Here is a 57,176-nt window from a genome sequence, read left to right as displayed (position 1 = left end):
GCCAACCCCTCCTGGGAGCGGGAGGCGGGCGAGCACCGGGAGATCCTGCGGCTCGCCCTCGACGGCGACTCGGACGGCGCGGCCCGCGCCCTGCACTCGCACATCGCGTCGTTCGTGCACCGGGCCTTTCCCGGGGCCCAGGGAGAGGGGGAGCAGCAGTGAGCAGCGCGACGTTCGAGACGGAGCGGGCGGCGCTGGCCGATGTGGTGGCGATCCCGGTGACCCCCTTCGCCGAGGACGGCTCCGTCGACCAGGACAGCCATCGGGCCCTCCTTGGCCGCCTGCTCGAGGGCGGCGTCCGCACGCTCACGCCGAACGGCAACACCGGCGAGTTCTACGCTCTGAGCCCTGAAGAACGCCGCCTGGTCACGGAGTTGACCATCGAAGAGGCGGGCGAGCGGGCCGTCATCGTGGTCGGGGTCGGGCACGATGTGCCGAGCGCCGTCGCCTCCGCGCGGCACGCCCGCGACCGCGGGGCTCAGATGGTGATGGTCCATCAGCCGGTGCATCCGTACGTTGCGCAGAGCGGCTGGGTCGACTACCACCGGGCGATCGCCGAAGCCGTCCCCGAGCTGGGCGTCGTCCCGTACATCCGCAACGCCCAACTCCTCGGCGCCCGGCTCGCCGAACTGGCCGACGATTGCCCGAACGTCATCGGCGTGAAGTACGCCGTGCCGGACGCGGCCCGCTTCGCCGCCTTCGCGCGGGACGCGGGGCTGGAGCGCTTCGTCTGGGTCGCGGGGCTCGCCGAGCCGTACGCGCCCTCGTACTTCTCGGCGGGCGCGACCGGCTTCACCTCGGGTCTTGTGAACGTCGCCCCGTCCGTTTCGCTGAACATGATCGAAGCGCTTCGATCGGGCGACTACGCCGGCGCCATGAAGGTGTGGGAGCAGATCCGCCGCTTCGAGGAACTGCGCGGGGCCAACGGCTCCGCCAACAACGTGACCGTGGTCAAGGAGGCTCTGGCCTCGCTGGGTCTGTGCCGTCGCGACGTCCGGCCGCCGAGCCACCTGCTGCCCGAGCCGGAGCGCGCCGAAGTCGCCGCCATCGCCGCGGGGTGGTCCATATGACCGACACCGGACCACAGGCCGGAGCGGGCGAAACAGCCGACGCCGCAAGGAAGTTGCGCAGCCACCAGTGGTACGGGACCGAAGGCCTGCGGTCCTTCAGCCACCGCGCCCGCACCCGCCAGCTCGGCTACCTCCCCGAGGAGCACCTGGGCAAGCCGGTCATCGCGATCCTCAACACGTGGAGTGACATCAACCCCTGCCACGTACACCTGAGGGATCGCGCCCAGGCGGTCAAGCGCGGCGTGTGGCAGGCCGGCGGATTCCCCCTCGAATTCCCCGTCTCCACCCTCTCCGAGACCTTCCAGAAGCCGACCCCGATGCTCTACCGCAACATGCTCGCGATGGAGACCGAGGAGCTGCTGCGGTCGTATCCGGTGGACGGTGCGGTGCTGATGGGCGGCTGCGACAAGTCCACGCCCGCCCTGCTCATGGGCGCCGCGAGCGTCGACCTCCCCGCCGTCTTCGTGCCCGCCGGGCCCATGCTGCCGGGCCACTGGCGCAACGAAGTCCTGGGCTCCGGCACCGACATGTGGAAGTACTGGGACGACAAGCGGGCCGGGCTCATCGGCGACTGCGAGATGACCGAGCTCGAGAGCGGACTCGCCCGCTCGCCCGGCCACTGCATGACCATGGGTACCGCGTCGACGCTGACGGCCGCCGCCGAGGCCCTCGGCGTCACCGTGCCGGGCGCGTCCAGCATCCCCGCCGTCGACTCCGGGCACGACCGGATGGCCGCGGCCTCCGGACTGAGGATCGTCGAACTCGTCCGCAGGGACCGGAAGTTGTCCGACCTCCTCACCCAGGAGGCCTTCGACGACGCCGTGACCACCGTCCTGGGTCTTGGCGGATCCACGAACGCGGTCATCCATCTGATCGCCATGGCTGGGCGGGCCGGCGTACGGCTCACGCTGGACGACTTCGACCGGATCGCCCGTACGGTGCCGGTGCTGGCGAACGTACGGCCCGGCGGGCGTACGTACCTGATGGAGGACTTCCACTTCGCGGGCGGGCTGCCCGGCTTCCTGTCGCGGATCACCGATCTGCTGCATCTGGACCGGCCGACGGTGTCCCACGACAGCATGCGCGAGCAGCTCGCATCAGCTCAGGTGCACAACGACGACGTGATCCGCCCGCGCCACAACCCGGTCGCCGACGAGGGCGGGGTCGCGGTCCTGCGCGGCAACCTCTGCCCCGACGGCGCCGTCATCAAGCACATCGCCGCCGAGCCGCACCTGCTCAAGCACACCGGCCCCGCGGTCGTCTTCGACGACTACAAGACCATGCAACGCACCATCAACGACCCGGAGTTGGGCATCACCGCCGACAGCGTGCTGGTACTGCGCAACTCCGGTCCCAAGGGCGGTCCCGGTATGCCCGAGTACGGCATGCTGCCGATCCCCGACCACCTGCTGAAGCAAGGCGTACGGGACATGGTGCGGATCTCCGACGCCCGCATGAGCGGCACCAGTTACGGCGCGTGTGTGCTGCACGTGGCGCCGGAGTCGTACATCGGCGGACCGCTCGCGCTCGTACGGACCGGGGACACCGTCACCCTCGACGTCGAAGCGCGAACCCTTCAACTCAACGTAATCGACGACGAGTTGGAGCAGCGCAGGGCGGCCTGGACGCCGCCGCCCGAGCGCTATGAGCGCGGTTACGGAGCGCTCTACAACGAACAGATCACCCAGGCCGACACCGGCTGCGACTTCGCCTTCCTGGCCAAGCCGGGCAAAGTGCCGGACCCGTACGCGGGCTGAGCGAACCACCGAAGCAACAGCGCACCAAGCGCGCAAGCACAGCGCACCAGCACAGCGCACTAGGCGCACCAGCACAGCGCACCAAGCGCACAGCACGAGCGAGCGCGCACAGCACCACCCGCACCCCCGAGAACGGAGAACAGTCATGGCCCAAGCCGCAGCCGTGGCGAAAAAGCCCGCGCCACACCGGCGGCGCCGCGGCTCAGCCACGCCACGCAGGCTCCCGTATCTGCTGATCGCGCCGGCGGGACTGCTGATGCTCGGCTTCATCGCCTATCCGGTGCTGAGCGTCTTCTACTACAGCCTGCAGGACTACAACCCCACCAAGCCGTGGCGGAACGGCTACGCGGGCTTCGAGAACTTCGTGCACGCCTTCACCGAGGACCCGATCTTCTGGGACACGCTGATCTTCAGCGCCAAGTGGGTCTTCGTCGAGGTGGGCCTTCAGCTGATGTTCGGCCTGGCGCTCGCGCTGATCGTCAACCAGACCTTCGTGGGACGGTCGATCGGCCGCGCCATGGTCTTCTCCCCGTGGGCCGTGTCCGGTGTGCTGACCTCCGCGATCTGGGTGCTGCTCTACAACTCCCAGACAGGCATTACGCGTTACCTCGCGGACATGGGCATCGGTGACTACGGCACGAGCTGGCTGTCCGACACCTCAACGGTGTTCCCGGCGGCGATCGTCGCCGACCTCTGGCGTGGCGTCCCCTTCTTCGCGATCCTCATCCTCGCCGACCTCCAGTCCGTCTCGAAGGACCTGTACGAGGCCGCCGAGGTCGACGGGGCGAGCCGCTTCAAGCAGTTCTTGCACATCACGCTGCCGCACCTGAAGGACGCCATCATCCTGTCCACGCTGCTGCGCGCGGTGTGGGAGTTCAACAACGTCGACCTGCTCTACACGCTCACCGGCGGCGGACCCGCGGGAGCCACGACGACACTCCCGCTCTATATCGCCAACACCAGCGTCGACGCCCACAACTTCGGCTACGCGTCGGCCCTGACGACCGTGGCGTTCGTGATTCTGCTCTTCTGCTCGATCGTCTATCTGCGGCTGAGCAAGTTCGGAGGTGACGACAAGTGAGCACCACAGAGGCCACCATGACGGCTCCCGCTCCCCAGGACGAGGCTCCCGCACCGCAGCGCCCGGCCAAGCGGCGCCGCGCCTGGGACGAAGTCCCGCGCTGGCAGATCTACTTCCCCCTCGGCGCCTATCTGCTCTTCACGCTCATCCCCTTCTACTGGATCCTCCTGTTCGCCCTGCGCAAGCCCGGCTCGACTTCGCTCGTGCCCTGGCCCATGACCTTCCAGCACTTCGAGAAGGTGTGGACCGAGCGCAGCTTCGGCACGTACTTCGAGAACAGCGTCTACGTCGGCATCGCCACCCTCGTGATGACTACGCTGGTGGCGCTCGCCGGCGGCTACGCCCTCGCCCGCTTCAACTTCAAGATCAAGCGTGCCTTCATGCTGGCGCTGCTCTGCTCCCAGTTCGTGCCGGGCGCACTGCTCCTGGTTCCGCTGTTCCAGATCTTCGCCGAGCTCCAGATGATCAACTCGCTGGGCAGCGTCATCATCGCCGAGACCGTCTTCCAGCTGCCGCTGTCGATGATCCTGATCAGCGGCTTCATCCGGAACGTCCCGTACTCCCTCGAAGAGGCCGCCTGGGTCGACGGCTGCAACCGCCTCACCGCCTTCCGGGTCATCGTCCTGCCCATGCTGCGGCCGGGCCTGATCGCCGTCGGCTCCTTCGCCTTCGTGCACTCCTGGAACCACTTCCTGTTCGCCCTGATGTTCCTCAGCAACCAGGACAAGCAGACGATCCCCGTCGGCCTCAACAGCCTGATGAGCGCCGACAGCGTCGACCTGGGCGCCCTCGCCGCGGGCGGCATCATCGCGGCCGTGCCCGTCGTGATCGTCTTCGCCTTCATCCAGAAGTGGCTGATCACGGGCTTCAGCGCCGGGGCGGTGAAGGGATGAGAAAGGTCCAACTCATCGCCGACCGTGACGTGGCACGCGGCGCGGGAGCGGGGAGGATCCCATGACCACACCTGTGCCGATGACCTCACCCGTGCCGATCGTCCTCGCGGGCGCGCGCGGCCACGGCCGCTGGCATCTGGCGAACATCCGCCGCCTCCAGGACAAGGGCCTCGTACGCCTCGCCGGGATCTGCGAGCTGACGCCGCTCACCGAGGAGGAGCTGGACACCTTCGCCGACCCTGGTCAACTGCCGGAGCAGTCCGCCGACTTCGGGGCGCTGCTGGACTCCACCGGTGCCGCCATCGCCGTGATCTGCACGCCGATCCACACCCACACCGACCTGGCGCTGGTCGCCGCCGGCAAGGGCGTACACCTGCTCCTTGAGAAGCCGCCCGCGCCGTCGTACGCCGAATTCCGCCGCATGGCCGACGGGGTCGCGGCGGCCGGGGTGGTGTGCCAGATCGGGTTCCAGTCGCTCGGCTCGGGCGCCGTGCCCGCGATCCGGGAGCTGGTCGCGGAGGGCGCGATCGGCGAGGTGACCGGCGTCGGGGCGGCCGGTGCCTGGGCGCGCGACGAGGACTACTACCGTCGCGCACCCTGGGCCGGGCGGCGCACCCTGAACGGCGCAGACGTCGTCGACGGAGCGCTGACCAACCCCCTCGCGCACGCCGTCGCCACCGCCCTCGCGCTCGACGGCTCCACCCGCGCCGAGGACATCACCGCCATCGAGGCCGAGCTGCTGCGCGCCAACGCCATCGAGTCCGACGACACCTCATGCGTACGCGTCACCACAGCGTCCGGCGGCCGGGTCACCGTCGCCGCGACCCTGTGCGCCGAGCGGCCCGACGAGCCGTACGTCCTCGTGCACGGCACCAGCGGCCGGATCACCTACTGGTACAAGCAGGACCGGGTCCTCCTCCAGCGGTCCGGGCACGGCCCCGAGGAGTTCGAGTACGACAGGACCGACCTGCTGGAGAACCTCGTCGAGCACCTTGAAGGCCGGGCCGAGCTGCTGGTGCCGCCCGACTCGACAGGCGCTTTCATGCGGGTCGTTGAATCGATTCGCCAGGCGCCGGACCCGGTCGCCCTCCCCCAGGACGCCTGGTACCTGCTGCCCGAAGAGAACCGCCGGGTCGTCCGCGGCATCGACGCGCTCGTCAGGGCCGCCGCCGACACCCTCTCCCTCTACTCCGAGCTGGGCGCCTCCTGGGCGCTCCCGAACGAGGTGAGCACATGATGTACGACTCCCTGGTCCTGCGGATCGCGGGCCGTCCCGTCGGCCGTTACATCACCCGGCCCGAACTGCCGCCGAAGCTCTCGCCGCGTCCGTATCTGCACCCGGTCACCACCCTGGCGGGCACGGCCGTCACCGAGCTGAGCCCGGCCGACCACGCACACCACCTCGGCGTCGGTGTCGCCGTTCCCGACGTCGAGGGGCACAACTTCTGGGGCGGACGCACCTACGTCCGCGACCAGGGCCCCACCGAGCTTGACAACCACGGCGCCCAGCGCCACGCGGGCTTCCAGCTGAAGGACCCGGACGGCTTCGTGGAGGAACTGCGCTGGATGGCCGCGGGCGGCGAGCTGCTGCGTGAGCGGCGTACCGTCGCGGCCACCGAACTCACCGACGCCGCCTGGGCGTTGGACTTCACCTTCTCCCTCACCAACACGACGGACGGCCCCCTGTCGATCGGCAGCCCGGCCACGAACGGACGCCCCGGCGCGGCCTACGGCGGCTTCTTCTGGCGCGCCCGCAAGGAGGCCGAAGCACCCGCCGTGTTCACCCACGACACCGAGGGCGAGGAAACGGCGCACGGCGAGCGCGCCGACTGGCTCGCCCTCGCGGGCGCCAACTGGACCCTGGTGTTCGCCGGCGCCACCGAACAGACCCGCCGCGACCCGTGGTTCGTGCGCACCGCCGAGTACCCCGGCGTCGGCTCGTCCCTCGCCCACGACGAGCGCCTCCCGATCGCGGCAGGCGACACCGTCGTACGCCGCGTCGTCACCGTCGTCGCCGACGGCCGCCTCGACCGGGGCGAAACGGCCGCGCTGGTCCGCAAGGCGGTGAGCCCATGACCAGCCAGAGCGCACCCGCCTTCACCGCCGACCTCGGCGACGGGACTTACCGCAACCCCGTCCTGAACGCCGACTGGTCCGACCCCGACCTCATCCGCGTCGGCGACGACTACTACATGACCGCCTCCAGCTTCGGCCGCGCCCCCGGCCTGCCGCTGCTGCACTCCCGCGACCTGGTCAACTGGACCCTCGTCGGCCACGCCCTCCAACTCCTCGAACCGGCAAAGGAGTTCAGGACACCCCGGCACGACTGCGGAGTGTGGGCGCCGTCCCTGCGTCATCACGACGACCGGTTCTGGATCTTCTGGGGCGACCCCGACCACGGCATCTACCAGATCAACGCCCCCGAGATACGCGGTCCTTGGACCCGCCCCCACCTCCTCAAGGAGGGCAAGGGACTCATCGACCCCTGCCCCCTGTGGGACGAGGAGACCGGCGAGGCGTACCTCGTGCACGCCTGGGCCAAGTCCCGCTCCGGCATCAAGAACCGGCTCACCGGCCACAGCATGCGGCCCGACGCCACCGGCCTGCTCGACGAGGGCAAGGTGATCGTCGACGGCGACCGCATCCCCGGCTGGTTCACCCTCGAAGGGCCGAAGCTGTACCGGCACGACGGCTGGTTCTGGATCTTCGCCCCGGCTGGGGGAGTGACGACCGGCTGGCAGGGCGCCTTCCGCTCACGCGGCTTCTTCGGACCGTACGAGGAGCGGATCGTCCTTGAGCAGGGCGACACCGACGTCAACGGCCCCCACCAGGGCGGCTGGGTGCGCACCCCCTCCGGAGAGCACTGGTTCGCGCACTTCCAGGAGAAGGGCGCGTACGGGAGGGTCGTCCACCTTCAGCCGATGCGCTGGGACACGGACGGCTGGCCCGTACTGGGCGACGAGGGCACCCCCGTCGACGTACACAAGAAGCCCGACCTGCCGCCTCAGCCACCGTCCGCGCCCGCCACCGACGACGACTTCCCCGGCGGACGCTTCGGACGCCAGTGGCAGTGGACCGCCAACCCCCAGGACGGCTGGGCGACTTGGCACGCGGGCGACGGGCTACGGCTGAACTGCGTACGGACGGCCGACGCGGACGATCTGCGCAAGCTGCCGAACGTGCTCACCCAGCGGCTGCCGGGGACTCCCGCCACCGTCGAGGTCGAACTCGCCCTGTCCGGCGAGGCACCGGGCGCGCGGGCCGGACTCGCCGTGCTCGGCGACGCGTTCAGCTGGATCGGGCTCCAGCGGGGCACCGACGGGACGGTGCATCTCGTGCACCGGTTCGCCGAGACCGTCGCCATGGGGGCACCTCCCACGCCTTTCGGGCAGTGGGGGAGGGAGCGCGACGCGGCGCATCCGCGGGTCGCTCCCGAGGGTCGGGCGCGGCTGCGGGTCGAGATCGGCGAAGGGGCACGCTGCCGCTTCTTCTGCGACGTGGGGGAGGGGTGGCAGCCCTCCGGGCCGGTCTTCACCGCCACGCCCTGGCGCTGGGTCGGCGCCCTGCTCGGCCTGTTCGCACTCGCGCCGGCCGGCGGGGGACACGCCGGCGCGGCCACGTTCACGCAGTTCCGCATCACCGCACGACCGACGTCCTGAACTCACCTCACGCGTACGCCTGTTGGGAGCCGCATTGACCTCCTCCCCGCCGTCAACGACGGAGATTCCTTCCCTCGCGGGTCGGGCTTTCTGCTTCGCAGCCCGTTGCCGCCTGGGGTTACCAGCGAAGGGACGGTGTGCCGCCCACGGTCTTACACAAGCTCCACAGACCTGACTTCCCGCCAGCCCGGCGGTAGACCCGGCGGCTTGGTTATCGCCGCCGGGCACGACACAGCGTAGCGCACCCTAAACGCTGCGCATCCGGCGGTCTTCGGATGCGTTCCTACCTGGTCTGAAGACCGGGGATTCCACGCAAGGAGTTTCGATGACGCACCTCCGTAGCAAGCGCTTGCCGGGACCGGAGCCGGGTTCGAGACCGGGCCTCGGCAAGGCCCTGGTCACGGTCGCCGCCCTGGTGGCCTCACTGGGGCTGGGAGCCTTCACCCCGGCCGAAGCGGCCCCCGAGGGCGCTTCGGGGTCCCCTCGCTGGACCGAGAAGGCCCACGGCTTCGCCTCCCTCGCGGGCGGTACGAAGGGAGGCGCCGGCGGCAAGGTCGTCACCGTGAAAACCCAGGCCGACCTGGAGCGATACGCGGCGGCCGAGGAGCCGTACGTCATCCGGGTCGCCGGGACGATCAAGGCCGAGCCGTTCGGCGCGAACGTCGTCGTCGCCTCGAACAAGACCATCGTCGGCGTGGGCACGGCGGGGGAGCTCGTCCAGGGCGAGCTGCACCTCAAGCCCGGCACCCACAACGTGATCATCCGCAACCTGACGATCCGCGACTCGTACGTCGAGGGCAACTGGGACTGCAAGGACACCGACTTCGACGGCATCCAGATGGACACCGTCCACCACGTCTGGGTCGACCACAACCGCTTCTCGCGGATCTGCGACGGCCAACTCGACGTCCGCAAGGACAGCGAGTACGTCACCGTCTCCTACAACCGGTTCGAGAACAACAACAAGACCTTCGGCATCGGCTGGACGGAGAACGCCAAGACGCAGATCACCATCGACCACAACTGGTTCAGCGGTACGAAGCAGCGCAGTCCCTCCGCCGACAACTGCGCCTACGCGCACCTCTACAACAACTACCTGACCGCACAGGCCGACCCCGGTGACCCGGTGTGGACGTACGGCAACTGGTCGCGCGGACAGACCAAGATGGTCGTCGAGAACAGCTACTACCGGGACGTCCAGCACCCGTACCAGGCCGATGCCACCGCCGAGTTGGTGCAGCGCGGATCGATTCTGAAGAACACCAGCGGGCGGCACGACGCGTGGGGCGCGGCCTTCGAGCCGCGGGACTTCTACGACTACCGGCTTCACCCGGCTGCCGCAGTCCCAGCGCTGGTGAAGAAATTCGCCGGACCACAGCCCCGGATCGGCAGATGAGAGCCCGGCAACCGGACGCGATGCCCACGGTCACTACATCCGTGTGCCCACACACCCCCACAACTTCACAGCTCGACGGATCCAGCAGCAGAAGAGAGCCGACCATGAAGATCAGTAACCGCAACAGCAGCAGGGGCGGACGGCGTATCGTCACGGCCGCCGCCGTGAGCGTCGTGCTCGCGCTGACCGCCACCGCATGTGGCGACGACGGCAGCGGAGCGGCGGGTGACAAGGGCGCCGAGGGCAGCGGCAAGGGAGAGATCACCTTCTGGGACAACAACGGCGGTGTCCGCACCGACATCTGGAAGGAGATCATCGCCGACTTCGAGAAGGCCAACCCGGACATCGACGTCAAGTACGTCGGGATCGCCGCCACCGAGTACCAGTCCAAGGTCGACACTTCCATCCAGGGCGGCAGCCTGCCGGACGTCGGCGGCGCCGGCGCGGCCATGCTCGCCGGTTTCGCCGCCCAGAACGCGCTGGAGCCGCTGGACGACCGCCTCAGCAAGTCCTCCCTCAACGGCAAGCTCAACGAGGACATGGTCACGTCGCTGAAGTCCGCCGGCGGCGACGACGACAAGCTGTACTCGATCCCGACCTCGGCCAACAACGGTGTCCTCTACTACCGCACCGACCTGTTCAAGGCGGCGGGCCTGGAAGCGCCGACCACCTGGGACGCGTTCTACAAGGCCGCCGAAGAACTCACCGACACCAAGAACAACAAGTTCGGCTACACCATCCGCGGCGGCCCCGGCTCCATCGCGCAGGCCCTGGACGCGATGTACGGGCAGTCCGGCATCACCTCCTTCTGGGACTCCAGCGGTGAGAAGACCACCGTCAACGACCCGAAGAACGTGGAGGCGCTGGAGAAGTACGTCGGCCTCTACAAGAAGGTCACGCCGGCCGCCGACCTCAACAACGACTTCACCAAGATGGTCGCCCAGTGGGACTCCGGCGAGATCGGGATGCTGAACCACAACCTGGGCTCCTACCAGGACCACGTGAAGGCGCTCGGCGTCGATAAGTTCCGGGGCATACCGCAGCCGATCGGGCCCGGCGGCAAGCGGGTCCAGGTCTCCAACCCGGTCGACGGGCTCGGCCTGTTCAAGAGTTCCAAGAACAAGGAGGCCGCCTGGAAGTTCATCGAGTTCGCCACTACGCACGCGGAGAACTCCAAGTTCAACGAGTCCGCGGGGCAGGTCCCGGCCAACACCGACGCCGCGAAGGACCCATGGGTCTCCGATGCCGAGCCGACCAAGCTCGCGGCCGAGGCGCTCAGTGACGGCTCCACGACGATCGTTCAGCTGCCGTACTACCTGCCGGACTGGAACACGATCTCCAAGACCGACAACGAGCCGGCCTTCCAGAAGGTGATGAACGGGTCGATGGAGGCGAAGGAGTTCCTGGACACGTTGGCCGAGCAGTTGAACACGGCTCAGGCGGAGTGGAACGAGCAGAAGGGCTAGCGCAGCTGTCGTGACGCAGCAGCCCCGCGCCCGGTGACGGGCGCGGGGTGCACCCCCCACTGAAAGGCACCGCTGAACGCACTTATCCCGCACGCCTGTTGAGAAAGGCACACCGTCGTGTCGCTCACCCGTAGACAGGTCAGTACGGCGGCCCTTGCCGCCGTTCCGCTCGCCGTTGCCGCGAGCGGGCCCGCCGTTGCCGCCACGTCATCCCGTGGGGCGAGGCGGACCCTCTTCATCGCCGGTGATTCCACCGCCGCTCAGAAGTACGCCGACGCCGCGCCCGAGACCGGATGGGGCATGGCCCTCCCGTTCTTTCTGCGCCGTGACCTACAGGTCGCCAACCATGCGGTGAACGGCCGGAGTTCGAAGAGCTTCGTCGACGAGGGGCGTCTCGACGTCATCCTCGGGGCGATCCGGCCCGGCGATCTCCTCCTCGTCCAGTTCGGGCACAACGACTCCAAGACCGCCGATCCCGTGCGGTACACCGAGCCCTGGACGACGTACCAGGACTATCTGCGTCAGTACGTCGACGGGGCGCGGGCGCGTGGTGCCCGGCCCGTGCTTGCCACCTCCGTGGAGCGCAGGAGGTTCGACGCCGACGGCAACGCCGTGACGAGTCACGGCGACTACCCGGCGGCCATGCGGACTCTCGGCGCCCAGGAGGGCGTCGGTCTGCTCGACATCGAGGCGTTGTCGCTGGCGCTGTGGCAGAAGCTCGGGGTCGAGGAGACGAAGAAGTACTTCAACTGGACCGAGACCGAGCAGGACAACACGCACTTCAACCCTCCGGGGGCCATTGCCGTGGCCCGGCTGGTGGCGGGGGAGTTGCTGCACCGCCGGGTGCTTGCGCCGCGCGACGTGCGTCGCTTGGGCGACGAGATTCCGGAGGCGTGGATCACGTGGCCGGAGGCGTAGCCACAGCCCCGCGCCCCTGAACGGGCGCACCCCGTACCCGCACTTTTGGAAGGAACCCCGCACTCATGCGTATACGCAAGTGGCATGCCCATGCCATCACAACTGTAGTCGGCTGTACCGCCCTCGTCCTCTCCGTCACCGGCCCCACCGCCCAGGCCAAGCCCCGCGACCCCGGGCGCGAGACCCTCTCCGCCGGTGACGGGTGGGGCTCGGAAGGCGCCGGCACCACCGGTGGAGCCGCCGCCGACGCCGAGCACGTCTACACCGTCACCACCTGGGCCGAGTTCAAGCAGGCGCTCGCCGATGGCGGGGACGCGCCGAAGATCATCAAGGTCAAGGGGATGATCGACGCCGTGTCCGAGGGCTGCGAGGCCTTCGTCGCCCAGGGGTACGACCTTCAGCAGTACCTGAAGGACTACGACCCGGCCGTCTGGGGCAACGACAGACCCGCCAGCGGTCCGCAGGAGGACGCGCGGGTCGCGTCCGCCGCCAACCAGAACTCGCAGATCAAGGCCTTCGTCCCCAGCAACACCACCATCGTCGGCGTCGGCAGGAACTCCGGCATCCTCGGCGGCAGCCTCCAGATCTTCGGCGTCTCGAACGTCATCATGCGCAACCTCACCATCGAGGCCCCGCTCGACTGCTTCCCGAAGTGGGACCCGACCGACGACGACAACACCGGCAACTGGAACTCCGAGTACGACGCCGTGGTCGTCTACGGCACCGACCATGTGTGGCTCGACCACAACACGTTCACCGACGGGCGTTACCCCGACAGCGAGCGGCCGGTCTACTTCGGCAAGGTCTTCCAGCAGCACGACGGGCTGACGGACATCGTGCGCGGCTCCGACTACGTGACGGTGTCCTGGAACCGCTACCAGGACCACGACAAGAACATGCTGATCGGAAACGGCGACGGCCTCGCCGCCATCGACGCCGGCAAGCTCAAGGTCACCATGCACCACAACCGCTTCGAGGGGATCCTCCAGCGCTCTCCCCGGGTGCGGTTCGGACAGGTCGACGTCTACAACAACCACTACGTGGTGACCGAGGACCAGAAGGACGACTACTACGTCTTCGGTGTCGGCATCTCCTCGCAGCTGTATGCCACCCACAACTCCCTCTCACTGCCGCCCGGCGCCGGCGTCGGCAAGGCGCTGAAGAAGTGGAGCGAGGCCCCGCTGACCGCTGAGTACAACTACGTCAACGGGAAGCTGACGGATCTGATCGCCGTCCACAACGCCGAAATCCCCGAGGAGACGTTGCAGCGGGGCGCCGGCTGGACGCCGACGCTGCGCAAGAAGGTCGACTCGCCGCGGGCCGTGCCGTGGATCGTCGGCCACGGCGCGGGTGCGGGGCGCATCCGCTGACGTTCCCGGAAACCGGCCGGGGCCACCCGCACGCACCCGCACCGCGGGGCGCGCCGCCCCGGCCCGCCCCGCACGAGCCGCACACAGAAGGAGCACCGCATGCCCGCGCCTCACCTCCAACTCCCACTGTCCAGAAGAGGCTTCCTCTTCGCGGCCACCGGAACGGGCGCCGCCCTCGCCCTCGCGACGGCTCCCGCCCGGGCCGACGGCAGAAAGCGCCCGTTCGGCCGGTACGGGTCACCGGCCGCCCGCCGCACCCCGAAGACCCTGTACGTCGACCAGCGCGGCCAGGGCGACTTCACCTCCGTACAGGCCGCCGTGAACGCCGCGAGCGGCAGCGGGTACACCCTCGTCATCGCGCCGGGGACGTACCGCGAGACCGTCGCCGTCAGCAGCGCCCGTACGGAGATGACCTGGATAGGGGCTTCCGGCAAGGCGCGGGATGTCGTGATCGCGTACGACAACGCCGCCGGTACTCCGAAGCCCGGCGGCGGCACCTACGGCACCAGCGGGTCCGCCACCACCACCGTGCAGGCCGACGGGTTCACCGCGCGGGACATCACCTTCGCCAACGACTGGCTTCGCGCCGAACACCCCGAGATCACCGGCACCCAGGCCGTCGCCATCAAGGTGCAGGGCGACCGCTCGGCGTTCTGGCGATGCCGGTTCCTCGGGCACCAGGACACGCTGTACGCCGACTCGATGGCGCTCGGCACCTTCGCCCGGCAGTACTTCGCGCACTGCTACGCCGAGGGTGACGTCGACTTCGTCTTCGGGCGGGCAACCGCCGTGTACGAGCACTGCCGCTTCCACACGCTGGCCCGGGACGTCGACTTCACGCCCAAGGGCATGGTGTTCGCGCCGTCCACGGCCGGTGCCAACCCCTACGGCTACCTGGCCGTGAAGTGCCGGATCACCAGCGGCGCGGAGGACGGGGCGTACAAGCTGGCCCGGCCCTGGGTGCCGAGTTCCGACACCACGGCCCGGCCTTCCCTCGTGGTGCGCGACACGTGGATGGGCCCGGGCATCGACGCGGCCGTGCCGTACACCAACATGTCCTCCGGCTTCCCCTGGCAGGACCAGCGGTTCGCCGAGTACCGCAACTCGGGGCCCGGAGCCGAGATCCTCGTCCCGGAGAACCGGCCTCAACTGGCAGCGGAGCAGGCGCAGCTGCATACCCGTGAGACCTATCTGGGGGACTGGAGGCCGTATGAGCGGCGGGGGTGACCGGGCACAGGCTCCCGTCGGGAGGCGGGCCTTCGTCGCGGGAGCGGGCGCCGCGCTGTGGGCCGCGCAGTCCGGTATGCCAGGGCCCGCCGTCGCCGCCGAGCCACCAGCCGGTGCGGTGGCGGTGACGGGCACGGCGGGGGCGGGCGCGGCAGGAGGCATCGTCGAGGGGAACCTCCCAGACTTCTACCCGGCCCTCAAGGACGAGCTCCGTTTCCCCCTCGCCTGGGGCAACTCCCCGATCCGCGACTTCCGCACCTGGCGCCGCGTCGCCCGCGCCAAGGTGGAGGAACTGCTCGTCGCCGGTCGCGACGACACCGCGTACGCCCCCGAGTTCGGCGATCGCGCCGAGGGCGACGGGTATACGCGGGAACTCGTCACCTTCGGCCTCACCCGGTACGGCCGGGTCCGCGGCGCCCTGCTCACCCCGCACGGCACCGGCCCCTTCCCCGCCGTGCTGCTCCTCCACGACCACGGCTCGAAGTTCGACATCGGGAAGGAGAAGCTGGTCAGGCCCTGGTACGACGGTGAGGCCCGGTTACCGTCCGCGCTGGAGTGGGCGGACCGGTGCTTCAGCGGGCGGTTCGTCGGCGACGAGTTGGCCCGGCGCGGGTACGTCGTCCTCGCCGTGGACGCCCTCGGCTGGGGCGACCGCGGGCCTCTCGTCTACGAGCAACAACAGGCACTGGCAAGCAACTTGTACAACCTCGGCTCGTCGCCCGCTGGGCTCATGGCCCGCGAGGACATACGTGCCGCCCGTTTCCTGGCCGGTCTCGACCGCGTGGACCGGCGGCGCGTCGTGGCCCTCGGCTTCTCCATGGGGGCGTACCGGGCTTGGCAGACGGCCGCGCTCAGCGACGACATCGCGGCCGGGGTGAGCGTGTGCTGGATGACCGGGCTCAAGGAGATGATGGTGCCCGGCAACAACACGTTGCGGGGGCAGTCCGCGTTTCACATGCTGCGCCCCGGGCTGGCCCGGCATCTAGACATACCGGATGTGGCGAGCATCGCCGCGCCCAAGCCGTTGCTGTTCTTCAACGGTGGCCTGGACACGCTGTTTCCTCCGGAAGGTGTGCGGGTGGCTTACGGCAAGCTGCGCTCCGTTTGGCGCGCTTGCCGGGCCGAGGAGCGGTTGCGGTTGAAGACGTGGCCCGAGGTGGGCCACGTCTTCAACGACCGTATGCAGGACGAGGTCTACGCATGGCTGGACGAGGTCCTGTGAGGTCTGCGGAGCTACTTCGTACGGAACTTCAGTACGGCGCTGTCTTTGTTGGCCGCGATGGCGTCGACGGTGGTCCGCTTGTCGTCCGCTGTGGGGAACGTGGCTTGCCCGCCCTCGCCGAAGGTCACATAGCCCAGGAAGTCCCCGGAATCGAAGCGCATGAGGGTGATTGTGGATACCGCCACGCTCACGTGCAGAAACCCGTCGCCGATCACGACGTCCACCGGCTTGGTGACAAGGATTTCGCAGTTCCCGTCCGTGCAGGCTCCGGTGTTCTTGCCGTCCTTGGCCTTGGGCAGCGGGCCGGTCGGGGACGGGCTCGGGGACGTGGGCTCAGCGGGCTCAGCGGGCTTGGAGGGCTCAGCCGACTTGGACGGCTTGGAGGACTGGGAGGCGCTGGGTGACCGCTTGGCCTCGGATGCGCCCGTGTCCTTGTCCGACGAACAACCGCCGACGGCCAGTGCGCCCACGACCACCACCGCCGCGACGCGCTTCACTCGTACAGGCATGTCCATCCGGTCCCCACCCCCGTCGTCGACGTTCGACGAGCACGGTAGACCGTCCCTACGGGGACCCCTCCCGACCCCGCGCCGGGCTCGAACCGACCTCGTGACGTGCTCGGTGACCACCGGTCGTTTGAACAGGCCGGTGGCCACCTGAGCACTCACTTCGGGATGCGCGGAACTGGCGTTACCTGCGTACCGGCCTGATCGACTCCAGTGTCGGAATCACCGGCTTGATCGTGCCGTCCGCCGCGAACTCCATGCGGTCGATCGTCGTCTCGCGGTGGGTGCCGTCGCCGCCTGACTTGCCGGGGCCGTTCAGGGCGAAGCGGTGGTAGACCATGTACCAGTTGTCCGTGCCGGGGGTGTTCACCACTGAGTGGTGGCCGGTGGCCTTGATGCCGTACTCGGGGCGCTTGGAGAGGATCGTGCCCTTCTTGGTCCAGGGGCCGAGGGGGGACGGGCCGGTGGCGTACGCGACGTGGTAGTTCTCGCTGCGGGTGTCGTCCTCGGACCACATGTAGTAGTAGGTGCCCTTGCGCTTGATCACGAAGGCGCCCTCGCGGAAGTTGTCCGGGGTGATGTCCTTCACCTTGGCCGCGTCGAAGGACACCATGTCGTCGTTCAGCGGGACGACGTAGCCGCGGCCGTTGCCCCAGTAGAGGTACGACTTGCCGTCGTCGTCCGTGTAGACCGAGGGGTCGATCATCTGGCCCTGGAGCTGGCCGCCCTTGGCGACCAGCGGCTTGCCCAGCGCGTCCTTGAACGGGCCGGCGGGGGAGTCCGCGACCGCGACACCGATCTGCTGCTCGGCGCAGAAGTAGAAGTAGTACTTGCCGTTGCGCTCCGCGATCGCCGGTGCCCAGGCGTTCTTGTCGGCCCAGGACACGTCAGGGCCCAGGTCGAGAATCTCGCCGTGGTCCTTCCAGTGCACCAGATCCTTTGATGAGAAGGCCTTGAACTTGGTGCCGCTCCAGCCGGGGAAGCCGTCCGTCGTCGGGTAGATCCAGTAGCGGCCGTTCATGTACTTGACGTCGGGGTCGGCGTACAGGCCGGGCAGGACGGGACTGCGGGTCGGTACCGCCTCCACCGTCCACTTGCGCTTCGTCCCGTTCGCCGCCGTCACGGTGTACGTCTGCGGCTTGCGGAAGTCGCGGCGCGTACCCGAGGCCGGGCTGACCTTGGCGCCCGCGCCGACCGCCAGCTTCGGCGCGAGGCGCCTGAGATCGGCGTCCGGTTCCATCGGCAGGACGACTTTGTTCGCGCTCTCGGTGACGATCGCGTACCCCTCCTGGTCCTTCGCCGTCACGTCCACGATCGAGGTGGGACTCGCGGGATACGCGGCCAGCAGCCGGTCGTACTCCTTCTGCGTCACCGGCATGACCGTGCCGTGCCGCGGGCTGGTGGGCAGCTGGTAGTTCTGCGACGGGGTCCACTTGCCCGAGTCGAGGTCGGTGGTCTCGAAGGGGAGGTAGCCCCGGCCGCCGTACTCGTCGATGAACAGGTACCACTTCTCCTCGGTGTTCGACTTGAACACCGTCGGGCCCTCACCACGGTCCATCGCCCCGTTGCCGATGCAGTCCGCGACGAAGTCGTACTTCGTGGAGGTCAGCGTCCGCGACTTCTCCCCGGTGATGAACTTCGCGCAGGGGCTGGAGGAGTTCGGGTCGCGCTCGTCCTTGGTGTAGCGGTAGTACGTGCCCTTGTGCCGCACGACGGTTGAGTCGATGACCGAGTAGCCGGGGTCGTTCCAGACCTTGGGCTTGCTGAAGGTGCGGAAGTCCTTCGTGGTCGCGTACATCATTTTGTTGTACGTCGAGCCCGTGTGGTCCGGGTCGTCCTCGGCGTACAGCTTCGAGGCCCAGAAGACGACGAACTCACCGAGCTTCTCGTCCCAATAGGCCTCAGGGGCCCAGGTGTTGCCCGCGTTGTCGGGGGACACCTTCACCAGGCGCTGGTCGGTCCAGTTCACCAGGTCCGTGGACTCCCAGACCATGATGGACTTGCTGCCGTGCCGCTGGACGTCGTCCCAACTGCCGCTGCTGTTCTCGTACATGCGCAGATCGGTCGCGATCATGTAGAACTTGTCGCCCTCGGGGGCGCGGATCACGAACGGGTCCCGCAGGCCCTTCTCACCGATGGTCGAGGTGAGCACCGGCTTCCCGGCGTTCAGCTCCCGCCAGTGCAGGGGGTCGTTGCCGCGGCTGAGGGCGTAGCGGATCTGCTCGCCGTCGGCCGTTCCTTCACCGGTGAAGTACGCGAAGAGGTAGCCCGCGTACTTGGACTTGGACTTCTGCGTGGCTCTCTCCGCGCTCTTGCCTGCGGGCTGTTCTGCGGTTTGTGCGGGACTGGGTGGGGCTGCCAGGAGGCTCAGGAACAGGGCGAGCAGCGCTGACAGGGAGGTCAGGAGCGTGCGGGCGGTGCGGGGGCGCATGACACATCCTGTGGGAGTCTGGTGGTTTCTGTTGGGCCGAACTGACCTGGAGTTTCACCAGTGGGGCCCGGGGCGTCAATCGGTGCGACAGAGACCGGAGTGATCGAAAGTTTCGATTCACTTTCGGTTCGACGCGGCAACCTTTTCCGGCCATGGCGGCGACATGCAGGGCAGAGGCGGGCTCCCCGTCCGCCTCCCGTCCCCAACCCCTAGGAAAGGAACGCCCCGTGCTCCAGAGCACTGGACGCCACCGCCGGACGCGCACCCTGTCCATTGCCGCCGCGGTGTCCGTCGCCTCGGGGGCGGGTGGCGTCTACCTCGGCCTCTCGGACGACGGAGCCGACGCCGCCCCCGTCAGGACGGTCACCGTCTCCAGCACCGCTCAGCTGGAAGCCGCCGTGAAGGTCGCCACGGCCGGCACCACCATCCAGGTGCGCGGCGGCACGTACTACCCGACGAAGACCCTCAAGTCCTCGGCGAACGGCACCAGTTCGGCCCGTATCACCTTGCGGGCCGCTCCCGGGGCGAAGGTGAAGATCGACGGCTCGAAGCTGCCCGACGGCTCCTGGCTGGCCGGGATCTACGGCGACCACTGGACCGTAGAGAACCTCACCTGGCAGAACGCGCCCGCCCACGGCTTCGTCGCCACCTCCTCCGTCGGCGGAGTGTTCAGGAACCTCGTCACAGCAGACAACGGCGACTCCGGCTTCACGCTGCGCGGCGACGGCACCACCGACAACCTCGTGCAGAACCTGGACAGTCACGGCAACTACGACCCGTCCGGTCATGGCCAGAACGCCGACGGGATCGCCGTCAAGTTCGGCTCCGGAACGGGCAACAAGATCACCGGCGCCCGCCTCTACAGCAACTCGGATGACGGGATCGACTTCTGGCAGTTCTCCAGCCCCGTCACCGTCGAGCACTCCTGGGCCTTCGGGAACGGCGAGAACCGCTGGAAGGACCCGGCCTTCGAGGGCAACGGCAACGGCTTCAAGCTCGGCGGCGGAGGCGTCTCGGTCGCCCATCTCGTGAACAACAACGCGGCCTGGGGCAACAGAAAGCACGGCTTCACCGAGAACTCCAACACCGGTGCCATGAGCCTGAACCGCAACACCGCGTACGCCAACGCCGGCTCGGGCTACTACTTCGCCACCGGCAAGGCCCGGCTCGGCAAGAACCTCGCCGTGCGCAACAAGGGCGGTACGTCCAAGCTCGGCCCGTCCACCGTCTCCGCGGGCAACAACTGGGACGAGGGCATCGCCGCCCCGTCCTTCAAGTCGACGAAGGCGTCCACCGCGTACAGCGCCCGTAAGGCGGACGGCTCGCTGCCCGCGACGACGTTCCTGACGACGGGCTCCACCACCATCGGTTCCACCATGAACTGACCCTCCCGCTCCCCCCACGGGCCTATCCCCCCACGGCCCATGAGAACGCCCCCGCCGAGACCTCCCAAGTCCGGCGGGGGCGTTCCCATTACCACTGGCCGTCGTGGGGGGCTCAGGCCAGCAGATCTGTGCGGTCCGCGGAGGACCTACTTGTACGTGATGTCGGACGGCTTGTAGTTGCAGTGCGTGCCGTCGGCGTCCGAGCCCGCCTCCTCCGGCTCGTCACCGCTGTCGTTGCCCTTGTACTTCTGGCACGGCACGATCTCCTTGCCGCCGTCGCCGGTGATGGTCACCTTGCGCAGGGCCGCGGAGTCGCCGTAGTTGCTGTTGATGCCGGCCAGACGTCCGCCCGGAGCCGTCACCTCCAGGCCGTTGAAGATCACGCTGCGCTTGTACTGCGTCGAGCAGTTGCCGCAGGAGCGGTAGAGGGTCTTGAAGTCCTCCGCCACGAAGTTCGACACGACGAGCTTGCCGCCGCCGTTGTGCTGGAGGACCTTGTCCTCGGCGTGCTTCGCACCGCCGCCCTTGATGGTGAAGGTGGCCGATTCGCCGCCCCGGAAGGTGGCGGCGTCCTCGCCGACGTCCTCCCACCACACGTTCTGCAGCGTGCAGGTGCCCTTGCAGTGGACGCCGTCGGCGCCGGGCTTGCCGATGACGACGTTCTTCAGCGTCGCGCCGTCCGCGAGCTCGAAGATCGGGTCTCCGCCCTCTTCCTGACCGTCACCGGCCAGGTCGCCGCTGCCGTAGAAGCGCTTCATGCCGCCGTCCCGGACGCCTTCCACCGGGATCGTCTTGGAGACCGCCTCGCTGCCGTCGGGGGTCGGCCACTGGGCCGCGGCGTTGGCCGACGACATCATCGTGGTGGTGAAGACGGCGGCTCCGGTCAGGCCTAACGCGGACAGGCTGCCGACGATGGCCTGTGTCCGGTTGAGCTTGCGGCGGTGGCGGGCGCGCTGCTGTGTTTCTGAACTCATGTCCCGTTTCCTTGAGTGGGGGGAGAGACCTTGCGTCTCCCTGGTTGCCACCCGGAAGGAGCGGGTTGCCGCCCCTCGGAAATTTTTTGCGGCCGCCGCTCGTTATGAGCCTTCCGCGCCGCCGGTCATGAGCCGTCAGTCACCAGCAAGCCGGTCATGAGTCGCCGTCGTCGTCCTGGCCCTCGAAGTCGCCCCGCACGCCCACCTGTTGGCCGTCGGCCTTCGCGGTGGCCGCGTAACGGTCGTCGCCGGCGTCCCGGCCGCCGCGGTCATGGTCGTACTGCCCGGCGAACACGAACTCACCGGCCGGGACCGTACGGCCCTCCTTGAGCTCCCAGGTGTAGACGATGAAGCCGTCCCGCTCGCCGACCGTGTGCTCGAAGTCCACCTCGGGCAGCGAGCGCCAGGCGCCCGTCGAGGTCACCCCGCCGGTCTGCTTGATGCGCAACTCGACCATCAGTGAGGTGAGTTGCTTGTCCGACTTCACGGTCACATTGCTCTGCGCCCAGAAGTCGTTGCTGTGCGGATCGACCGAGCCGTCCGACCACAGCGGGCCCTCCTCGGTGCCGGCGTCCGCGGGCGGAGTGACGGCAGGGGGCAGCTCGGGCGGTTTGACCGGCGGCGACTCGGGCGCGGTCGGCTTCTCGGGACGCGGGGAACTCGTCGGGTCCGGCGGGATCTCACCGCGGCGGGACTCCTCCGGCGACGGGTCGGGTGTCGGCGTGACCGCGACGGTCTGCTGGGCCTTGTCGTCCTCCTTCAGCGCGGACGCCGCGGCGTAGCCGCCCACCGCGAGGACACCCGCGACCGCGGCCGTGGCGCCGACGACCCGCGCCCAGCCGAGCAGCGGGCGCCTCGGTGCGGGGCGCCGGGAGACCTCGGAGTCGGCCAGGCCGCGCTCGATGCGGGCCAGGATGCGCGCACGGTCGGGCTCATGAGCGCCGGCCGCCTCATGCAGCCGGGCGCGCACGGCGTCGTCCGTGGCACGTGTATCGCGCTGCCCGGTCACGGGTTCCTCCCTCCGGCCCCACCGGTACGCAGCACCGCCGCGTGCACCCGGCTCGGGCCGTCCGCACTGCCCAGCAACCGCTGCAACTCGGCCATCCCCTTCGACGTCTGGCTCTTCACCGTACCGACCGAGATGCCAAGAGCGAGCGCGGTGTCCTTCTCCGAGAGGTCGAAAGCATGACGTAGCACCACACATGCCCGCTTGCGGAACGGCAGACTGCGCAGCGCCCCCTGGACATCGACCATGGCCGGCACGTCCGGGTTCTCGCTGCTCTCGTCGCGCTGCGACCAGAACAGCGTGACGCGTCTGCGCTCCCGCACCGCGCTGCGGATCCGGCTGCGCGCAAGATTGGCGACCACCCCGCGCGCGTACGCCACCGGATGGTCCGCCGCCCGCACCCGGTCCCAGCGGTGCCACATGGCGAGCAGCGCGTCCGCCGCCAGGTCGTCGGCGGCGTCCGACTCACCGGTCAACAGATGGGCCAGCCGCGCCAGTTCGGCATAGTGCCGCTCGAAGAAGTCGTGGAACTCCACAGAGGCTGCGTCGTCGACGACCGTGCCCACGGGCGACCTCTCCCCTGCTGAATCCGGACAGTACGGTTGACCTGCGTGCGTCGTGCCTGCGTAGTGCGTATACGGACCCCGTGTGCCACCCGTGAAGGAATGGTGCACCTGTGGGGTGAGATTCGAGAGAGTAGCAGGCGCCCGTACAGGACTTCGAAGGTCGTGCGGTAGGCCGAACCCCATTCCGTAACACGGCGAAAACCGAAAGCGGATCAACACCAGGAACAATCCAGCCAGCATCCGCGCACTTAGCACGCAGCAACGAGGAGCATCCGCATGTCCGGAGCACAGAAGGTGACCGACCGGCCGAGTGCCGCACCACCCCCGGCGAACAGCGTCGACCGGTTCTTCAAGATCTCCGTCAGGGGATCCACCTTCGCCCGGGAGATCCGCGGCGGTTTCGCCACGTTCTTCACGATGGCGTACATCCTTGTCCTGAACCCCATCATCCTGGGCAGCGCCGAGGACAAGTTCGGGCAGCGGCTCGACAGCGTCCAACTCGTCACCGCCACCGCCCTGGTGGCCGCGGTGATGACCATCATCATGGGCGTCGGCGGCAATCTGCCGCTCGCGCTCGCCGCCGGGCTCGGCCTCAACGCCGTCGTCGCCTTCCAGATAGCCCCGCTGATGAGCTGGGCCGACGCGATGGGCCTGATCGTCCTCGAGGGGCTGCTGATCTGTGTGCTGGTGGTGACGGGCCTGCGCGAGGCCGTCATGCACGCGATACCTCAGCCCATGAAGCAGGCGATCAGCGTCGGCATCGGCCTGTTCATCGCGCTCATCGGCTTCGTCGACGCCGGGTTCGTCACCCGGATCCCGGACGCGGCCAACTCCACGGTGCCCGTGCAGTTGGGCGCCACCGGCTCGCTGACCGGCTGGCCGATGCTCGTCTTCTGCCTCGGGGTGCTGCTGACCATCGGGCTGCTCGCCCGCAAGGTCAAGGGCGCCATCCTGATCAGCATCGTCGCCATGACGATCCTCGCGATCGTCATCAACTCGGCGGCCGACATCAAGAGTTGGGGCCTGACCACACCCTCCTGGCCGGACAAGGTGGTCGACACCCCGGACTTCGGCCTGATCGGCGACTTCAGCCTGTTCGGCGCCTTCGGCGAGGCCGGCGCGATCACCGTCGTCCTGCTGGTCTTCACGCTGATCCTGTCGGACTTCTTCGACACCATGGGCACGGTCGTCGGCGTCAGCGCCGAGGCCGGGCTGCTGGACGAGGACGGCAAGGTGCCCAACCTCGGTCGCGTGCTGCTGATCGACGGCGCCGCCGCGGTCGCGGGCGGCGCCGCCTCCGCCTCCTCCTCGACCTCGTACATCGAGTCGGCGGCGGGCGTCGGCGAGGGCGCGCGCACGGGCTTCGCCAACCTGGTCACCGGCGGACTGTTCGCCCTGGCCCTCTTCATGACCCCGCTGCTGACCATCGTCCCGCTCCAGGCCGCGGCCCCCGCCCTCGTCGCGGTCGGCTTCCTGATGATGACTCAGGTCAAGCACATCGACTGGGACAAGTACGAGATAGCCATCCCCGCGTTCCTGACGATCGCCGTGATGCCCTTCACGTATTCGATCACCAACGGCATCGGGGCGGGCTTCGTCGCGTACGTCCTCATCAAGTCGGTGCTCGGCAAGGCGCGCGAGGTCCACTGGCTGCTGTGGGGCGCGTCGGCACTGTTCCTGGTGTACTTCGCGATCGACCCGATCGAGCAGATGCTGGGCGTCTAAGGCGCTTGAGGCCGTGACGTGCGAAGGCCCCGGCCCGGAGGATTCAACGGGCCGGGGCCTTCCTCCAGATCACTCAGTTCTGCTGGAGCGCCGCCTCCATCATGGCCTTCGCGACCGGCGCGGCCAGCCCGTTACCGCTGACCTCCGAGCGCGCCGCATCCGACTGCTCGATGATCACAGCGACGGCGACCTCCTTACCCGTGGAGTCGTCCTTCGCGTACGACGTGAACCAGGCATACGGCGTCTGGCTGTTGTTCTCGCCATGCTGGGCCGTACCCGTCTTGCCGCCCACGGTCGCGCCGTCGATCTGCGCGTTCGTACCCGTGCCGTCGTCGACGACCGTCTGCATCGCGGACTGCAACTGCTCGGCCGTGGACGAGCTGACGATCTCCTTGGTGTCCGTGTTGTCGTCGTAGTTCTCCAGCACGTCGCCGCCCGCATCGCTGATCTGCGACACCATGTGCGGCGAGACCAGCTCACCGCCGTTCGCAATGGCCGCCGACACCATGGCCATCTGCAACGGCGTCGCCTGGACGTCGAACTGCCCGATGCCCGACAGTGCCGTCTGCGCCTTGTCCATGCCGGACGGAAAGACGCTCTCGTACGCCCGCACCGGGACGTCCTGCTCCCCGTCGTTGAAGCCGAACTTCTCCGCCATCTCCTTGACCTTGTCCTGGCCCAGGTCGACGGCCATCTTCCCGAAGACGTTGTTGCACGAGTACTGCAGAGCGACCCGGATCGTGGCGTCCTCACAGGGCGCCGACGGATTCTCGTTGCCCAGCACGCGGGTCGTGCCCGGCAGCGGGTACGGGTCCGGGCTCTCCGTCTTCTCGTCCACCGACGAGTACAGCCCGTCCTCCAGCGCGGCAGCCGCCACGACCAGCTTGAACGTCGAGCCCGGCGGCAGCGGCTGGCGCAGCGCCCGGTTCGTCATCGGCTTGTCCGGATCCTTCGTCAGCTTCTCCCAGGCGGCCGAGTCGTCGGAGCCGCTGATCTCGGACGGGTCGTACGAAGGGGTCGACACGACACCGAGGATCTTGCCGTTCGCCGGGTCGATGGCGACGGCCGCACCCTTCGTGTCACCCAGCGCCTCATACGCGGCCCGCTGCACATCCGGGTCGATCGTCGTGACCACGTCACCCGGGTCGGCACGTTTGCCGGTGACCGTGTCCATAGGGTTCTTGAGCCGGTTGTCGGTGCCGTCGAGCAGGTCCTGGTAGACGCCCTCCAACTGCGTCGCCCCGTACACCTGCGAGCTGTAGCCCGTGACCGCCGAGTACAGCGCGCCGTCCTTGTACGTCCGCTGGTACTTGAGGTCGCTGCCGGTCGTCTCCGCGGACCCGGTGATCGCCTCGCCGGCCACGATGATGTTCCCGAGCGGGTACGCGTACTGCTCGATCACGTTCCGCCGGTTTTCCTTGTTCTCCGCGAGCGCCTTGCCGTCGTAGAACTGCACCCAGGTCGCCCTGACCAGCAGGGCGAGCACGAGCAGCAGCGTGAAGACGGAAGCCCGTCTGATCGTCTTGTTCATCGCGCTATAGAGGACGACGGAGGGCAAGCGAAACGTTCCCTTCCATCCCGGTTTCTCATGGGACCCTCATCAACCCGGCGAGGCGCTACGCCCAGCCCTTGAGGAAGCCGGCCTCGTAAGCCGCGATCACAGCCTGCGTACGATCCCTGGCCCCCGTCTTCGCCAGAACGGCCGCCACATGCGACTTCACCGTCGCGGCCCCCACACCCATGCGCCCCGCGATCTCCCCATTGGTCAGCCCACCGGCCATCAGCCTCAGCACCTCCCCCTCGCGGACCGTGAGCCTCGCGACCCAGGGCGGCGGCGCCGTCTTCGCGCGCGCATGCTCCATCGCAAGCGCCCGCACCGCCGCCGGGAACAACAACGTGTCGCTGCGCGCGACCAGCCGTACCGCCTGCACCAGCGCATCCGCCTCCGCCCGCTTGAGCAGAAATCCCGAGGCGCCCGCGCGCAGCGCCTCGTACACATAGGCGTCGTTCTCGAAGGTCGTCACGACGACGACGCGCGGCGGCGCGTCGAGCGTGCCGAGGATCTGCTCGGTGGCGCGGATGCCGCCGACCTCGGGCATGCGTACGTCCATGAGGACCACGTCGGGCCTGAGCTCCCGTACGACGGACACCGCCTCCGCGCCGGTCGCGGCCTCGCCCACGACCTCCAGGTCCGGTTCGGCGGCGAGGATCGCGCGGAGCGCGGTACGGACCATGCGCTCATCGTCGGCGAGGACGACGCGGATCGTGGGGCTGGTCATGCGGGTCCCTCGCTTGTCGTGGCTCTCTCGACGGGCAGTCGTACGTGCAGACGCCAGACCCCGTCCACCGCTCCCGTCCCGGTCGTGCCGCCCAGTAGCCGCGCCCGGTCGGCGATACCGCGCAGGCCGTGGCCGCCGCCGGGGCGGGGAGCAGCGGTCCTCGGCACCGCGTTCTCCAGCGTGATCTCCAGTTCCTTGCCGGTCACCTCGATCCGCAGGGTCACCGTGACCTGGTCGCCCGCGTGCTTGAGGGCGTTGCTCAGCCCTTCCTGCACGATGCGGTACGCCTCCCGCGACACGAGTGGCGGCAGGGCTGTGGCGTCCACTGCCACGGTGGCCGTCACGCGGAGACCGCCCGCCCGGGTGCGGCGCAGCAGGCCGTCGAGTTCGGCGAGGGTGGGTGCCGGGGATGTGCCGGCTCCCTCGCACTCCCTCAACACGCCGAGTACGGCGTCGAGTTCGCCCACCGTACGGCGCGTGGTGTCCTCGATCGCGGCCAGCGCCTCGCGGACGAACTCCGGGTCGCTGTCCAGCACCCGGCGGGCCGCGCTCGCCTGGAGCGTGACGGCGCTCAGGGCGTGACCGACGGAGTCGTGGAGCTCGCGCGCGAGCCGGTTGCGTACGGCGAGATCGGCGGCGCGGGCCTCGGCGGCGGCGAGCCGGTCCTCGGGCGTGGGCCCGAGGAGCTCGGGCGCCCAGCGGGCGAGCAGCGTACCGGCGCCCGCCGCGCATCCGGCGAGGGCGAGCAGGCAGGCGACGCCCGCGACCGGCGAGAGCACCAACACCCAGGTGTGGTCGAAGAGTTCGGGCAGCCCGGAGTCGCGCAGCCCTGCGAAGACGGGCAGCATGATCAGCACCGCCGCGAAGGGCGGCACCGCGAGAGACATCCCGGCGATGACTCCGCCGAAGGCGAGATGCAGCGTGAACCACGCCGCCGTACGCCCCTTCGCCGCCCGCGTCCGCGCGGGTCCGTCGGCGAGCCGGTCGCCGTCGACGCCGCACAGCGCCCGGGCCGCCGCCACGGACATCGGCCGGGTCAGCGGGAACAGGGAGGTGATCGCGGCGAGGGGCAACCCGACGGCGAACGCGGAGAGTTGGGAGTCCAGCGGCCCGGTCCCGTTCCGCGGACCGAAAGCGAGGCTCATGACGACGTCGCCGACAAGGACGTATGGCATGGCGAGGGCGCCGCCCAGGATCAGATGGATCCACCGCCGACGCGTTCGCCGTCCGAACAGGACCCGGAGCAGGGCCCGGGCGAAGTCGCTCACGCCGGCCGTCGCGCGGCGCCGGACCGCCCCGCCAGGAAGTGCACGCCTACCGAGACCACGAGCATGCCCACGACCATCTGCCCAGCGTAGGTGAGGTTCATCAGCACCGTCGGCTGCTCGGTGATGTCGTCCACACCGGTGAGTGAGACCAGCGACAGCCACACACCCCAGCAAGCCATGGCACCCGAGCCGATCCAGGCGAGGGCCAGCGGCACCTTCACAGAAAGCACGCGGCCCCGCCGGAAGGCAAGCAGCCAGGCGCCCGTGACAGCCGCGGCGAGGAAGCCGAAGTACAGCGCTTCCAGCAGGTGGAAGTCGCCCGTGCGATCGGAGATCCGGCCTTCGCTGAGCCCGGCGGTGGCGCCGCATGTCCACGCCAGATGCATGCCGGCGGGGAACAGGGCGACGACAGCGGAGGCCACGGCGAGGACACGCGGCGCCCTACGCCCCGGACCGTCCGGCCACGTCCGCCACACGTGGCCCCACCGATCCCGCGCGTACAGCACGAAGAGCGCACCGAGCGCGAGCCCCTGCACGATGAACCCCGTGTAGACGACCCCGAAGACCCACGCGTCGAGAAAGGGCTCCCTCTCCGTTCGTACGTCCCCGCTCCCGCCGAACGCCGTGACCAGGAGCTGCAAGGGAAACCCCGCCACGATGGGAGCGAGCAGCCCACTGGCCACCCATGTCGGCCCCACCAGCAGCCAGGCGGGCACCCGCCGCCCCCACGGCCGGGTGAGCAGCAGCGCGAGCACGATGACGGCCCCGTCCATGACGACGGTGACGCTGTTGGCGACGGCCATCGTGCCCCGGTGCTCCAGCAGGGAACTGCCCTCGGGAATCCCGGCCCGGCTTCCCGCGATCCACGCCACCTTGAGGCTCAGATACGGCAGACAGGACGCGATGGCGATGGCCCGCAACGCACGACGGGTCCGGCTGAGGGGCACCCAGGCTGGGGCCCCGGACCGTACCGAGGCGGAAGTCTGTGTCATACCGACCACACTCCCGGCCGGGACCGCCGGAGCCCTCCTGCCGGACGCCGATCCGCCTCCGCCGCGCGGGGGAGAAGGGTCAGCCGTCCAGGGTGAGGACGACCTCGTCGATCTCCGCCCCGCGGGCGTTCGCGTAGCCCCTGTCCTGCGCGGTCACGCGGAAGCCGCACTTTTCCAGGACGCGGCGCGAAGCGGCGTTGTCCGCGGCGGCGCGGGCGTACAGCGGGCGTTCGGGGACCTCGTCGAGCAGGGCCCGCAGGGCGCGTGTGGCGATGCCTCGGCCCCAGTACGCGCGGTCGATCCAGTACGTCACCTCGCGCTCGCCCGGGTCGCCGTACACCGCCGCGCTGCCCACGACGTCGCCGTCGGCGAGGACCGTGCGATTGACCACGCCCGGCGTGGCACGGATCCGCTTCCAGTGGGCGTCGAAGGCATCCCAGTCGGCCGGGTCCTTGGCCGTGAACGCGGCCATCTCGATCGCTTCCGGGTCATTCATCTGCCGGAAGAACACCGGCAGATCACTGTCGTGGATCTCACGCAGGACCACATTCATGTCAGAGCCTCCGAGTTGCGAGCGTCAGTCGGTCGCGGGCGTCGAACAGGGCGTCCTTCACCATCTGCTCGTGCGCGGGCGTCAGCCGCGCCACGGGTACGGAGCAGCTGATGGCGTCACGCGCGGGCGTACGGTACGGAATCGCGACCCCGAAGCAGCGCAGCCCCAGCGTGTTCTCCTCGCGGTCCACCGCGAAGCCCTGCTCCCGCACCTGGTGCAGCTCCTCGATGAGCTTCTCCCGGTCGGTGATCGTGTGCTCGGTCAGCGCGGGGAGGGTCTCCGGCAGCAGCTTGCGTACCTGCTCGTCCGTGTGCGTGGCCAGCAGCGCCTTGCCGAGCGAGGTGGAATGGGCGGGCAGCCGGCGGCCCACGCGCGTGAAGGGGCGGAGATAGTGCTGGGACTGGCGGGTCGCGAGATACACCACATTCGTGCCGTCCAGCCGCGCCAGGTGGATCGTCTCCGTAGTGTCGTCGGAGAGCCGGTCGAGAGTCGGTCTGGCCACGGCCACCACCTCGTCGCCGTCGATGTACGACGTCCCGACGAGGAGGGCGCGCACCCCGATGCCGTACCGCGTGCCCGTCGCGTCCGTCTCGACCCAGCCGAGCTCGACGAGCGTACGGAGCAACATATACAAACTGGACTTGGGGTAACCTACGGCCTCCTGTACGGCGGCCAGGGAATGCATTCCGGGCCGGCCTGCGAAGAACTCGAGCAGTTCCACAGTCCGCACCGCGGACTTGACCTGCGCCCCGCCGCCTGTCTCGCCAGCCGACATCGCCCTTGACCCCTTCGTTCGACGGGAAATAGTCTCCGAGACATATTCACCATCAGAGACAGTGTTCAACATATCGAACGCCCTGGTGAGTGACACAAGAACTGCGGCATCACATAAGAACTGCGGCATCACATCTTCTGGAGGAACCCGCGGTGGCAGCAGCACCAGTCTGGAGTGTCGACCCCCGAACCGGGAAGCAGCGTGAACAGGTTGCGGTGGAAGCCACAGCCCAGGAGGTGGACACGGCGGTCCGCGCGGCTCACGCCGCCCGGGGAGCCCTTGCCGACCGCACGGTCCGCTCGGCCTTCCTGCGCAGCGCCGCGGAGCTGCTCGAAGGCGCCAAGGACCACCTCGTGGAGGCCGCGGACGCGGAGACCGCGCTCGGCCCGGTCCGGCTCACCGGTGAACTCGCCCGTACCTGCTACCAGTTGCGGGCCTTCGCGGACATCGTCGACGAGGGCGCGTTCCTCGACGTCGTGATCAACCACCCCGACGCCACCGCGACCCCGCCGATCCCGGACCTGCGCCGCTACAAGGTGCCGCTGGGTGTCGTCGCCGTCTACTCGGCCTCGAACTTCCCCTTCGCCTTCTCGGTCGCGGGCGGCGACACCGCGAGCGCGCTCGCCGCGGGCTGCCCGGTCGTCGTCAAGGCGCACCCCGACCACCCGGCGCTGTCCGAGTTCGTGGCGGCGACGCTGCGGCGGGCCGCCGAACAGCACGACATCCCTAAGGGCGTCGTCGGGCTCGTGCACGGCTTCGAGGCGGGAGTCGAGCTGGTCAAGCATCCGCTGGTGTCGGCAGCAGGCTTCACCGGTTCCGTACGCGGCGGTCGTGCCCTCTTCGACGCTGCTGCCGCCCGGCCCGTGCCGATCCCGTTCCACGGCGAGCTGGGGTCGCTGAACCCCGTCGTCATCACCGAGGCCGCCGCCGCCGAGCGGGCCGAGGCGATCGGTACGGGGCTCGCGGGCTCCATGACGCTGGGCGTCGGCCAGTTCTGTGTGAAGCCGGGGCTCGTTCTCGCGCCGACGGGTGCGGCGGGGGACCGGCTGGTCAAGTCCCTCACCGACGCGGTCAGCGACACCGACGCGGGCGTGCTGCTGGACCACCGGATGCGCGACAACTTCGTCGCCGGGGTGGCCGAGCGGGCCGAACTTCCGGACGTGGACGCTCCGGTGACGCCGGGTGCGGGGAGCGAGCACACGGTGAGCCCTGGGTTCCTGACCGTGCCGGCGGGCAGGCTTGCCGCCGAGGGGGAGCATGATCTGCTCCTGGAGGAGTGCTTCGGGCCGATCACCGTTGTCGCTCGGTACGAGGACGACTCCGAGGCAGGCGCCGTCCTCTCCCGGCTGCCCGGCAACCTCACCGCGACCGTGCATCTCTCTGCCGAGGAGGCTGCGGGGGAGGGGCGCGGCGCGGAGCTCCTTGCCGAGCTGACGCCGCTTGCGGGGCGTGTGCTCGTCAATGGCTGGCCCACCGGTGTCGCTGTGGCTCCGGCCCAGCATCACGGGGGTCCGTACCCCGCGACGACGTCGACGTCCACGTCCGTGGGGGGTACGGCTATTGAGCGGTGGCTGCGGCCGGTTGCGTATCAGGGCGCGCCTGAGGCGCTGCTGCCCGCCGAGTTGCGGGATGACAACCCGTTGGGGCTGCCGCGGCGGTTCAACGGCCGGCTCGAGCGCTGAGAGCCCCACGGGAAGCGCCGTAGGGGTGCGGTTGGCTGCGGGCCGCGGGTAGTTCGTGGCTGGTCGCGCCCGCGGCGGAGCCGCAAATGTCACAGCCCCGCGCCCCTGAAGGGGCGCTGTTGTGGCCGCATGTTCTGACAGTGCCGCGCCCCTGACGGGACGCGGCACTGTGCCGCATGTCTCACAGCGCCCGCTCCCTGAGGGGGCGCTGTCGTGGAGCTGGGAGACTCTGCTCATGGATCTCGAAATACCCGAACTGCCTTTCCCCCTCCGCTCCTACGGCCCTGACGGGCACTGGTCGTACGAGGACGGGGTGCTCACCGGATGGGCGGGGGCCCGGCAGGATCGGTTTGTGCCGCCCACTGATGAGGCCCTGGATCCCGCTGCTGACGCGCCTCGGCTGTTGGGGGCGCCGGAGGGGGACTTCCAGCTGATCGCCCGCGTCACCGTCGGCTTTGCGGGAGCCTTTGACGCGGGTGTGCTGTACGTGCACGTGGCCGAGCGGGAGTGGGCCAAGCTCTGTCTGGAGAACTCGCCGGATGTGCCGACCGTGTGCACGGTGGTCACCCGTGGCCACTCCGACGACGCCAATTCCTGGCAGGTGGAGGGAAGTTCGGTCTGGCTGCGGATCAGCCGCACGGGCCGTGCCTTCGCCTTCCACGCCTCCAAGGACGGCAAGCGCTGGACCTTCGTGCGCCTGTTCACCCTGGCCGACGAGAAGGCCTCCGGAGCGGCCCTCGTCGGCTTTATGACGCAGTCGCCGATGGGGGAGGGGTGCGTGGTCACGTACGACGGAATCGAGTTCCTCCCGGACTGGCCGGCGGATCTGCGGGACGGTAGCTGATTCCTGACGGCGGGATTTCGCCTCTCCCGCATCGCCGGGCCCCCGTGCCATGCTGCCCGGCATGGCCACCGACACACACCAGACGCAGACCCTGCCCGACGGCCGTCCCGCCCCGCTCCTGACCGGGCCGGAGCGGCCCATGCTGGAGAGCTGGCTCGCCTTCCACCGGGCCACGCTGGAGCTCAAGTGTCGTGGGCTGGACGACAGTCAGGTACGGCTGGCCTCCGCCGAACCGTCCGAGCTGACCCTGCTCGGGCTGATCCAGCATCTCGCCGAGGTCGAACGGAACTGGTTCCAGCGAGTGTTCGCCGGGCTCGACGTGCCGGCCGTGTACGAGGACAAGGTCGGGAACGTGTCCGGCGGCTACGGCCTCGTACCGGAGCGTGGGCTTGACGAGGCGCTGGCGAACTGGCGGCGGGAGATCGCCCGGGGGCAGGAGCTGTGCGCGGGGCGGTCGCTGGACGACACCGGACGGATCGCTGACGGCTTCATGGCCGGGGTAGAGGTCAGCCTGCGCTGGGTCCTCATCCACATGATCGAGGAGTACGCACGGCACAACGGCCACGCGGACATTGTCCGGGAGCGTATCGACGGTGTCACCGGTGCGTAATCGAAGAATTCATTCCGCCTTTATTCTGCCGTCCACTCGATACTTGTTCGAGCGCAGCTTCCCGTATTCTTCTGCCCGCTTTCCCCGGTCCTAAACACTAAGATTTCGCGAACACCAACCTCGTAATTCGGTCAGGTCTCGTGGTCGTTACGTATATGTGACGCAATACACAGGGCGTCCGCTTCCTCCCGTATTTTCCGGGCAAATAGGGTGTTCTCGCCGCCTCGACATGCAGCGCCCGCGCACGCGCGATAACATAAGTACCGCGTGCACGTAACCCCATCCGGCGATGCAATTTCAACTTTCTCTCGGTAAATTCAATCCGCATGACCGCCGCACAAGCAGACCTGCAAGCGGAATTCTTGGAAATGCCAGAGGGCCTGCGGATCGACCGTCCGGAGGTGGCCGACGGGGCCGCCCTCTGGCGCATCGCCAAGGACTCCAGAACCCTCGACCTCAACTCCTCGTACAGCTACCTGCTGTGGTGCCGTGACTTCGCCGGTACCTCGGTGGTGGCGCGCGACAAGGAGGGGATGCCGGTCGGCTTCATCACCGGGTACGTCCGGCCCGAACAGCCGGGCACCCTGCTCGTCTGGCAGGTGGCCGTCGACACCGCGTACCGCGGGCGCGGGCTCGCCGCCGCCTTGCTGGACGGACTCACGGCACGAGTAGCCCACGACCGCGGCCTCGAAACCGTCGAGACCACGATCACCCCGGGCAACACGGCCTCCGAGCGTCTGTTCACCTCCTACGGCGCACGCCACGGAGCGGACGTCGAGCGTGAAGTGCTGTTCGACACGGCGCACTTCCCGGCGGACGGCCCGCACGACCCCGAGGTGCTGTACCGCATAGGACCGCTGAGCTTCCCACCGGCCGACCAGGCGCACAGATCCGGCCAGACCGACTGAGCGACCGACCAGCCGGCCGAGCGAACCGACCGGCCATGGTCGATCCGACCAGTAGATCCAGTAGATCCAGTAGATCCAGTAGATCCAGTAGATCCAGTAGATCCAGCAGACCAGCAGATACGGCAGATCAAGACGACCGGACCCGACCACCCGGTCGTATCCCCCAAGACTTCATCTCCCAGGAGGAGATTCGCTGTGAGCATCACCCAGCCCGACCTGAGCATCTTCCAGACCCTGGAGTCGGAGGTGCGCAGCTACTGCCGCGGCTGGCCCACCGTGTTCGACCGCGCGCAGGGCAGCCGCATGTACGACGAGGACGGCCACGAGTACCTCGACTTCTTCGCCGGTGCCGGGTCGCTCAACTACGGCCACAACAACGCCGTACTCAAACGCGCCCTCATCGACTACCTGGAGCGCGACGGCGTCACCCACGGCCTCGACATGTCGACGACCGCCAAACGCGCCTTCCTCGAGTCGTTCCAGAACATCGTGCTGCGCCCGCGCGACCTGCCGTACAAGGTCATGTTCCCGGGCCCGACCGGCACCAACGCCGTGGAGTCGGCGCTGAAGCTGGCGCGAAAAGTGAAGGGCCGGGAAGCGATCGTGTCGTTCACGAACGCCTTCCACGGGATGTCGCTCGGCTCCCTCGCCGTGACCGGCAACGCCTTCAAGCGGGCCGGAGCGGGCATCCCGCTGGTGCACGGCACGCCGATGCCGTTCGACAACTACTTCGACGGCCAGATCCCGGACTTCCTGTGGTTCGAGCGGCTCCTCGAGGACCAGGGCTCCGGCCTCAACCAGCCCGCCGCGGTGATCGTCGAGACCGTGCAGGGCGAGGGCGGCATCAACGTCGCGCGCCCCGAGTGGCTGCGTGCCCTCGCGGACCTGTGCGAGCGTCAGGACATGCTGCTCATCGTCGACGACATCCAGATGGGCTGCGGCCGCACCGGCGCGTTCTTCTCCTTCGAGGAGGCGGGCATCACGCCGGACATCGTGACCGTCTCGAAGTCCATCAGCGGCTACGGACTGCCCATGGCGCTGACCCTGTTCAAGCCCGAGCTGGACATCTGGGAGCCGGGCGAGCACAACGGCACGTTCCGCGGCAACAACCCGGCGTTCGTCACGGCCGCGGCGGCCCTTGAGACGTACTGGTCCGACGGGCCGGCCATGGAGAAGCAGACCAGGGCCCGCGGCGAGCAGATCGACGAGGTGCTGAAGGCGATCCGCGAGGAACACCCCGAGGCCAGCAAGGAATACCGCGGCCGCGGCCTGGTCTGGGGCATCGAGTTCCACGACAAGGAGCGCGCGGGCCGCATCGCCCAGCGGGCCTTCGAACTCGGCCTGCTCATCGAGACGTCGGGCCCGGAGAGCGAGGTCGTCAAGCTCCTCCCGGCGCTCACCATCACGCCCGACGAACTGGACGAGGGCCTGCGCACCCTCGCCCGCGCCGTACGCGAGACGGCGTAACCGCAACCGCGCGCAGCCTGAAGGAGGCACTGCACCACCGTGATTGTCCGTTCGTTCAAGGACCTCGAAGGCACCGACCGGCACGTCAAGTCCGCGTCGGGCACCTGGGAGAGCAAACGCATCGTCCTCGCCAAGGAGAAGGTCGGCTTCTCCCTGCACGAGACGATCCTGTACGCCGGTACGGAGACGTCGATGTGGTACGCCAACCACATCGAGGCCGTCGTCTGCGTGGAGGGCGAGGCCGAGCTCACCAACGACGAGACCGGGGAGAAGTTCACCATCACCCCCGGCACCATGTACCTCCTCGACGGCCACGAGAAGCACACGATGAAGATCAAGGAGGACTTCCGCTGCCTCTGCGTCTTCAATCCGCCGGTGACCGGACGGGAGGACCATGACGAGAACGGTGTCTACCCCCTGCTGACCGAGGAGGTCTGAGAACCATGACCACGCTCACCGACCTGTACCCGACCCGCGGCACCACCGAGGTGGCCGTACCGCGCCAGGACCCCGTGGTGTGGAGCGAGCCGGGCACATCCGGACCGATCGCGACGGCCGAGCTCCAGTCGTACGAGCGCGATGGCTTCCTCGCCATCGAGCAGCTCATCGGCGACGAGGAAGTGGCCGTCTACCGGGGCGAGTTGGAACGCCTGGTGAGCGACCCGGCGATCCGCGCCGACGAGCGCTCGATCGTCGAGCCCAAGACGCAGGAGATCCGCTCGGTCTTCGAAGTCCACAAGATCAGCGAGATCTTCGCGCGTCTCGTACGCGACGAGCGCGTCGTGGGCCGCGCCCGGCAGATACTCGGCTCGGACGTGTACGTCCACCAGTCGCGGATCAACGTCAAGCCCGGCTTCGGAGCGAGCGGCTTCTACTGGCACTCCGACTTCGAGACCTGGCACGCCGAGGATGGCCTGCCCAACATGCGCACCGTGTCCGTCTCGATCGCACTGACCGAGAACTACGACACCAACGGCGGCCTCATGATCATGCCGGGGTCCCACAAGACGTTCCTCGGCTGTGCGGGGGCGACGCCGAAGGACAACTACAAGAAGTCGCTGCAGATGCAGGACGCGGGCACGCCCTCCGACGAGGCGCTCACCAAGTTCGCCGAGGCGCACGGCATCAAGCTCTTCACGGGGCGGGCCGGCTCGGCGACCTGGTTCGACTGCAACTGCATGCACGGCTCCGGGGACAACATCACCCCGTTCCCGCGGTCGAACGTCTTCATCGTGTTCAACAGCGTGGAGAACGCGGCGGTGGATCCGTTCGCGGCACCGGTGCCGCGGCCGGACTTCATCGGGGCTCGGGACTTCACGCCGGTTAAGTGAGGCACGGGCAAGTGACGTACACGCAAGTGGCGTACGGCTGAAGTGATGTACGGATGATGGGCGGCACCCTGGTCGGGTGCCGCCCTCCTCCGTTTACAGCCAGGACAGCGCCGCCGCCCGCTCCAGTACGTTCCGTACGGCGTCCTCGTCGCCCGTCGCGCCCCTCGGGACCTCTTCGGGTGCGTACCGTCCGCCGACGAGCAGGCAGAAGTCGACGGGTTCCAGGGCGAGTTCGGCCCGCACCGGCTCGTCCTCGGAGCCGAGTACCCACTGGGCGTCCTTGCCTCCGGCCACCGCGAACAGCACCGGCGGCGCCGTGGACCCCAGCGCCAGGTCGAGGATGCGGACGGCGAGGCGGACCAGTTGCCAGAGGTGCTCCTCGGGCGGCGGCGGTACGGCGAGGCCGAGCGCGCGGCCGATGTCGTCCGTGTGGATCCACGCCTCGAAGCCCCGTACGAGGAAGTGGTCGGCGACGGGCAGCCGGATCCCCATCAACGTCGTGGCGTGCGCGGCACGTTCGGGGTCCCGGGCTTCGGGCGTGGCGAGCAGCGCGGCTGCCTGCGCGGCCCACGCGGTCACTGTCTCCTCGGGGCGGCGCTGCCGCTCGTACGCGATCACCTCGGCGGTACGCGCGTTCCAGGCCTCCTCCCATCCCGCTCCCTCCGGGACGGTCGACGCGGGCACGCGCAGGTCGAGGCCCAGGCGCAGGGCCAGCGGCTCGTCGGCGGCGAGGAGATGCGCGACCGTCGCGTGGGCGTCCCAGTCGTGCACGACCGGTGTGCCCCAGCGGCCGTCCAACTCCCGTACCAGCGCCTGGAGTCCGGCGACGGCGGCGGCGTACGGGGCCGCGTGCGCGGCGACCCTCGGCACGGCGGGCCGGGAGCGCAGCGCGAGGGCGAGTACGCCCCCCGACTCTCCCGAACCGTTGCTCATGGCCGTTCCCCGTGGCCCGTCCAGCAGCCGTACGGTCTCCCGCAGCCGCTCCGCCTCCGCCGCGCAGCTCTCGCATTCGGCGAGATGCGGCGGCACCGCCTGCTCCTCCTCCGGCCGCAACGCGCCGAAGGCCCAGGCCCCCAGCAGCTCACGTACAACGTCGTGATCAGTGGTCACCGCGCACCTCCCTTCGCAGCTTTCCGCCTGCTTCCCGGGCGCATGCATCCATCATGCGCCCCTTTCCAAGGCCGGATCCGGTGGGTCGGCCATGGACTCGGCCAGCTTGCGTAACGCGGAGCGCAGCCGGGTCTTGGCGGTGCCTTCCGGAATGCCGAGTTCGACGGCGGCCTGGCGGTAGGTGCGGCCCGCGAAATACGCGAGGTGCACCACCTCCCGCTGGGACTGCGGGAGTTCGGCGAGCGCGGAGTGCAGCAGGAGCGAGCGCTCGCGGTCGACGACCGTCTCGTCCGGGCCCGGCCCCGTGTCGGGGATCGCCTGCAGCGCCGAGTCGTCGGCACCGGCGGCCTTGCGGTGCCGGGCCTCGCTGCGCACCCAGTCCACGGCCCGCCGGTGCGCCAGCACGGACAGCCAGGTACGCAGCGAGCCACGGCGCGCGTCGAACCCGTACGGCCTGCTCCACAGCTGGGCGAAGACCTCCTGCGCCACATCCTCGGCGGCGGCCGGGCTGCGCGTCACCCGGACGGCGACCGCCCGGACGAGCCCGCTGTACGCGGCGTACGCCTCGGTCAGCGCGGACTCGTCGCCGTACACCAGCCGCCGCTGCAACTCCGCGTCGGCGGCCGGTTCGACGGACGTCCCCGTGGTCTCCAACGGCACCCACCCCCTGGTGCCCTTCCTAGCGTTCCCGCCGGGCCCGCGCCAGTGGTTCAGGCGGACAGGACGTCCAGCAGGCGGTCGACGTCGGCGGGCGTGTTGTAGAGGTGGAAGGAGGCACGCAGGTTGCCCGCGCGGTCGGAGACCTCGATCCCCGCCTTGCTCAACTCGGGCTGGCGGTGGCCGAGGCCGGGCACGGACACGATCGCCGAGCCGGGCGCGGGCAGGGCTTCGTGGCCGAGGCCGGTGAGCCCCGCCCGGAAGCGGTCGGCGAGGGCGAGGTCATGGGCGTGGATGGCGTCCACGCCGAGTTCCTCGACGAGTTCGAGGGAGCGGCGCAGCCCGGCGTAGCTGAAGAGAGCGGGGGGCAGATCGAACCGCCGGGCGGAGTGGGCGAGTTCGGTCACGGGGCCGTAGCAGCTGTCCCAGGGGTTCTCTCCGGCGACCCAGGCGGCCAGGATGGGCGTGAGCCCGCCGAAGTCCTCCGGCACGACGAGGAAGCCCGCGCCGTGCGGGCCGAGCAGCCACTTGTAGCAGACGGAGGCGGTGTAGTCGTACGCCTCGGCGTCCATCGGCAGCCAGCCGGCCGCCTGGGAGAAGTCGATGTACGTCCGGGCGCCGTGCTCCTGGGCCGCCTCGCGCAGCGCGGGCAGGTCGGCGATCCGGCCGTCGGCGGACTGCGCGGCGCTGACCGCGACGAGTGCGGTGCCGGGCCGGACGGACTCGGCGATCCGCTCCAGGGGCACGGCCCGCACCTTGAGGTCGGTGCGGACGTGGAAGGGGTTCACGACGGAGGCGAAGTCGTCCTCGGCGGTGAGGACTTCGGCGCCGGCGGGCAGCGAGGCGGCGACAAGACCGGTGTAGGCGGTGACCGAGGACCCGGCCGCAACCCGCCCGACCGGCACTCCGGCCAGCCGGGCGAAGGAGGCCCGGGCAGCCTCCACGTCGGCCCACAGCGGGCCCAGCGGACTGCCGTCGGCCCGGAGCGCCGCGGCCTCCTGAAGGGCGGCGACGGTACGGGTGGGCAGCAGCCCGCTGCTCGCGGTGTTCAGAAAGGTGTTCTTCGGGGCGAACTCGGCACGGACGAGGCTCTCGAAGGTCTCCATGGGACCACTGTGAGCCCTCGCCGTCCCCTGGTCCATTGCGATTCTTTACGTGATTCCGCTAAGGAACGCTTATACGTCGCCCTTGACCTGCGCGGTTTCTGTGGGCGGTCTCTCAGTGCTGCGGCACCGCGCATCCGTCGGGACCGCACGCGTCCGCATCGCCGTCCTGGATCAGCTTCAGCGGCGAGCGGTTGCCCCACGCCTGCTCCAGAGCCTGCCCGAAGGCCTCGACGGGCTGGGCGCCCGAGACGCCGTACTTGCGGTCGAGGACGAAGAAGGGAACGCCGTTCGCGCCGAGCTCGGCGGCCGCACGCTCATCGGCCCGGACCTCATCGGCGTACGCGTCCGTGTCGGCGAGCACCTTGCGGGCGGCCTCCGCGTCGAGACCGGCCTCTACGGCCAGCTCGATCAGGTAGGCGTCGGCGTCCACGTAGAGGGACCGCTCCTCGACGAAGTTCGCCCGGTACAGGATCTGGAGCAGCTCGCCCTGCCGGCCCTGCTCCTTGGCGAAGTGCAGCAGCCGGTGCATGTCGAAGGTGCTGCCGTGATCGCGGCCCTCGGTGCGGTACTCCAGCCCCTCGGCGGCGGCCAACGAGCCCAGGTTCTCCTCGCCCGCCCGGGCCTTCGCCTCGCTCATCCCGTACTTCTTGGTGAGCATCTTCAGAACGGACTCGTTGTCACCCTTGGCCCGCTTCGGGTCGAGCTCGAAGGAACGATGCACCACCTCGATCTCGTCCCGGTGCGGGAAGGCGTCAAGCGCCTTCTCGAAGCGGGCCTTGCCCACATAGCACCAGGGGCAGGCGATATCGCTCCAGATCTCGACGCGCATGTCTTCGTCTCTCCAGGTCGCACGGCTACGCGAAGGCTCCCTCCGCTCGGTCTGTGAACGTTCAACCGGCTGGGTTCATTCCTTCATTCCCCGTGCACGTCGTAGGTCTGCGAGAGGTGGTGGTCGTCGCCGGGCCGCTGCTCGGGATCGGGGACCCAGCCCTGGCGGGCGTAGAAGGCCTGAGCGCGCTGGTTGTCGACGTGCACCTCGAGAGTCGCGGTCCGCTTGCCGTCGGCCCGCCACTGCTCGACGCAGTCGGCGTGCAACTGGGCACCGATACCGGAGCGCCAGTGGCCGGGGTCGACATGGAACTGGAACAGCTTGACCGAGTCGGCCGGGGCGCCTTCGGCGGTACGGAAGGAAGCGATGCCCACCAGGCGGGTGGCGCGTAACGCGCACAGCACGTGGGTGTCAGGGCGTTCGATGGCGTCGTGCCAGACGGCGGGCCAGTCGGTGCCGTCGTCGGGCAGGCCGTCGGGGTAGTAGGTGGCCCGGGCGCGCCTGTGCAGTTCGGCCACGTTCGCGGCTTCGGCGGGGAGGGCGGTCCTGATCACCAGGGCCTCGACGGTTCGGTGCGTTCTGATCATGCCGCTGAGGACGCGTCCGCATCCACGGCAGTTCCGGGCTGGGGGCGGAGCCCAGGAACGGGATGCGCACCACAGTCGTAGGTCTTTGGCCCTCATTCCCGGACTCATTGAGATCGTCCGGACGCCCGACGCCGCCTTCCGGGGGCGCGGGCGACCATGCCTGTGGAGGCCTGCTGAAAGGAGCACATCGTGTCGTACCTGGAACACCTCCAGTACCCAGAGCCTCGCTATCACCGAGACAAGGGGGAAGTGAACGCCGTCTTCCGCTCTGCCAACACCCCGCCGGACATCTCCTCGCCGGGCGGCTCGACCCACTACCTCGCCACCAACGAATCGACCAGCGGTGAATTCGGCCTGTACAAGGTGGAGTTGGGGGCACGGGCCGCCGGAGCCAAGACCCACTTCCACAAAGCCATGTCCGAGTCCTTCTACATCCTCTCGGGCGAACTGGAGCTCTACAACGGCGAGAAGTGGGTAACGGGCCGCGAGGGCGACTTCCTGTACGTACCGGTCGGTGGCCTGCACGCCTTCAAGAACGTGACCGACGAGCCCATGTCCATGCTCCTGCTCTTCTCTCCGGGTGCCCCGCGCGAGGAGTACTTCGAGCGGGTCGCGGAGATGTCGCAGCGAGGCGGCGAGGAACTCAAGCATTTCCGTATCCGGCACGACAGCTACTTCGTGGAGGACTTCGAGGGTGAGGGGGAGTAGTCCCTTGGGCGCTTTACAGGTGCCCAAGTCAGCGATGCAGTACGTGAGTTCGCGCGTATTCGGATGGGCAAGTCGATCAGATGACCGAGCGGCGGGCCATCGACTTCTGGTTCGACCCCGTCTGCCCATACACGTGGATCACCTCGAGGTGGATGGTCGAGGTCACCAAGGTGCGGCCCCTGGCCATCCGCTGGCGGGTGATGAGCTGTCCGTGCTCAACGAGCACCGGGATGACAACCGTTCCTAGGGACTGAGTGGGAGTGGGTCCTGCTGCCAGGACCCATGCTCAGCCGAACGCCCCGAACGATGTTGGGCGTTCTGGTTGCCCGCGTTCGCTCCGCACCCGGCGCCGACGGATCGTGTCCGTGGTCCGGGAATGCGGGGGCGGGGTCCCTCACGCCCAGGAACGCCGGATGGGGCCTGGGCGGTCCGATGCCCCACCGCATCACTCTGGTGCTGTGGGGGCGGTGCCGTCCGTCGCCGGATCCGGTGTCCCTGGGCGCGCCTGCCAATCGCCACGGCGGCCGCGTCGTGGCGTGTGGTGGTGCGGTTCTTACTGGTGAGGGGCTTTTGCCAGTGCTGGGCGCCCCACTTCGAGGTGTACGCGGGGTCGACCGCGATGACCGCGATGCCGATGGCGTCGGCCATCGAGGACAGCCGGGCCCGCAGCCTGCCGGTGGGCATGCCGGAGATCAGCTGCCGGAACCGCTTGCGGCGTCCGTGCTTCTCACGGGTCTTCTCCGCGGTGAAGTCCAGGTCTTCGACGGCGATCGCGGCCACTCCGCAGGCCTTCGCCCAGTGAAGCAGCCGTGTCAGGGCGTGCCGGACCTGCGCGTCGCGGTGATCCGCGGTGCCGGACAGGTCGTAGAAGAAGTGCCGGGGATGGCCGATGGGGTTGCCGTGCACGTCGAGGCGCCAGGCGGCCAGGTGGTCGGCGTTGGTGTCCACCGCGATCACCCCGTCGGCGAGGGCGGACTCCAGTGGGATGATCCGGGTTGGCGGAGTCTGCCAGGAGGCGGTCACATACCAGCGGTTGCGGGCCGGGTCGTAGGAGATGCGGTAGGCGACGGCCCGGTTGGCCTCGACGCGGTCGGCCCACTCGGTGCGCCGGTGGATGAAGCGGACCGTGCCGGTGAGGAGGTACCGGCCGTGCGGGGCGTTCGCCAAGTCCTTCAGTGGAGTGGGTAGTTTGATGCTCAACCGGCCCTCGGGGGTGACACGGAGGGTCTCGTTGCCGTACCGCTTGCCGGATTCGCCGTCGGCCTGGAGGAACCACCGCTCGCACTCCCAGCGCTCGCGCCACCCGGCCTCGGTCAGCTGGGCTGCTTCCAGATGGTGCCGGGTACGGGCCAGCCGCTTGCCGCCGCGCACCACGTGCACGCTCCCAGCCTGGCGATCGGAACGCTCCCCCTCCAGCCGGTCCTCAAGGACGTGCAGGCGGCGGGACTTGGCGAACCACTCCTGCCTGCTGCGGTAGCCACCCGGCGTGTTCTTCGATCCCTTCTGCCCGACCGGTTGTGCCAGCCGGTGAGCGATCGTGGCGACACCGGCCTCCAGGCTCTGGATGTGGGCGAGCTGGCAGCGGCGGGACAGCGCCCACTGGTCGTGCGACGCCTTGGTGATCGCCCCGGCCCAGCGCGAAGACGTCACCGGCGTCAGCGCGCGTTTCCTGGCCGCCCAGGTCTCGGTGGAGTGCTCCAGGCCGTCCGCGCACCGGGCCTTGAGGTCCTTCGAGGCCAGCGCGCCCAGATACGCGCCCACCAGGCGCAGCACCTTCTCGTCCTCGGGCGTCAGCTGCTTGATCCGGGTACGGATCGCGACACCGGCCGGACCGGACGCCACGAACGGCTCCACCACCTCCCGCAGCCCGCCCATCCGTCACCCCCGCCCGGCTCGGCCTCGAAAACCCCAACCCTGTCACCGCATCCAACGAGACCGGCCCGTAAAGGTCACGCATTCGACACCAGCACCTCCGTTCCCCTCCCGAAAGACCAGCACGATGACCGACATCGGCACAGTTCGACGATCTCGGCTTTGAACTCAGGCGTGAACGAGCGGCGAGGGCGTGGCTTCTTCTTCCCCATGCTCTCCATGATGGACATCCTTCCGGGGCAGGGCCCCTGATCTCGGATGTCCGTCAAAGCGGATCAAGCCCAGACCTGTCCTGCAGCGAGATGGCTGCAATAGCCAAGTACCAGACGCCTGCGGCAAGGCACGTCAGTGCGGGCATGGTACGGATCATTCCTTTCGCCGGGCAGGGCCCCGAGGCTTGCGCGCCCGGGGCCCTGTAGTCACTGGTACCTAGTCCCCAGCAGGGATCGAGGGTTCGATTTCTTGGACCTCGGTCGTCACGCCGTTCTCGTCGGTCTCCACCCAGGTCTTGCCGTTTTCGCTGAGGCTGTTGGGTGCAGTCTCCGGTAGAGCCTGCGGCTCGACGGGTTTGTCCTCCTCCGTCTTGACCATGACTTGCTTACCCGACGCGTCCTTGAGCGGTTCGCCGTCAGGCCCCATGACTGGCATGCTCTCCGGCATTTTGCTCATGTCTACCGTGCCATCTTCTCGGACCCACGACGGCTGCGGCGGCGTGTCGTCAGCAGCTGTTGCTGACATGCTCATGACAAACCCTCGTGCATGGTGCGGCTGACGTGCGTGTCCAAGTTGCCCCAGACACGGAGGTGTCGCACGAATGGGCTCGCAGGCGCGGCAGACGCCATGCTTGTGCTCAAGCGGGCTCGCGGTAAGGCGGACGGGGTCCTGCATGTCACCGGCCGTGATGTGGACGAAGCCGAGTACGCGCTTCAGTTCCATGCCGCCGCCGGAGCCTGGCAGTTGCTGTGTCGAGATCCTGCGGCACGTGCGGAGCAACCCCGGCGCGAAGCCGAAGGACATCGCCACGGCCACCGGCCTGGACCCGAGCCTCGTACGTCAGACGTGCTCGCGTATGGTCACGGATGCCCAACTCGTACGCGCCGATGGCGGTTACCGCACCCCGGAGTACGGGGGTGCGGCATGACTGTCACACCTGTCGCACTGTCACATGTCACAGCCCAGAAGGAGGAAAACGCCGTGAGTCCAGGAGACCGACTTGGGTGAGTCGGACTTCGATCCCACGCTGGCGCTTCTGACCGTCGAAGAAGCGGCCCGTCGACTCCGCATCGGCCGCACGACGTGCTTCAACCTGATCCGCTCCGGCGAGCTGGAATCCGTGCCCGTGGGCGCCTGCGGCGCGTCCCTCCGGATGCCGTGACCGAGTACGTCACCCGGCTCCGTCAGTCCCACCGTTCGACCACCGCCCCGGCCGTTTGAGAAGTCCACGCATGGCAGACGAAGAGAAGAAGCGCACTCGACAGCCGAACGGCCGATCATCCATCTACCAGGGCAAAGACGGAAAGTGGCACGGCCGCGTGACCGTCGGAGTACGCGACGATGGCAAGCCGGACCGCCGCCATGTCGAGCGCAAAACCCGCGCCGAAGTCACCGAAGCCGTGCGGGAGCTGGAGAAGCAGCGGGACGCCAAGACCGTACGTAAGCCGGGCAAAGCCTGGACGGTCAAGGCGTGGCTGACGCACTGGATCGAGAACATTGCGCCGCTCGGAGTCAACGAGAACACGATGGTCGGGTACGGCGTGGCGGTGCGGAAGCACCTGATTCCCAGCTTGGGCGCCCACCGGCTCGACAAGCTCAAGCCGGAGCACATCGAGGTGTTCTACGCGAAGATGCAGGCCAACGGCAGCAAGCCCGCGACCGCTCATCAGGTCCACCGCACCTTCCGTACGGCGCTCAACGAGGCGGTACGGCGCGGCCACCTCGGTCAGAACCCCGTCCGAAGGTGCGCGAAGAGGAGATTGAGCCGTACACGGTCGAAGAGGTCCGCAGGCTGCTGCGTGCGGCCGACAAACGCCGGAACTCTGCACGGTGGGCCGTGGCACTCGCGCTCGGACTCCGACAGGGCGAAGCGCTCGGTCTCAAGTGGACCGATGTGGACCTGAATGGGGGAGTCCTGATGGTCCGTCGGAGTCGCAGGCGCCCGCACTACGCACACGGGTGCGGGGACACCTGCGGTCGCAAGGCCGGGTACTGCCCGCAGCGCGAGCGTACGAACCCCGAGACTGCCGATACGAAGTCGCGCGCTGGACGGCGGGCCGTAGGACTCCCTCCACAGCTTGTGGATCTACTCCGCACGCACAAGGTCCGGCAGGAAGCCGAGCGAGCAGCGGCGGGCGACAAGTGGACGGATGAGGGCTGGCTCTTCGCGACCGAGACCGGCCGTGGCACGTCGCCCCGCACCGACTACGACGACTGGAAGGAGCTTCTGAGCGACGCGAAGGTACGAGACGGCCGGCTGCACGACGCCCGGCACACCGCGGCCACGGTCCTGCTGATCCTCGGAGTCTCCGAGCGCGCCGTCATGGGCCTCATGGGCTGGTCCTCCACAGCCATGGCCGCGAGGTACCAGCACATGGTCGACACCGTCCGCAGCAGCATCGCCCAGCAGGTTGACGGGCTTATCTGGAAGCCGGGCGGAGACGGGCCGGATGACGATGACGACGGGCTCTCCGGGGCCCTCGTACCGGCCCATTGAAACGCCCGGCGGGGGCAGGCTGAAAGCCTGCCCCCGCTTTGCTATGTCACGACCTGCTGGTGGTCGATGAGCTGCGCAAGCACCCTGAGACAGGGTCTGTCAGTTCACAGCCTTGCCACCCAGGAGACCGACCATGGCTCCGAAACCCAGGTTGGCGAGTGTGGAACAGGTACCCATCGCCGACCTCGCGGCTTCCGTGGGTTTCTCCACGAAGATTCCTATGTAAAGGCTGGCTGCCAATGTGAACACGGTTATGACCGTCACACAGATAAAGACGAGCTTGAAGTGAGGGGTAACAGTAGCGACCACGGTCGCGTCAGCGGGTGCCCCGCTGATCAGCGGCCGGAGGATTGGCAGCGAGGCCAGAACCAGCCTCGGTGGCACTCTCACTCATCTGACTCGCCCCCCGTCACGGCTTGGGCTCCGTCTTTGCGCTCTTCCGTCCGTAGTTCGTCGCTTCTGGGCTTCGGCAGTCGTGGAGGCCTCTGGCGGTGACGCCGTTCAGACTCACGCAGTGCCTCTTCGAGAGACCTGCCCTCTACCCTTACCGTCGGCCTCACCTCCACGCGCCTGCCGTCTACCTTCACGAACACAGACGTTTCTCGTGGACGTCGGAAGATCGCGCGCAAGAGGCCACGCACGGTGGGGCTGCCCAGCATGGCGACGAGGACCACCCATAACAGGATGATCAGAATGATCGGTTCCATGCCCCCACCGTTCCCCTCAGGTATGTCGTTGCGACAGGCGACGCAGCAAGCTCTAGTTTCGGATTGTGCTACCCACGCGTCCCGCACATTCCTTGTTCCCGGGTTTCGCCCGGATGGATCGCAGGACATGCAACTGAGACGGAAACTGAGACGAAAGATCACGAAGGGCCCGGTCCATCGGACCGGGCCCTTCGTCTACCTGCGGTAGCGGAGGGATTTGAACCCTCGGTGACTTGCGCCACACTCGCTTTCGAGGCGAGCTCCTTCGGCCGCTCGGACACGCTACCGAGAGAGATCCTAGCCCACGTTGGGGTGTGCGCTGAAATCCGTTTTGAGGGCCGGTTTCTGGAGCGGGGCGGGTCAGCGGTCGCGGAAGAAGTCGGTGAGCAGGCGGGCGCACTCCTCGTCCAGTACGCCGCCGATGACTTCGGGGCGGTGGTTGAGGCGCCGGTCGCGTACGACGTCCCAGAGGGAACCGGTCGCGCCGGCTTTCGCGTCGCGGGCGCCGTAGACGAGGCGGTCCACGCGGGACTGCACGATCGCGCCCGCGCACATCGTGCAGGGTTCGAGGGTCACGACGAGCGTGCAGTCCGTCAGCCGCCACTGTCCCAGCTCGGCGGCGGCCCGGCGGATGGCGAGGACCTCGGCGTGCGCCGTGGGATCGCCGGTGGCTTCGCGTTCGTTGTGTCCGATTGCGAGCACCGTCGTGCCGTCCGCGGACAGCACGACGGCCCCGACGGGGACGTCCCCGCCCCGGACGGCCAGTCGTGCCTCGTCCAGGGCGAGCCGCATCGCGGCCCGCCAGCGGTCGCGTACGGGGTCGTTTACGGGGTCGCTTATGGGTTCGTGTGCGTCCTGAGCGTTCAGCGGACGGTCTCCAGGACCTCCGCCGCGCCCAGGACCTCGGCGATCTCGTTCAGCGCGTCATTGCTGTCCAGGATGAGCAGTTCCTTCTCGTCCACGCCGAGGTCGGCGAGGATCTCGCGGTCTCCGATGGGTCCGGACGGCACGGCTTCGCCCGATGTGGCCCCGCCGACGTCATCGTCGTCGTCGGAACCGTCCTCGGGTTCACCGTCCTCCGTGCCGTCGAGGTCGAGGGAGTCCAGGTCGGCGATGTCGTCGCCCGGCTCCCTTCCGAGCAGTTCGTCCGTGAGCAGGATCTCGCCGTACGAGCTGCGGGCCGCTGCGGCGGCGTCCGAGACGTAGATACGAGGGTCGTCCTCTCCGTCCACGCGGACGACGCCGAACCACGCGTCCTCCTGCTCGAGGAGCACGAGCACCGTGTCGTCTTCGGTCGAGGCTTCACGGGCCAGGTCGGCCAGGTCGGACAGGGTCTCCACATCGTCGAGCTCTGTGTCGCTCGCTTCCCACCCGTCTTCGGTGCGCGCGAGCAGTGCGGCGAAGTACACCGTGACTCTCCCACTGGTCATAGGCGTGCCGGTTGGGGATCCCCCCGGCGGAGGTTGCGGACGGGGAGTGCTGCGCCGAGCCCCGCCCACTCGGAATCGTGGCAGAAACTGAGCGTTCAGGAGAGGTCTTCGGCTCGCTGTGTCCCGGTCGCGTCGTCACGGCCGTACGCGTGGCCCCTCACCTGGGCGCTCGGCGCCCGCCGTCAGCGGGATCGTACGCCGAGGAGAGCTCCGTGAGGCAACGGCTGTCCGGTGCCGACCCGTACGCCCCACCAGTGGCGCTCCGTTGTGCTGTGTACGGGCCTGTACGTGTCTGGCGCGGCCCACCCGCCTACCAGCGGAACGTGCGCATCCGCATGGCGTGCCGCAACCGCGCGGTCTTCGCCCGCCGCGGCTGCACCCGGTCCCGCAATTCCCGCGCCTCGGCAAGGTCCCGCAAAAACTGAGCCCGCCGCCTACGCCGCTCGGCGTCACTTTCGGCCACGCCGCCCCCGCCACTCACGCCGCCAACGCCTCCGGCGGCGCCCGGGCCAGGCGAGCCTCCGGCGGCCGTTTCTGACGGGCCTTGCGGGCCCGTCGGGGAACTTCCGGCGGCGGTGTCGTACGGGTCGCTCCGTGCGGCGGGCCTCCTTGGGTTCTGCTGCGGAGGGTTTCCGGGGCGGGTCCTGTGCGGGGCGGACTCCTGCGGAGGGCTTGCGGGGCCGGTCCTGTGCGGCGCGGCGGCGGAGGACCCGCCGGCCTTTCGCTGTACGGGCGTGGAGTCGGCGATTTCGCGTGGTGCGGACGCTTCGGAATTTTTCTGCGGAGTCGGCCAACTGGGGGTTCCGTGCGGGGCGGAGCCGCCCGCAGGCTCTCCCGCGGTTCCCTGACCGGAGGTCTCCCGCGGGACGGAGCTGCCCGCCGCCCCCGTGGTTCCCCGACCGGAGGTCCCCCGCGGCGCGGCGCTGTTCGTGGGCCCCCGGCGTCGGTCGGAGGCCACCTGGTTCTGTTCCCCGTTCCGCATAGGTCACCACCCCAGTCCGTCCCTGGCACCTTCCCCCGGTCGGGCCGTTTGATGCCGGTTCGGGTTTGCGGGGGCGTGGCGGTGGGGCCCGGATACCCTGGGCGCATGCGTCTTCACGTCGTCGACCACCCTCTGGTCGCCCATAAGCTCACCACGCTGCGCGACCAGCGCACCGACTCCCCGACCTTCCGGCGGCTGGCCGACGAACTGGTCACCCTGCTCGCCTACGAGGCCACCCGTGACGTGCGTACGGAGCAGGTCGACATCGTGACGCCGGTGGCCGGGACCACCGGCGTCAAGCTGTCCCACCCGCGCCCCCTGGTCGTACCGATCCTGCGGGCCGGCCTCGGCATGCTGGACGGCATGGTGCGTCTGCTGCCGACCGCCGAGGTGGGCTTCCTGGGCATGATCCGCAACGAGGAGACGCTCCAGGCCTCCACGTACGCGAACCGCATGCCAGAGGACCTCTCCGGCCGCCAGGTGTACGTGCTCGACCCCATGCTCGCCACGGGCGGCACCCTCGTCGCGGCCATCACGGAGCTGATCAAGCGCGGCGCCGACGACGTGACCGCCGTGGTGCTCCTGGCCGCCCCCGAGGGCGTCGAGGTCATGGAACGCGAGCTGGCCGGCACGCCGGTGACCGTCGTGACGGCGTCCGTCGACGAGCGGCTCAACGAGCACGGCTACATCGTGCCGGGCCTCGGGGACGCGGGGGACCGGATGTACGGGTCCGCCGAGTAGCCGGCCGAACCGGGCCGAAGGCCCGCTGGCTTCGTTGGCCGCTGGCCCGTGGTCCGTTTGACCCGCGTGGCCCGTGGTCCTTTTGACCGGCGGCTGGGCGGGCTAACACCCCTGCTTAGTCGGTGACGGCGTCGGCTTCGGATCGGCCAGCGTGGTCAGGGCCTTGTCGGCGGCCGCCTTCGGCGTCAGCGCCTTGAAGCCGGTGCCGATGACGAGGTCGACCTCGGCGGGCTTCGTACGGGTGTCGGTCTTCAGCCGGGCGTCGGCCAGTTGAGTGCGGAGTACGGGGAGCGCGGTGTCGGCGGCCGCCGCGGAGCCGAGCAGCATCCCGGTGCCCTTGACCTTCTTGTCGTACTCCTTCGTCGCGTTGCCCACCTCGCCGATCTTGAAGCCGCGCTTCTTGAGTTCGTCCGCGGTGCTCTTGGCGAGGCCGCTGCGGGGCGTGGCGTTGAGGACGTTCACGGTGATCTGGCCGGGTTTGGGGAGGGCTTTGACCGGCGCCTGCGAGGCGGACGGTGACGGCGAGGGCGTGCAGTCCGGTGCCGCGCCCACCGCACCGGCCTTGTCGCCGCTGCCGGTGAACACGTCGATGAGCTGCAGCGTTCCCCAGCCGAGCAGACCGAGTGCGGCGGCGGAGCCGACGACCGCGAACGCGAGCCTGCGGCGCCCGCGGTTGCGGCGCATCCGCGGGTACTTGTCCCCCGTGATCTTGTACTGGCCGCCCATCCCAGGGGGAGTCAGCATGCTCATAAGCGCAGCGTAGTGCGCCTGAGTGGTTATGCCTACTAGACGATCATCGCCCGGCGCTCAGTCCAGCCGAAAGGCCCAACGGGCACGCGGAGGGGGCGCTCAGTCGAGTTCGAGGACCCTGGCGTGCAGCACCTGGCGCTGCTGGAGCGCGGCGCGGACGGCTCTGTGCAGGCCGTCCTCCAGGTACAGGTCGCCCTGCCACTTCACGACGTGCGCGAAGAGGTCGCCGTAGAACGTCGAGTCCTCGGCGAGCAGCGTTTCCAGGTCGAGCTGGCCCTTGGTCGTCACCAGCTGATCGAGGCGGACCGGGCGCGGCGCGACATCCGCCCACTGCCGGGTGCTTTCCCGGCCGTGGTCGGGGTACGGCCGGCCGTTTCCGATGCGCTTGAAGATCACACGGAAAGCCTACCGGTCATGACCTTCCGGGCGCAGCCAAGGCGGCGTAGTGGCCCCTGGAAATCACGCCGCAAAGCAGAATGAAAAGGTAATTCCGCAAGGTCGGCTTGGTGTGTTCCTACTGAGCGGGGCCTGAACAAACCGGAAACACGTCGTGAAACGCACGAGCCGGACGCCACTGTCTGGCGCTCACGCCACCACCGCGAGGAGCATGGTCGCGGCCATGGTCAGGGGCTCGTCCCCCGCCAGTACGGACCGGCGCCGGGCCTCTTCCGGGAGGATGCCCCGGCTGGCCAGCCGCCAGAGGGTGTCCTGGTCCATCGTCACCCGTGCGGCGGCCTCCCCGCCGGACGCGCCCGGCGCGCCGGGAAGCCAGCGGTCGGCGTCCCGGATGGCCCACCAGGTGCCGCCCGCGGGGCCGGTGACGTCGAAACGTACGGTCGTTCCCCGCGGCCGGTCCACGGTACGAAGCGTGTGCGGCAGGGCGCGCAGGAACGTGTCGATCACCGGGCCGAGCAGCTCCGGCTCGTCGGCACCGGGGCGGTCTACAGCGTCGCGGATCTGCTGCTGGTGCACCCAGAACTCCGTGTACTCGCGGGCGATGTCCAGCCAGGCGGGACTCGGCTCGTCCGTGGAGGCCCACGACACATCGACGCCGGCGGGGGCATCGAGCCGGACGCCGGCCCAGACCTCGTCGAGCTGCGGGCCGAGGTGTGCGAGCAACTCGACCATCAGGCGCGGGCTGCACTGGCGCGTGGCCTCGACGAAGAGCCCGTTCACGCGCGCCACGTACGCGGGCAGCGTCTCGTCGTCGGCGAACACGGCACCGGTCCATCCGTCCCGGAGGCCCGAGAGGCGGCGCATGTAGTCGTTGAGGACATGGCCGACCACATCGTGCACGTCCCACCCCGGGCAGACTGTCGGCCGCCCCCAGTCCCCGGCCTCCAGCGAGCCGAGAAGGCCGAGCAGCGCCCGGCGCTCCCGCACGAAGAGGGGACGGGTGTCGATGGCAGGCCCGAAGGAGGTCGTCATGCGGCGACGCTAGGCGCCACGCCACCGGAAGTCCCCTACTTATTGGGGGACTTGCCCGAGGGCTTGCCCGACCCCGAACCCTTCGCCGCCTTAGCCGCCGCCTTCAGCTCCTGCTTGTGTGCCCGTACCTTCGCCAGGGACTCGGGACCCGTGATGTCGGCGACCGAGCGGAAGGACTCGGGGGCGCCGTATGCGCCGGCGGCCTCGCGCCAGCCCTGGGGGCGTACGCCGAGTTGTTTGCCCAGGAGGGCCAGGAAGATCTGGGACTTCTGGGTGCCGAAGCCAGGGAGGGAGTTCAGGCGGGTGAGGAGTTCCGTGCCGCTCGCCGCGTTCTTCCAGAGGGCGGCGGCGTCGCCGTCGTAGTGCTCCACGAGGTACTGGCACAGCTGCTGGATCCGCTTGGCCATCGAGCCGGGGTAGCGGTGCACGGCCGGCTTGGTGGCGAGGAGGGCGGCGAAGGCCTCGGGGTCGTATGCCGCGATCTCGTGTGCGTCGAGATCGTCCGTGCTCATCCGCTGGGCGATGGTGTACGGGCCCGCGAAGGCCCACTCCATCGGAATCTGCTGGTCCAGCAGCATTCCGACCAGCGCGGCCAGCGGACTGCGCCCGAGGAGTTCATCGGCTTCGGGCTGCTGAGCGAGGTGAAGGGTCACGTCCATACTTCGAGCATCGCCCCGTAGGGCTCTTCACGCCCGCCCGGCGCACGGCCCTCCACACTCGCTGAACACCACGCTCACCCCTCCCGCCAGTACCCCAGGGCGTGCACCCGCTGCTTCGGGACCGACAGTTCCTTGCGGACGTACGCGGCGAGTGAGCGCGTCGTCGCCGTGTCCGAGGCGATCCAGACGTACGTCTCGGCCGGGTCCCGGTCCTTGAGGAGGTCGGGGAGGGCGGCGCGCACCTGGGAGACGAGTTCCGCGCCGGAGCCCAGGCGCGGCACCGTGCGCAGCTCGTGGCGGGACGGGTCCAGGCGCAGCGGAAGGCCGTCCAGGGAGTCGTACGGCATCTCGAACCACACCGTGGCGGGGGCCGAACCCGCCGCGTCCATAAGGGAGTTGAGCGCGGGCAGCGACGCCGGGTCGCCGATCGCGAAGACGTGCGAGGGCGCGGGCTCGGGCCATTGGAAGCCCGTGCCCTGGACCGTCGCCTCGATGGTGTCCCCGGGCTTCGCCGCCCGCGCCCAGTCACTGGCGCACCCCTCGTGGAGCGCGAACTCAAGGCTGAAGGTGCCCGCCGCCGGATCCGGGTCGACGAGCGTGTAAGCGCGCTGATGCGGCTTGCCCGCGTTGTCGAACCACAGCCGCACCCACATCGTCGGGTGGACGCCGGTCGCGGCGAGCATTCCGCCGTCGGTGAGGTGGAGCCGCCGGTAGTGCTCGGTGACCTGCTCGGATCCCGTGACCGTGAACACGAAGTCCTTGCCCCGCAGCAGCTTGAGGACCGCGCCCTCCCAGCCGTGACCCTGCCCCATTCCGTCCACCCCTCCATACGACTTCGACCAGTCGTAGTTAGGGTAGCCTAACCTAAAATTGTGGAGGAGCTGTGGACGCCGGAGAGCGCCTGAGCACGGGACCCCCCGGAGTCCCCGCGGCCCCGGGGACCTATCGCGACGCCTGGGGGATCCCCCACCTGCGCGCGGACAGCGCACACGAACTCGCCTTCGCGCAGGGGCGCAACGCCGCCGCCGACCGCGCCTGGCAGCTCGAGGTCGAGCGGCACCGGGCGCAGGGCACCTCGGCCGCGTTCCTCGGCGCCGACGCCCTTGCCTGGGACCGGTTCGCGAGACAGGCCCGGATCGAGGACACCGCGAGACGCTGCTCAGCGGCTCTGGAGAGACGCGACCCCGAAACGGCCGCCTGGGTCCGGGCGTACGTCGACGGGGTCAACGCGGGCCTGGCCGAAGCGGCGTCCCGCACCCCGGAGTTCGCGGCGACCGGCCTGGCGCCCGGCCGCTGGGAACCGTGGACCCCGCTGGGCGTCTGGCTCGCCGTCCATATCCTGTTCGCCGGGTTCCCCGCCAAGCTGTGGCGGGAGGAGGTCGTACGGAGGCTGGGGGCTGAGGCGGTGGGGCTGTTCGCCGCGGACGGGCCCGGTACGTCCGGCAGCAACGGGTGGCTGGTGACGGGCGAGCGCACCGTCGACGGCCGGCCGGTCATCGCGGGCGACCCCCACCGTTACATCGAAGCACCCGGCGTCTATCAGCAAGTCCATCTGTCCTGCCCGGAGTTCGACGTGGTCGGGCTCGCGGTGCCAGGTGTTCCGGGCATCGCCCATTTCGGGCATACGGGCACAGTGGCGTGGGCCATCACCAATGCGATGGCCGACTATCAAGACCTGTACCGGGAGCGGCTGCGCAGGTCCGGGGATTCTGGGGAACGGGTGGAGGCGCTCGGTCCGGACGGGGCGTGGCGGAGCGTGTCCCGGCACACGGAGACGGTCGAGGTGGCGGGCGGTGACCCCGTCGAGGTCGAGGTCGTCGAGACCGAGCGCGGGCCCGTCATCATCGGAGAGGCAATCGGAGAGGGAATCAGAGAGGGAATCGGAGAGGGAACGGATGGCCGGGAGGGCTACGACGGGCCCGTCAGCCTCCGCTACCCGCCGCGCGTCAGCGAGGATCTCGGCTTCAGCGCGCTCCTCCCCCTGCTCCGGGCTCGCCAAGTCGCGGACGTGGACCGGGCGTTCGACGACTGGGCCGAGCCCGTCAACGTGGTCCTCGCCGCCGACACCGAGGGCGGACTGCTGCACCGGGTGGCGGGCCGCGTGCCGGTGCGGGACGAGCAGAACGGGATCCGGATCGTTCCCGCCTGGGAGCCCGGTCACGAGTGGCGCGGCTGGTACGCCCCCATGCCGCGCGGCCCGGTCGACGACGGTATCGCCGTGATGGCGAACCAGCGCGGCCCGGCCACCCCGCTCGGCGTCGAGTTCGCCGCCCCGCACCGGGCGGCCCGCCTGCGCCACCTCCTCGAGGGGAGGAAGGACTGGTCGGTCGAGGACATGGGCGCCCTCCACATGGACACGCATCTCGGTTCCGCCCAGGCCCTGTTGGACCGGCTCGCCGCCCTCGACGACCTCACGCCCGACGCCAACGCCCTCCGCGACCGGCTCCTGCGCTGGGACCACCACATGGAGGCCGACAGCACGGAGGCGGCGACGTACGCGGCCGTGCGCAGCGCCGTCGTACGACGCCTCGCCGCACACCCCGCCCTGGCCTGCCTGACCGGGCTGCCCCCGGCCTGCCCCGAGGTCTTCCGCCCCTGGCTCGCCCTTGTCCCGCGCATCGGCTACGCCCTCGAAAACCTCCTCACCGCACGGGAGTTGTACGGCATCGACCGCGCCGAAGTCGTACGGGCGGCCGTGGAAGAGGTGGTCGCGGGCGCCCCGCAGGGCACCTGGGGTGACACCCATCGCCTGGACGCGTGGCGCGCACTTCCGCTGAACGAGTCGGCCGCGGACAGCGGTGGACCCGCTCTCTCCGGCGACCACGACTGCGTGCTGTGCACCTCCGCCGTCCCCGGGATCACCGACCGTGCGGCCCGTGGTCCCGCCGCCCGCTACGTATGGGACATCGAGTGCCGTGACAGCAGCCGTTGGGTGGTCCCGCTCGGCGCGTCGGGCGTTCCCGGGTCACCGCACGAGGGCGACCAACTTTCCTTGTGGCTCAGGGGAGATCTGGTCCCAGTGATCACCGACGTCGCTCAGCTGACCAAGGAGCACGATGACGAGGGCGACGAGGGCGACGAGGGCGACGAGGGCGACGAGGGCGAGGAGCGTGACGAGGACGATGAGGGCGAACGATGACGGCTGAGGCGTACGGGCATGGCCGTCGGCCGGTGCATGAGCAGGCCGTGGACGGACTGGGCACGGTGCGCGTTCTGCGGGTCGAGCCGAAGGCCGACCTCGATGTGATCCATGGCTGGGTGACCGCGGAACGGGCGCGGTTCTGGGGGATGGGCGGGTTCAGCAAGGAGCAAGTGCTTCAGACGTACGAGCTACTGGACTCCCTCGATACGCATCACGCGTTTCTTGCGGTGCTGGACGGTGTGCCGGCGGCGCTCTTCCAGACGTACGAGCCGACGGCCGACCGGGTCGGTGAGTGCTATGAGGCCGAGGCGCGGGACATCGGAGTGCACCTGCTGATAGCTCCTGCTCGTGGAGATGGTGGTCATCGAGGCGGACCGGCGCCGCTACGACACCAGGC

General features: G+C 69.1%; 53 protein-coding genes, 1 tRNA gene and 3 pseudogenes (1 of these 57 running past the window's edge). 31 read left to right on the top strand and 26 right to left on the bottom strand.

Features of this window, described 5'->3' with window-relative positions; all coding sequences use genetic code 11:
- The 14 genes and pseudogenes from G6048_RS11430 to G6048_RS11365 form a co-directional block, all read left to right on the top strand.
- Positions 1-162, top strand: partial view of a GntR family transcriptional regulator gene (locus G6048_RS11430; protein ID WP_165339374.1) — the 3' portion only. The gene continues 495 nt to the left of window position 1, outside the view; only the last 162 of its 657 coding nucleotides appear in the window; its start codon lies off the left edge, out of view; its stop codon occupies positions 160-162.
- On the top strand, positions 159-1,070 hold the full coding sequence (locus tag G6048_RS11425) for a dihydrodipicolinate synthase family protein (protein ID WP_165339373.1): 912 nt from the start codon (positions 159-161) through the stop codon (positions 1,068-1,070). The genes G6048_RS11430 and G6048_RS11425 overlap by 4 nt, the downstream gene beginning before the upstream one ends.
- On the top strand, positions 1,067-2,827 hold the full coding sequence (araD, locus tag G6048_RS11420; protein ID WP_165339372.1) for an L-arabinonate dehydratase: 1,761 nt from the start codon (positions 1,067-1,069) through the stop codon (positions 2,825-2,827). The genes G6048_RS11425 and araD overlap by 4 nt, the downstream gene beginning before the upstream one ends.
- A 145-nt stretch (positions 2,828-2,972) precedes the next feature.
- Positions 2,973-3,908, top strand: coding sequence for a carbohydrate ABC transporter permease (locus G6048_RS11415; protein ID WP_165339371.1), 936 nt, complete (start codon positions 2,973-2,975; stop codon positions 3,906-3,908).
- Positions 3,905-4,801, top strand: coding sequence for a carbohydrate ABC transporter permease (locus G6048_RS11410; RefSeq protein ID WP_408056129.1), 897 nt, complete (start codon positions 3,905-3,907; stop codon positions 4,799-4,801). The genes G6048_RS11415 and G6048_RS11410 overlap by 4 nt, the downstream gene beginning before the upstream one ends.
- A 61-nt stretch (positions 4,802-4,862) precedes the next feature.
- Entirely contained in the window at positions 4,863-6,038 is a 1,176-nt protein-coding gene (locus G6048_RS11405) for a Gfo/Idh/MocA family protein (protein ID WP_165339370.1), read from the top strand.
- On the top strand, positions 6,035-6,877 hold the full coding sequence (locus tag G6048_RS11400) for a DUF6807 domain-containing protein (protein ID WP_165339369.1): 843 nt from the start codon (positions 6,035-6,037) through the stop codon (positions 6,875-6,877). The genes G6048_RS11405 and G6048_RS11400 overlap by 4 nt, the downstream gene beginning before the upstream one ends.
- Positions 6,874-8,460: a glycoside hydrolase family 43 protein gene (locus G6048_RS11395; RefSeq protein ID WP_165339368.1), complete on the top strand. Its 1,587-nt coding sequence runs from the start codon at positions 6,874-6,876 to the stop codon at positions 8,458-8,460. The genes G6048_RS11400 and G6048_RS11395 overlap by 4 nt, the downstream gene beginning before the upstream one ends.
- A 325-nt stretch (positions 8,461-8,785) precedes the next feature.
- Positions 8,786-9,850: pseudogene (locus G6048_RS11390) on the top strand (pectate lyase family protein); the annotation flags it as partial.
- Positions 9,851-9,960: 110 nt separating this feature from the next.
- On the top strand, positions 9,961-11,322 hold the full coding sequence (locus G6048_RS11385) for an ABC transporter substrate-binding protein (protein WP_165339366.1): 1,362 nt from the start codon (positions 9,961-9,963) through the stop codon (positions 11,320-11,322).
- 117 nt (positions 11,323-11,439) lie between these two features.
- Positions 11,440-12,240, top strand: coding sequence for a rhamnogalacturonan acetylesterase (locus tag G6048_RS11380; protein WP_165339365.1), 801 nt, complete (start codon positions 11,440-11,442; stop codon positions 12,238-12,240).
- 65 nt (positions 12,241-12,305) lie between these two features.
- A complete protein-coding gene (locus G6048_RS11375; RefSeq protein WP_165339364.1) occupies positions 12,306-13,610 on the top strand; it encodes a pectate lyase family protein in 1,305 nt (434 codons plus the stop codon).
- Positions 13,611-13,709: 99 nt separating this feature from the next.
- Positions 13,710-14,837: a pectinesterase family protein gene (locus G6048_RS11370; RefSeq protein ID WP_165339363.1), complete on the top strand. Its 1,128-nt coding sequence runs from the start codon at positions 13,710-13,712 to the stop codon at positions 14,835-14,837.
- Positions 14,821-16,059, top strand: coding sequence for a dienelactone hydrolase family protein (locus G6048_RS11365; RefSeq protein WP_165339362.1), 1,239 nt, complete (start codon positions 14,821-14,823; stop codon positions 16,057-16,059). The genes G6048_RS11370 and G6048_RS11365 overlap by 17 nt, the downstream gene beginning before the upstream one ends.
- A gap of 11 nt (positions 16,060-16,070) precedes the next feature.
- Here the strand turns inward: G6048_RS11365 and G6048_RS11360 are convergent, their stop codons facing one another.
- Positions 16,071-16,568, bottom strand: a complete 498-nt coding sequence (locus G6048_RS11360; protein ID WP_165339361.1) for a hypothetical protein — start codon at positions 16,566-16,568, stop codon at positions 16,071-16,073.
- A gap of 181 nt (positions 16,569-16,749) precedes the next feature.
- A complete protein-coding gene (locus tag G6048_RS11355) occupies positions 16,750-18,996 on the bottom strand; it encodes a family 43 glycosylhydrolase (RefSeq protein WP_165339360.1) in 2,247 nt (748 codons plus the stop codon).
- Between the two features lie 227 nt (positions 18,997-19,223).
- Here G6048_RS11355 and G6048_RS11350 point away from each other — a divergent pair, with 227 nt between their 5' ends.
- Complete coding sequence (locus G6048_RS11350) at positions 19,224-20,381, top strand: right-handed parallel beta-helix repeat-containing protein (protein WP_165339359.1); 1,158 nt, start codon at positions 19,224-19,226, stop codon at positions 20,379-20,381.
- Between the two features lie 146 nt (positions 20,382-20,527).
- On the opposite strand, the gene G6048_RS11345 is transcribed toward G6048_RS11350, so the two are convergent.
- The 3 genes from G6048_RS11345 to G6048_RS11335 all read right to left on the bottom strand — a co-directional run bounded on the left by G6048_RS11345 (position 20,528) and on the right by G6048_RS11335 (position 22,927).
- On the bottom strand, positions 20,528-21,355 hold the full coding sequence (locus tag G6048_RS11345; protein ID WP_165339358.1) for a pectate lyase: 828 nt from the start codon (positions 21,353-21,355) through the stop codon (positions 20,528-20,530).
- 154 nt (positions 21,356-21,509) lie between these two features.
- The gene (locus G6048_RS11340; protein ID WP_165339357.1) at positions 21,510-22,364 is read right to left on the bottom strand and encodes a hypothetical protein; all 855 of its coding nucleotides are present in this window, start codon (positions 22,362-22,364) and stop codon (positions 21,510-21,512) included.
- Positions 22,361-22,927, bottom strand: coding sequence for a SigE family RNA polymerase sigma factor (locus G6048_RS11335; RefSeq protein WP_165339356.1), 567 nt, complete (start codon positions 22,925-22,927; stop codon positions 22,361-22,363). The genes G6048_RS11340 and G6048_RS11335 overlap by 4 nt, the downstream gene beginning before the upstream one ends.
- Before the next feature lie 276 nt (positions 22,928-23,203).
- On the opposite strand from G6048_RS11335, the gene G6048_RS11330 reads away from it, so the two are divergent.
- On the top strand, positions 23,204-24,652 hold the full coding sequence (locus tag G6048_RS11330; protein WP_165339355.1) for an NCS2 family permease: 1,449 nt from the start codon (positions 23,204-23,206) through the stop codon (positions 24,650-24,652).
- A 73-nt stretch (positions 24,653-24,725) separates the two neighbouring features.
- On the opposite strand, the gene G6048_RS11325 is transcribed toward G6048_RS11330, so the two are convergent.
- The 6 genes from G6048_RS11325 to G6048_RS11300 all read right to left on the bottom strand — a co-directional run bounded on the left by G6048_RS11325 (position 24,726) and on the right by G6048_RS11300 (position 30,519).
- On the bottom strand, positions 24,726-26,183 hold the full coding sequence (locus G6048_RS11325) for a peptidoglycan D,D-transpeptidase FtsI family protein (protein ID WP_165339389.1): 1,458 nt from the start codon (positions 26,181-26,183) through the stop codon (positions 24,726-24,728).
- Between the two features lie 85 nt (positions 26,184-26,268).
- On the bottom strand, positions 26,269-26,931 hold the full coding sequence (locus tag G6048_RS11320) for a response regulator transcription factor (protein ID WP_165339354.1): 663 nt from the start codon (positions 26,929-26,931) through the stop codon (positions 26,269-26,271).
- Complete coding sequence (locus G6048_RS11315; RefSeq protein WP_328825743.1) at positions 26,928-28,199, bottom strand: sensor histidine kinase; 1,272 nt, start codon at positions 28,197-28,199, stop codon at positions 26,928-26,930. The genes G6048_RS11320 and G6048_RS11315 overlap by 4 nt, the downstream gene beginning before the upstream one ends.
- Positions 28,196-29,191: a hypothetical protein gene (locus G6048_RS11310; RefSeq protein WP_165339353.1), complete on the bottom strand. Its 996-nt coding sequence runs from the start codon at positions 29,189-29,191 to the stop codon at positions 28,196-28,198. Before G6048_RS11310 ends, G6048_RS11315 begins: the two co-directional genes overlap by 4 nt.
- Before the next feature lie 79 nt (positions 29,192-29,270).
- On the bottom strand, positions 29,271-29,744 hold the full coding sequence (locus G6048_RS11305) for a GNAT family N-acetyltransferase (RefSeq protein ID WP_165339352.1): 474 nt from the start codon (positions 29,742-29,744) through the stop codon (positions 29,271-29,273).
- 1 nt (position 29,745) lies between these two features.
- Complete coding sequence (locus G6048_RS11300) at positions 29,746-30,519, bottom strand: IclR family transcriptional regulator (RefSeq protein WP_033317827.1); 774 nt, start codon at positions 30,517-30,519, stop codon at positions 29,746-29,748.
- A 152-nt stretch (positions 30,520-30,671) separates the two neighbouring features.
- Between G6048_RS11300 and G6048_RS11295 the strand changes: the two genes are divergently transcribed.
- The 7 genes from G6048_RS11295 to thpD all read left to right on the top strand — a co-directional run bounded on the left by G6048_RS11295 (position 30,672) and on the right by thpD (position 37,361).
- Complete coding sequence (locus tag G6048_RS11295) at positions 30,672-32,201, top strand: aldehyde dehydrogenase (NADP(+)) (protein ID WP_165339351.1); 1,530 nt, start codon at positions 30,672-30,674, stop codon at positions 32,199-32,201.
- A gap of 235 nt (positions 32,202-32,436) precedes the next feature.
- Positions 32,437-33,045: a DUF1349 domain-containing protein gene (locus G6048_RS11290; protein ID WP_165339350.1), complete on the top strand. Its 609-nt coding sequence runs from the start codon at positions 32,437-32,439 to the stop codon at positions 33,043-33,045.
- A 61-nt stretch (positions 33,046-33,106) separates the two neighbouring features.
- A complete protein-coding gene (locus G6048_RS11285) occupies positions 33,107-33,655 on the top strand; it encodes a DinB family protein (protein WP_235989609.1) in 549 nt (182 codons plus the stop codon).
- 326 nt (positions 33,656-33,981) lie between these two features.
- Positions 33,982-34,563, top strand: coding sequence for a diaminobutyrate acetyltransferase (ectA, locus tag G6048_RS11280; protein ID WP_165339348.1), 582 nt, complete (start codon positions 33,982-33,984; stop codon positions 34,561-34,563).
- A 195-nt stretch (positions 34,564-34,758) separates the two neighbouring features.
- Positions 34,759-36,030, top strand: a complete 1,272-nt coding sequence (gene ectB / locus G6048_RS11275) for a diaminobutyrate--2-oxoglutarate transaminase (RefSeq protein ID WP_165339347.1) — start codon at positions 34,759-34,761, stop codon at positions 36,028-36,030.
- Positions 36,031-36,069: 39 nt separating this feature from the next.
- A complete protein-coding gene (locus tag G6048_RS11270; RefSeq protein WP_033317823.1) occupies positions 36,070-36,468 on the top strand; it encodes an ectoine synthase in 399 nt (132 codons plus the stop codon).
- A 5-nt stretch (positions 36,469-36,473) separates the two neighbouring features.
- The gene (gene thpD / locus G6048_RS11265; RefSeq protein WP_165339346.1) at positions 36,474-37,361 is read left to right on the top strand and encodes an ectoine hydroxylase; all 888 of its coding nucleotides are present in this window, start codon (positions 36,474-36,476) and stop codon (positions 37,359-37,361) included.
- Between the two features lie 93 nt (positions 37,362-37,454).
- Here thpD and G6048_RS11260 read toward each other — a convergent pair whose 3' ends face one another.
- The 5 genes from G6048_RS11260 to G6048_RS11240 form a co-directional block, all read right to left on the bottom strand.
- Positions 37,455-38,471: a maleylpyruvate isomerase family mycothiol-dependent enzyme gene (locus G6048_RS11260; protein WP_165339345.1), complete on the bottom strand. Its 1,017-nt coding sequence runs from the start codon at positions 38,469-38,471 to the stop codon at positions 37,455-37,457.
- Between the two features lie 51 nt (positions 38,472-38,522).
- The gene (locus G6048_RS11255; protein WP_206341463.1) at positions 38,523-39,125 is read right to left on the bottom strand and encodes an RNA polymerase sigma factor; all 603 of its coding nucleotides are present in this window, start codon (positions 39,123-39,125) and stop codon (positions 38,523-38,525) included.
- A 56-nt stretch (positions 39,126-39,181) separates the two neighbouring features.
- Positions 39,182-40,234, bottom strand: a complete 1,053-nt coding sequence (locus tag G6048_RS11250; protein WP_165339343.1) for an aminotransferase class V-fold PLP-dependent enzyme — start codon at positions 40,232-40,234, stop codon at positions 39,182-39,184.
- Between the two features lie 112 nt (positions 40,235-40,346).
- Entirely contained in the window at positions 40,347-41,063 is a 717-nt protein-coding gene (locus G6048_RS11245; RefSeq protein ID WP_165339342.1) for a DsbA family oxidoreductase, read from the bottom strand.
- A gap of 83 nt (positions 41,064-41,146) precedes the next feature.
- The gene (locus tag G6048_RS11240; RefSeq protein ID WP_206341462.1) at positions 41,147-41,650 is read right to left on the bottom strand and encodes a GNAT family N-acetyltransferase; all 504 of its coding nucleotides are present in this window, start codon (positions 41,648-41,650) and stop codon (positions 41,147-41,149) included.
- A gap of 189 nt (positions 41,651-41,839) precedes the next feature.
- Between G6048_RS11240 and G6048_RS11235 the strand changes: the two genes are divergently transcribed.
- Positions 41,840-42,358, top strand: a complete 519-nt coding sequence (locus G6048_RS11235) for a cupin domain-containing protein (protein WP_165339341.1) — start codon at positions 41,840-41,842, stop codon at positions 42,356-42,358.
- An 80-nt stretch (positions 42,359-42,438) separates the two neighbouring features.
- Positions 42,439-42,612 (top strand): mycothiol-dependent nitroreductase Rv2466c family protein, encoded by a 174-nt coding sequence (locus G6048_RS51780; RefSeq protein ID WP_408056128.1) that lies wholly within the window; start codon positions 42,439-42,441, stop codon positions 42,610-42,612.
- On the opposite strand, the gene G6048_RS11225 is transcribed toward G6048_RS51780, so the two are convergent.
- Together G6048_RS11225 and G6048_RS49395 are read right to left on the bottom strand one after the other, a co-directional pair.
- Positions 42,602-44,233, bottom strand: a complete 1,632-nt coding sequence (locus G6048_RS11225; protein WP_165339340.1) for an IS200/IS605 family accessory protein TnpB-related protein — start codon at positions 44,231-44,233, stop codon at positions 42,602-42,604. The genes G6048_RS51780 and G6048_RS11225 overlap by 11 nt on opposite strands.
- Positions 44,234-44,659: 426 nt before the next feature.
- Entirely contained in the window at positions 44,660-45,166 is a 507-nt protein-coding gene (locus tag G6048_RS49395; RefSeq protein ID WP_235989615.1) for a hypothetical protein, read from the bottom strand.
- A 46-nt stretch (positions 45,167-45,212) separates the two neighbouring features.
- On the opposite strand from G6048_RS49395, the gene G6048_RS49390 reads away from it, so the two are divergent.
- The 3 genes and pseudogenes from G6048_RS49390 (at position 45,213) to G6048_RS11205 (ending at position 46,940) form a co-directional block, all read left to right on the top strand.
- Positions 45,213-45,371, top strand: coding sequence for a hypothetical protein (locus tag G6048_RS49390; protein WP_328825742.1), 159 nt, complete (start codon positions 45,213-45,215; stop codon positions 45,369-45,371).
- Positions 45,372-45,443: 72 nt separating this feature from the next.
- A pseudogene (locus G6048_RS11210) lies at positions 45,444-45,664 on the top strand (helix-turn-helix domain-containing protein).
- 11 nt (positions 45,665-45,675) lie between these two features.
- A pseudogene (locus G6048_RS11205) lies at positions 45,676-46,940 on the top strand (tyrosine-type recombinase/integrase).
- 909 nt (positions 46,941-47,849) lie between these two features.
- Here G6048_RS11205 and G6048_RS11200 read toward each other — a convergent pair.
- From G6048_RS11200 to G6048_RS11190, 3 genes are all read right to left on the bottom strand, one after another.
- Positions 47,850-47,934 (bottom strand) — tRNA-Ser (locus G6048_RS11200).
- 73 nt (positions 47,935-48,007) lie between these two features.
- On the bottom strand, positions 48,008-48,439 hold the full coding sequence (gene tadA / locus G6048_RS11195; protein WP_165339338.1) for a tRNA adenosine(34) deaminase TadA: 432 nt from the start codon (positions 48,437-48,439) through the stop codon (positions 48,008-48,010).
- Between the two features lie 71 nt (positions 48,440-48,510).
- The gene (locus G6048_RS11190; RefSeq protein WP_165339386.1) at positions 48,511-49,056 is read right to left on the bottom strand and encodes a tRNA adenosine deaminase-associated protein; all 546 of its coding nucleotides are present in this window, start codon (positions 49,054-49,056) and stop codon (positions 48,511-48,513) included.
- 1,108 nt (positions 49,057-50,164) lie between these two features.
- Between G6048_RS11190 and upp the strand changes: the two genes are divergently transcribed.
- On the top strand, positions 50,165-50,800 hold the full coding sequence (upp, locus tag G6048_RS11185) for a uracil phosphoribosyltransferase (RefSeq protein WP_165339337.1): 636 nt from the start codon (positions 50,165-50,167) through the stop codon (positions 50,798-50,800).
- 102 nt (positions 50,801-50,902) lie between these two features.
- On the opposite strand, the gene G6048_RS11180 is transcribed toward upp, so the two are convergent.
- From G6048_RS11180 to G6048_RS11160, 5 genes are all read right to left on the bottom strand, one after another.
- Positions 50,903-51,550 carry a LytR C-terminal domain-containing protein gene (locus G6048_RS11180; RefSeq protein ID WP_235989608.1) on the bottom strand — a complete coding sequence of 216 codons (648 nt, stop codon included), beginning with the start codon at positions 51,548-51,550 and terminating at the stop codon, positions 50,903-50,905.
- A 99-nt stretch (positions 51,551-51,649) separates the two neighbouring features.
- On the bottom strand, positions 51,650-51,946 hold the full coding sequence (locus G6048_RS11175; protein WP_003999914.1) for a type II toxin-antitoxin system VapB family antitoxin: 297 nt from the start codon (positions 51,944-51,946) through the stop codon (positions 51,650-51,652).
- A gap of 189 nt (positions 51,947-52,135) precedes the next feature.
- Positions 52,136-52,978, bottom strand: a complete 843-nt coding sequence (locus tag G6048_RS11170) for a maleylpyruvate isomerase family mycothiol-dependent enzyme (RefSeq protein WP_165339336.1) — start codon at positions 52,976-52,978, stop codon at positions 52,136-52,138.
- A 35-nt stretch (positions 52,979-53,013) separates the two neighbouring features.
- On the bottom strand, positions 53,014-53,637 hold the full coding sequence (locus tag G6048_RS11165; protein WP_165339335.1) for an HhH-GPD-type base excision DNA repair protein: 624 nt from the start codon (positions 53,635-53,637) through the stop codon (positions 53,014-53,016).
- A 74-nt stretch (positions 53,638-53,711) separates the two neighbouring features.
- A complete protein-coding gene (locus G6048_RS11160) occupies positions 53,712-54,449 on the bottom strand; it encodes a siderophore-interacting protein (protein WP_165339334.1) in 738 nt (245 codons plus the stop codon).
- 71 nt (positions 54,450-54,520) lie between these two features.
- Here G6048_RS11160 and G6048_RS11155 point away from each other — a divergent pair, with 71 nt between their 5' ends.
- Positions 54,521-56,776: a penicillin acylase family protein gene (locus G6048_RS11155; protein ID WP_165339333.1), complete on the top strand. Its 2,256-nt coding sequence runs from the start codon at positions 54,521-54,523 to the stop codon at positions 56,774-56,776.
- On the top strand, positions 56,773-57,176 hold a 404-nt coding region (locus G6048_RS11150), incomplete at its 3' end, for a GNAT family N-acetyltransferase (RefSeq protein WP_165339332.1). The genes G6048_RS11155 and G6048_RS11150, both read left to right, overlap by 4 nt.

This window comes from Streptomyces ureilyticus (assembly GCF_011045025.1).
Classification (GTDB): Bacteria; Actinomycetota; Actinomycetes; order Streptomycetales; family Streptomycetaceae; genus Streptomyces; species Streptomyces ureilyticus.
This window is presented reverse-complemented; position numbering and strand designations above follow the sequence as displayed.

Excerpts from the sequence above, each read along its gene's own strand:
- G6048_RS51780 (WP_408056128.1), top strand. The coding sequence starts at position 42,439 with ATGACCGAGCGGCGGGCCATCGACTTCTGGTTCGACCCCGTCTGCCCA.
- G6048_RS49395 (WP_235989615.1), bottom strand. The coding sequence starts at position 45,166 with ATGGAACTGAAGCGCGTACTCGGCTTCGTCCACATCACGGCCGGTGAC.
- upp (WP_165339337.1), top strand. The coding sequence starts at position 50,165 with ATGCGTCTTCACGTCGTCGACCACCCTCTGGTCGCCCATAAGCTCACC.
- G6048_RS11310 (WP_165339353.1), bottom strand. The coding sequence starts at position 29,191 with ATGACACAGACTTCCGCCTCGGTACGGTCCGGGGCCCCAGCCTGGGTG.
- G6048_RS11240 (WP_206341462.1), bottom strand. The coding sequence starts at position 41,650 with ATGATCAGAACGCACCGAACCGTCGAGGCCCTGGTGATCAGGACCGCC.
- G6048_RS11375 (WP_165339364.1), top strand. The coding sequence starts at position 12,306 with ATGCGTATACGCAAGTGGCATGCCCATGCCATCACAACTGTAGTCGGC.
- G6048_RS11360 (WP_165339361.1), bottom strand. The coding sequence starts at position 16,568 with ATGCCTGTACGAGTGAAGCGCGTCGCGGCGGTGGTGGTCGTGGGCGCA.
- ectA (WP_165339348.1), top strand. The coding sequence starts at position 33,982 with ATGACCGCCGCACAAGCAGACCTGCAAGCGGAATTCTTGGAAATGCCA.
- G6048_RS11330 (WP_165339355.1), top strand. The coding sequence starts at position 23,204 with ATGTCCGGAGCACAGAAGGTGACCGACCGGCCGAGTGCCGCACCACCC.
- G6048_RS11285 (WP_235989609.1), top strand. The coding sequence starts at position 33,107 with ATGGCCACCGACACACACCAGACGCAGACCCTGCCCGACGGCCGTCCC.
- G6048_RS11355 (WP_165339360.1), bottom strand. The coding sequence starts at position 18,996 with ATGCGCCCCCGCACCGCCCGCACGCTCCTGACCTCCCTGTCAGCGCTG.
- G6048_RS11405 (WP_165339370.1), top strand. The coding sequence starts at position 4,863 with ATGACCACACCTGTGCCGATGACCTCACCCGTGCCGATCGTCCTCGCG.
- G6048_RS11305 (WP_165339352.1), bottom strand. The coding sequence starts at position 29,744 with ATGAATGTGGTCCTGCGTGAGATCCACGACAGTGATCTGCCGGTGTTC.
- G6048_RS11400 (WP_165339369.1), top strand. The coding sequence starts at position 6,035 with ATGATGTACGACTCCCTGGTCCTGCGGATCGCGGGCCGTCCCGTCGGC.
- G6048_RS11300 (WP_033317827.1), bottom strand. The coding sequence starts at position 30,519 with ATGTCGGCTGGCGAGACAGGCGGCGGGGCGCAGGTCAAGTCCGCGGTG.
- G6048_RS11385 (WP_165339366.1), top strand. The coding sequence starts at position 9,961 with ATGAAGATCAGTAACCGCAACAGCAGCAGGGGCGGACGGCGTATCGTC.
- G6048_RS11180 (WP_235989608.1), bottom strand. The coding sequence starts at position 51,550 with ATGAGCATGCTGACTCCCCCTGGGATGGGCGGCCAGTACAAGATCACG.
- G6048_RS11365 (WP_165339362.1), top strand. The coding sequence starts at position 14,821 with ATGAGCGGCGGGGGTGACCGGGCACAGGCTCCCGTCGGGAGGCGGGCC.
- araD (WP_165339372.1), top strand. The coding sequence starts at position 1,067 with ATGACCGACACCGGACCACAGGCCGGAGCGGGCGAAACAGCCGACGCC.
- thpD (WP_165339346.1), top strand. The coding sequence starts at position 36,474 with ATGACCACGCTCACCGACCTGTACCCGACCCGCGGCACCACCGAGGTG.
- G6048_RS11345 (WP_165339358.1), bottom strand. The coding sequence starts at position 21,355 with ATGAGTTCAGAAACACAGCAGCGCGCCCGCCACCGCCGCAAGCTCAAC.
- G6048_RS11320 (WP_165339354.1), bottom strand. The coding sequence starts at position 26,931 with ATGACCAGCCCCACGATCCGCGTCGTCCTCGCCGACGATGAGCGCATG.
- G6048_RS11165 (WP_165339335.1), bottom strand. The coding sequence starts at position 53,637 with ATGGACGTGACCCTTCACCTCGCTCAGCAGCCCGAAGCCGATGAACTC.
- tadA (WP_165339338.1), bottom strand. The coding sequence starts at position 48,439 with ATGCGGCTCGCCCTGGACGAGGCACGACTGGCCGTCCGGGGCGGGGAC.
- G6048_RS11370 (WP_165339363.1), top strand. The coding sequence starts at position 13,710 with ATGCCCGCGCCTCACCTCCAACTCCCACTGTCCAGAAGAGGCTTCCTC.
- G6048_RS11395 (WP_165339368.1), top strand. The coding sequence starts at position 6,874 with ATGACCAGCCAGAGCGCACCCGCCTTCACCGCCGACCTCGGCGACGGG.
- G6048_RS11290 (WP_165339350.1), top strand. The coding sequence starts at position 32,437 with ATGGATCTCGAAATACCCGAACTGCCTTTCCCCCTCCGCTCCTACGGC.
- G6048_RS11225 (WP_165339340.1), bottom strand. The coding sequence starts at position 44,233 with ATGGGCGGGCTGCGGGAGGTGGTGGAGCCGTTCGTGGCGTCCGGTCCG.
- G6048_RS11160 (WP_165339334.1), bottom strand. The coding sequence starts at position 54,449 with ATGGGGCAGGGTCACGGCTGGGAGGGCGCGGTCCTCAAGCTGCTGCGG.
- G6048_RS11415 (WP_165339371.1), top strand. The coding sequence starts at position 2,973 with ATGGCCCAAGCCGCAGCCGTGGCGAAAAAGCCCGCGCCACACCGGCGG.
- G6048_RS11245 (WP_165339342.1), bottom strand. The coding sequence starts at position 41,063 with ATGCGCGTCGAGATCTGGAGCGATATCGCCTGCCCCTGGTGCTATGTG.
- G6048_RS11325 (WP_165339389.1), bottom strand. The coding sequence starts at position 26,183 with ATGAACAAGACGATCAGACGGGCTTCCGTCTTCACGCTGCTGCTCGTG.
- G6048_RS11250 (WP_165339343.1), bottom strand. The coding sequence starts at position 40,234 with ATGGAGACCTTCGAGAGCCTCGTCCGTGCCGAGTTCGCCCCGAAGAAC.
- G6048_RS11170 (WP_165339336.1), bottom strand. The coding sequence starts at position 52,978 with ATGACGACCTCCTTCGGGCCTGCCATCGACACCCGTCCCCTCTTCGTG.